Genomic DNA, 55,335 nt, shown 5'->3' with positions numbered 1-55,335 from the left:
CCGAGAGCGAACCGGCCACGGTCACCTCCGACGCGCACCGACCCGGCCGTCCGCTCGTTCTGATGCTGGCCCTCGTCGGCGGGTGGCTGGTGCACGTAGCCTGGCGGATCTACCTCTCTCGCAGCGTGCCGTACGTCACCGTGCACCCCGATGAGGACGGTTACCTGATCGCCGCCCGGGTGTTCGCGGGCGGTCCCGGAGGCGTGTCGGTCGGCGAAGGTGCGTTGTTCCGCCGCGTGCTGTATCCGCTGCTGATCTCGCCGGCCTACTGGCCGACCACCGAGCCGTTCACCGTCTTCCGAAACGTGCAGGTGATCAACGCGCTGCTCAACGCGTTGACGTTCCCGCTGGCCTACCTGTTCGCCCGCCGGGTGCTCGACGTTCGTCGGGTGCTGGCGCTGGTGGCGGCGTTCGCCGTCGCGGCGCTTCCGGCGGTGGCGTACTACAGCGAGTTCGCGATGATCGACACGATCCTCGCTCCGGTCGCACTGGGCTGGTTGATCCTGCTGCACGTGGCGTTGACCGGCACGAACTCACGCCGGGCACTGCTGGCCGCGGTCGGAAGCGGCGCCTTTGCCGGTTCGATCTACCTCTCGCACGCCCGCGGCACGGTGCTGGTGGCCGTGCACGTGTTCGCCGTGCTCCTGCTCGCGGTGCTGCGGCGGTTCGCGTGGCGGCGTGCCCTGCTGGCCGCTGGCAGCGCCGTCGTCGTGGCCGCCCTCGACTTCCCGCTCAAGGCGATCCTCGGATCGGCCATCTCGATCGGCAACGCGGGCGTTTCCGAGTCCCGGCTCAAGGTCCACCTCACCACCGTCGACGGGCTGGTGACCACGGTGTGCCGGGCGATCGGCCAGATGTGGAGCCTCATGGTGAGCGGGTGGGGGCTCAGCGGGGTGGCCGTGGTGCTGACGGTCGCATGGCTACTGCGCCGGCGCGACACCGATTGGCAGCGGTGGGCGGTGCTGGTCACCGCGCTGCTGGCCAGCGTGGGCATCGCGTTCATCTCGGCCGCCGGGCTGCCCGACGACCTGCGTATCAATCACCAGGTTTACCCGCGGTACCTGGCCTTCCTGGTGCCGGTGTGGACGCTGGCCGGCATCGCCGCGCTGCTGAACGTCGGCATCCGACGGGCGGCGTTGCGGGCGGCGGGCGGCGCGGCGGCGGTCGTGGCAGCCGGGTTCATAGTGCTGGCCTACGACGGCCGGCACATGCCCCAGGAGTACTTCATCGCCTGGGACGCGCCGGAGACCTCGTTCCTCAGCAACACCTACACGCACCTACGGGTGGCTGTCGCCACCGCCGCGGTGCTGGGACTCTTGGCGGTGTTCGCGGCCATGCTGGCCCACCGCCGGACGAGCCAGGTCGCCCTGGCGATCCTGATCCTGTTCAACGGCGTCGCCCTCTACACGATCACCGAACGGATCAGCGAGCCGCGATCGTCCGCCGAGTACCAGGACGTGCCCCGCCTGATCCGCGACATCGGGGTCAAGCCGGGTGAGACGGTCGGCTATTACGCCGGTATGCACTACATCGTGCGAGGCCAGCACGAGCGCGAGATCTACTGGACGAGGCTGCAGTACTTCACCGATCTCCGGCAGCCACCACCCGGCGTCGACCTTGTCATCGCCCCGCTGGACCGCAACAACTCGGCGGCGAGCTTCTCGGAGGGATCCGAGTGGCACCTCATCGGCGAGGACCGCGTCCATCACTGGGGCGTCTGGCGACGCTGATCGGCCGTCATGTGGGCCCTCCGGTCGGGGGGCCCACACGGCATTTCCGCGCCTCCCGCCCCCGTCGACGGGCAGTGCGTCGGTATGGAGGGTCGGCGTTGTCGGCACTGCGCGGCGGGAGTTCCCGGCCGCAGCCGGTGCGGGCCTGGGTTACCGCTGGCGTCGGGTTCCTGGCCTGCGTCATCTTCGCGGCCGGGACGTACTTCTCACCGGGCCTCTACCTCAACGCCAGCAAGGGAACCGCTTACGTCAAGGGCTACTTGCCGGCCATACGTGGGTGACGCGCTGGCTCAGACGCTGCGCCGATACCCGCACTCCGACGGCTAAATCGACCTCGTGTTGTTCACGCCCGGCGACGCGGACCCCAACAGCGTATGGGAGGTCTCCGTGCTATTGGCTCGTCTTGGTGGATGAACCATCTAGCGGAGACCTCTCCGTTTATCGATCAACGACGCGTCGACACGTCGCCATCAGCTGACCGGCTTCGATGCGGGGCAAGCTCGTCCAGCGTGGTCAGGTGCTGGTTGATCACGGACGAGATCTGGAACTTCTCCTGCACCAGACGCTGACCGCCCACGCCGACCGTCGCTCGGGCGCCGGCCGGATCGGCGAGCACCTCGATGATCGCATTAGCTAGGTCCTCGTCGTCGCCTGGCTGGGACAGGTAGAGGTGCTCGCGGTCGACGAGTTCCACCCCGGGAAAGTTGTCGGCCCGGACCGCCGCCACCACCGGACACCCGGCCGCCATGCTCTCCAGGCTGGCCGTGCCGAGCCCCAGACCGTCGAGGTCGTGCGTTTCCACGTCGGCCGCGGCCAGATAGTCGGGGATCTCCGCCTTGGGCACCGCGCCGACGGTCCTGATCGCATGCCGGACGCCAAGCTGGTCGGCCAACCGCAGGAACGCGTCGTAATGGATCGCGCCGAGCACGACCACCACCGCGTCTGGGACCTTCTCGAGCACGCGAGGCAGCGCCCGCACCAACCGCACCCGGTCTCGCAGCGGAATGACGTGCCCAATTGACAAGATCATTGGCCGGCCGACGAGCCCGAGCCGCTCGCGCACCTGGGCGCCGTCGCCCCGGCTGATGTCGTCCACGTTCACCCCGACCGGGATGTAGCTCAAGCCGGAGATCGCCCGGCGGTAGCGCTTCTGGATGTACTTCTCCATGTGTACATCCATCACGACGAATCGCGGCTTGAACCGCCGCAGGATCGGTGCGACAAGCATCGCGTCGAGGGCCTGGAAGCCGTACTTGAAGAGGCCCCTCGGACTTTCCAGCCGGGTGTGCACCGACAACAGCGTGGGGATGCCCCGCTTGCGCGCGTAGAGCCCGCTTGCCCACGTGAGATCGAAGAACTGACCGTGCTGATGGATGACGTCCGGAGCGAACTCGTCGAGGATCGTGCGGATGCGTCGCGGCAGCGAGGGGCGGCTGCTGAACCCGATGTCGAAGCTGATCGGCAACGGCAGTTTCGGCAGCGTCCAGCCGGGCAGCCGCACGACGCGGTATCCGCTGCGGGTCTCGTGTTCCGGCGCGTCCTTGTAGCTCACCGTCAGCACGAGCACCTCGTGACCGGCGGCCGCATATCCCCTGGCGAGGGCGTCAGAAAGGTGCGCGCTGCCGCCGACCCGAGGAGGAAAGAAGTTGTTGACTACTGCGACACGCATCCGCTGTCCTCCTTGACCGGGATGTAGCTGACATCCGCTCCATCGACGGCCACCGTGGCCACCACCTTGGCTGGGACACCGACGACCATGGCACCAGGCGGCACGTCGCGGGTAACGACGGCTCCGGCGCCAACCACAGCGCCGTCCCCGATCGTAACTCCCATCAGAACGGTCGCGTTGGCACCGATGAATACCCGGTCGCCGATGCGCACCGGTGCCCGATCGATCTGCGGGTATTCGCGCCCGGAGACGCACCGACGCGCGGTCGAGTGGGTGTAGATCTGCGCTCCGCAGCTGATGTCACATCCGGCGCCTATGGTGAGGCCGCCAGAGCCATCGATAACCGTAAAGGCGCCGATCCACGTTCCTTCACCGATGACCGGATCACCGCTGACCCACGCGTGCGCGTTGTACGGGTTTGGTGGGAATCCGTGCTCGGACATCCCGACCGCCGCTGCCGACGGTGTCACGGCTGGCCATCCTGCAGCAGCCGCCCAACGACCCGATGCGACGGCAGGATTCTGCTTCGTTCGACGTCAGCGTCGACATCGCCGGCGAGGATGTCGAGGAAGTGATCCAGCTGGGCAGCCAGTGGCTCTCGCCCGGTCGTCAGCTCGGGAATCTCGATGATGCTCTGCTGGCGGTAACCGCGCCCGTCCGGGGTGGCGGCGTCGAGCGAGACGTGCCGGTAGATGGTCACGTCCCGGCGTAGCAGGTCCACCTCGACGAGACGGTCGACCTCCGCGATGGTCAGAGCCCGCGTCTTGCGCTGGCTGATGCGGCTGGCGGACACCGTCGCCAGGCCGCCCGCCGCGAAGCTCATGACCGCCTCGGCCACATCCTCCGCCGCGGTGACCGACTGCGGGTGGAAATGCCCGAGGGTGCCGTGCACCCTGCTCGGCTCCGCTCCACCGAAGATCTGGATGGTCAGGTCGACATCGTGTACGAGCAGGTCCCACGCAACCCCGGTGCGGATGCGCGGCGCGTACGGCGAGTGCCGGATGGCGGCCACGTGGACCGGTTGGTCGACCAGCGCCAACGCCGTCACCACGGCAGGGTTGAACCGTTCAAGAAGACCGCAGACCAGCGGCAGGCCGCGCTTCTCGGCCAGGTCGACGATCTCCTCGCTCTCGGCCAGGCTCGCGCAGACGGGCTTCTCGATGAGCAGCGGCTTGTCTGCGGCGAGGATGTCGTGGGCAACGTTGTAGTGGTGCTCCGTCGGAGCCGCGAGAACCACGGCGTCCACATCGTCGAGGTCGCCCAGCTCCGGCGTCCACTGCGCGCCGAATCGGTTCGCGACACCCGCCCCGGCCTCTCGGTTGGGGTCGACGACCCGCACCAGATCGCAGCGCTCGGACTGGAAGAGAACCCGTGCGTGCAGGGAACCCATCGAGCCGGTTCCGACCAGGACGATCTTGGGGCGTGCCGCGCTCATGCCGTCACCACCGCACGCACGCTCTCGATCACCTGGTCGACGTCGTCGTCGGTCAGGTGCTGGTGCACCGGCAACGACAGGCACCGCGCAGCGACCCGCTCGGCTACTGGCGCCGGATCAGGGATCACGTTGGCGTTGGCGGCGTAGCACTCGTAGTCGTACACGACCTTGGGGTAGTAGATGCCGCAGCCGATGCCGCGTTCGTTCAGCAGCCGCACGATCTCGTCGCGGGCGCGGGGCGACTCGTCGGTGATCAGCACCGTGTACTGGTGCCACACGTGCGAACGGCCGAGCAGCTCGGTCGGGACACGCACGCCCGGGAGGCCCTGCAGGCCGGCCGAGAGCCGAGCCGCGTTCTCCTTGCGCCGCTTCACCAGCTCGTCGTAGCTCGCCAGCTGCGGGATGGCGAGCGCCGCCTGCAGGTCGGTCAGCCGGTAGTTGTGGCCGGCCATCTCGTACTGGTAGCGCTGCCGCATGCCCTGATTGCGCAGCACCCGAAGACGGTCCGCGATCTGGTCGTCGTTGGTGGTGATCAAGCCACCTTCGCCGGTTGTGATGTTCTTCGTGCCATACAACGAGAACGTGCCGATGCCGAAGCTGCCCGCGCCGCGCCCACCGATCGTGGCGCCGTGCGCCTGGGCGGAGTCTTCGATAAGGGCCAGGCCGTGGCGCTGCGCGGTCGGCGCGATCCTCTCCATGTCCGCGGTCTGCCCATACAAATGCACGGGCATCAGTACCTTCGTCCGCGGGCCGATCGCGGCTTCGAGCGCCTCGGGATCAATGCAGAAGTCGTCTTCCCGGATATCGGCGAACCGAGCGACGGCTCCGGCCTCAAGGATTGCGTTGAGGGTCGCGACGAACGTGAACGGACTGGTGATCACTTCGTCACCCGGCCGGAGGTCGAGTGCCTGGACAGCCGCGACGAGCGCGGTTGTGCCGTTGTTCACTGCGATCGCGTGTTTCACACCCACGAACTCGGCGAACTCGCGCTCGAGGCGAGCGACCATCGGGCCTTGAGCCAGCATGCCCGAGCGGATCACCTCGATAGCGAGACGCTCCGCTTCCTCGCTGATACGGACTGAAGAAATGGGGATCACTGCGAAACTCCTTGGCCGGGGTTGTGCCGCGCGGGACTCTACTACATGTTGTTGACCTCGGATCTCCCATGGCCAATCGGCACTTTTCTCACAGAAACGACAAAACCGGCCCATCTTCTGGCGAGAGTAGGCACCAAGCTCACTGTCTGTAGTGCCCAAACCGTGAGGTTGGGCGGAGTGTAAACATCATTGACGGGGCAGGGGTGCCCGCCGCCGCCTCTGGTGACTACACTCGGCACGTTTGGGCGGCTGCCCCGGTCCGGGCGGCAGACGCCTCAGCGAGAAACGCGGAGGCCGAATCCTGTGGTGAACACCGTTGCGACGGTAAGCGCGGCACCCCAGCCCGCACGCCCGGTATCGAACGCACGACGAGTCATCGTTGCCGCGCTGAAGATCTTGCTCGCGATCGCTATCGCCGCGTTCATGGTCTACGCCGTCGTTACGCAGTGGTCCCAGGTCCGTCAGACCTGGCTCGGCCTGGCATGGCAATCCGTGCTGCTGTCCTTCGTGGCGCTCATTCTCGGCATGCTGGCCAACGTGATGGCCTGGAAGGCGAGCCTGAAGGACCTCGAGCACGACGTACCCTTCATCTCCGCATCCCAGATCAACTTCATCGGCGCCCTGGGCAAGTACCTGCCCGGAAGCGTGTGGGCATATGTGATGCAGATGGAGCTCGGCCGCCGTGCCGGGCTGCCACGCGCTCGCGCGTTTCTGGCTTCGGTAGTCACGGTCGGCCTCGGCACCACCGCCGCTCTCGGCCTCGGCACGCTCGCGGTGCCGGCGCTGATCAGCAGCACCGGCGACAATGAGACCTACGCCGAGCCGGTAAGGTTCGCTCTTTACGCCATGATCGCGCTGCTTCCAGTCGCGATCATCTGTGCCGTTCCGCCGGTGCTGACCCGTCTCGTCCAGCTGCTCCTGCGCCTGCTGCGACGGCCGCCACTCACGCATTCGCTGACGTGGTCCGGCGTGCTCCGGGTCGTCGGGTGGGCGGCGATTGGCTGGATCTGCTTCGGGGTGCATCTCTGGCTGCTGGCCAACGCACAAGCGGCGCCCGGCGTGAATGGTCTCATCCGCTCCGTCGGCGCCTTCGCCCTCGCGCTGACGATCAGCCTGTTCGCCATCTTCGCGCCGTCCGGACTCGGCGTACGCGAGGCCGTGCTGGTAGCCGCCTTGGTGCCGGCCCTGCCCGCGCCCAACGCCGCCGGAACTGCCCTTGGCATCGCGCTCGCGTCACGGATCCTGTTCGTGCTCGCGGATGCGTTGACCGCGGCGGGAGCCGCCGTTTCGATCGCGGTCAGGCGTCGGACCCAACAGCGTTCGGAGCCCGTAGCTGAGACATCGTCGTGATCCTCGCGGGATGCGAATCCCGCGAGGATCACGATCGCGCGTCGTGCGATTAGCTCTTCGTCTGGACGACGGTCAGTCGGGTGAACTCACGCAGAAGGTCGTAGCCGTCCCAGGTGGACGAAAACGCCAGCGCCGCACCGATGGGCACCATGCGATCGACACCGCGACCGGACAGCTGCTCGGCGAAGGTCACCAGCTCTTCCCTGGCGAAACCGAAGTGGCTGACCGTCTGGTCTCGCCGTTCAACGATGCCGACCATGTCGGTCAGTGATTCCAGCCGCGCCTGTGGGAACGTGCCGACTCCGAGCCAACGTCGCGGGACGAACTCGGGTGCGGTGAGGTCCAGCGTGGCGATCGCGTTGCCGGTGAACCGGATCTCGTTCGCCACGCCCTCGGCCGCCAGGCCGTAGGTCGACACTCGCTTCTCAATCGCCATGGCGGGGCCGACCTCCGTGGCCTTGGCCGTCACCACGTCGTCCAACAACGCGAACAACTCACGCTGCGCGCGGCCCACCGACTCAGCGTCACCGACCCAGTAAATGGCGCGCGGCGAGGCACACGCGGCCTGGTCGAACCAGTACGAGTCGTTGTACAGACCGATCGCCACGTCTCGCCGCGCCTCCGCGTCCGCGGCGAACCATCCGGCGGTTGAGATGACCGCGAACGACGCACGGTCGGGGAACGTGAGGTCACGCGCGGACGGCCGCAGCGGGTGGCGCCGGATCTGCGAAACCGCCTGATCGCCACCCCAGATCACCCGCAGATCGCAGCCGAGGGAGAGAGCCGCGAACGCCGCGTCGTCGTGGCCGAACGTGACCATCCGCTGCGTCTGGGCGATCGCCGGATGGGCGTCGGCAAGCGTTGCGTTCAGCGCGTCAACCAATGCCGTCGCGGCCCCGGCCGAACGCGGGGATATCCGTACGACGTTCGAGTTGCCGGCCAACGCCGACAGTGCCCAGGAATACACGAAGATGGTATCGACGTTCGCCGGTGGCACGTGGAAGACCAAGCCTCGCGGGAACCGCAGCTCGTCCTTGCCCGGCGTGACGGAGTCGATGATCTTGTCAATTTCGCCACGCCGGAGGAAGAAGCCGAGTGAGGCCAGTTCCGGGAACCGGCGCGCGGTGGCCGGCGCGAGCAGGCGACGGGCGAGTGCCACCAGAAACTCGCGCACCCGTGGGTCGCCGACGCGCAGCCGACCGCCGGTCGGCTCGTCTCCCATCTCAGCCAGGAGCTCGCCGACGCTGACTGGCGCCGCAACCGGAAAGCGTTGCTCCAGCTTGGTCATGACGCCCCTTCGAAGGTGTCGCTGCAGCCCCGAGCTTCGGCCCGCGGCAGCCGCCCAATGATGGAGAAGCGCTTGCCGGGCCAGGTTCCGTCATCGATCCCGTGAATGACGCCCAGGTCCTCGGTGAGCAGGACATGTCCCGGGTACGAGCGAGGCAGAGTACTCACCACCTCGACGACACCCGGCGTGCCGACCGGCACCTCGGCCCAGGTGACCGGATCGCGGATGATGACGTCGGCGAAGTCCGGGCAGTAGAGCCCGTCGCCCGACGGACCTTCCAGGTAAATGGTGCCGATCTGTTCGACCATGCCGTAGTAGTTGTAGATCTTGGTAAGCCCGGTGTCAGCGGCGAACCGGCGGCGGAACTCAGCATTGTCGACCGCCCGATCGATCAGCTTCTTCCAGCCGCCGCTGTGGATGAGGATGCCGTTGGACAGGTCGAGGCCCTCGTTGCTGGCCAGCTCGTACAGGTAGAGCCACGCCATGAAGGTGAAACCGAAGATCAGGAAGGGCTCGCTGCCGTGCTTGTCGAGGAACGTGCGGACGGCCTCTACGTCGGGCCGGTCCTCCTCATCGAGCACGAACACGTGGTTGCGGCCGAAGTTCATCAGTCCCAAGACGCCCGCGCCGCGAGCCGACAACGAACGACGGTTCTTCAGCAGCCCCTTGGTGTCGACCAGCAGCATCGGCAGCCGGCTAGGCCCCACGACCTGCTGCAGGACCGCCGACAGCATGCGCTGCTGAAGCGCGGCGGCCTCCTTGTCGAGGAAGATGCGGCTCACCTCGGCACCCGTGGTGCCGCTGGAGGTGAGCAGCTTGAACACCTCGTCGTCCGGCACGCTCTTCAGGGCATGCGTCTTGAACAGACGCACCGGCAGCCAGGGCAGATCGGCGACGCGCTCATACGTGCGCCCGACCGGATGACCGGTGGCATCGAGGATCCGTCGATACTCGAGGCTTCTGGCCCGGTGGTGGTCGGTGAGGGCGACGAGCTCGTCGAGCAGGTCGGCCTCGCGCTGTGCCTGGGGCTTGCTGAAAACGCTTGTGGCGAGGGTCATCGCTGGAGTGCCTCGGAGTTGCCGTTCATGTGTTCGCCTCCAGGGCCTTGTAGTCAACCTTGCCGTTCGACAATAGCGGGAGCACGTCGATGGCCCGCACGTCAAATCCGGAGCGGTGGACCTTCATCCGTTCGGCGAGCAGTTTCGCGATCTCCGCCCGGCGACTCGCGTCAAGGTCGCCTTCGCACCAGACGACGACGCCGTCTCCCGCCGGCACAGCGGCCACCGGTCCGACGCCGTCCACCGCGCTCCGGCCGACCATCTTCTCGATGTCATCCAGGTTGACCCGGATCCCGAAGACCTTGCCGATCCGCTTCAGCCGACCGGTGAGGAACAGGAAGCCCTCCTCGTCCAGGTACCCCAGGTCACCGGTGGCCAGGACACCGCCGAGGTCATCGCCGCGGCTCAGGTCGGCGGCATTGTCGGCGTACCCCATCATCACGTTGCTGCCGCGATAGATGATCTCGCCCTCGACGCCGGCCTGCTGGGTCTCGGTACCGTCTTCCGTGCGTACGGACAAGCTGCCGCCCGGAACCGCGCATCCGGGAGAGCCGACGTACTCCGGGAGCCGTTCGGCGGGCAATGTGCTCATCCGGGGACCCGCCTCGGTCTGGCCCCACATGACGTAGAACCGGCCGCCGAGCGCCTGGATCTTCTCGTGGTACGCCAGGATCATCTCGTTGCGGAGCCGGCCGCCGGCCTGGGTGAGCATGCGCAGGCTCGGGTGCTTCGCCGGGCTCCACCGGATCTTGGCGAGCATCTCGTAGTTGTACGGGACGCCCGCCAGTGAGGTTGCCTGGTAGCGGTCGACGGCCGCCCAGAAGTCGCGCGACAGGACTCCGCCGTCGACCACGACGACGGCCGCACCGGCGGCCAGGTGGCTGTTGAGGACCGACATGCCGTAGCTGTAGAACAGCGGCAGGCTCGTCGGCGCGATCTCGTTGCTGTCAAGGTGCAGCACTTGGCCGATGGCCACGGCGTTGGACGCGATCGCGGTGCGCGACAGCCGGACGAGCTTCGGGTCACCCGTGGACCCGGAGGTCGCCAGCATGAGTCCAAGGTCCGGATGCGGCTGCGGCGCGGCCGCGACGTCACCACGTCGAACCCAGGCAGGCCCGATCGCCTCGAACACCTGACGCTCGTAACCGGGTGGAAGCTCGCCGGGATTGGCGCCGGCGCCCCCCTCATCGAGCCCGACGATCGCCGCCGGTGTGAATCGGCGCACCATGTCGGCGAGAGTCTGAGGATTCAACGCCGGGTCAAGCAGGACGACCGGTCGGTGCGCTTCCCAGCAACCCAGGTAGGACAGCGCGGCGCGAACGGTCAGTCCGGTGCGTGCGAAGACCGCCCCGGTGGGAAAACCGGCGACCGTACCCGCGACGGCGCCGATGGCGCTGGTCAGCGATTCACCAGTGAGCGTGTCGCCGGTCGTCGCGTCGATCAGTCGTGCTCCCGGGGCGACCAGCGACGTGTTCACAGCACAAGCCCGCCGTCGACGCCCAGGACCTGACCCGTCACGAATCTCGCCTCGTCGCTGATCAGGAACCGGATCACGCGCGCCACGTCCGCCGGATCGCCGAGGCGACGCAACGCGGTGTCTGTGATGCGCTCCTCGACGAGAGTCTTGGGCAGGTGCGCGATCATCTCGGTGTCGATCAGGCCCGGAGCTACCGCGTTGACCCTGATGCCGCGCGGCCCCAGTTCCTTCGCCGCGGAGCGCGCCACGGTCGCCACAGCCGCCTTGGACGCCGCGTATGCGGTCTGTCCGACGCCGCCGTTCTCCCCCACGATCGACGCGAGGACGACGATGGAACCTGAGCCCTTCCGCATCATGACCCTGGCGGCGGCCTGCACCGTGGCGATCGTGCCCGCCACGTTGGTGGCCAGCAGGCGCTCGACCAGGCCGGGCCTGATCATGCCGATCAACGCGTCATCGAGTATCCCCGCGTTGGCGACGAGGCCGTCGATCCGCCCGTGTTGCGCCGCGATGGCCTTGAACGCGGCGCCAACCGCGTCGAAGTCGGCAACATCGAAGGCGACTCCTGTCACCGGCACACCGTTGGCCTCGGACAGTTCCGCGGCCACTGTCTTGACACGAACCTCGTCGCGGCCGGTGACCACCACTACAGCGCCGGCCTGGGCCAGGAGATCCGACGTGGCCCGCCCGATGCCGCGCGTGCCGCCGGTGACGACGACGACCCGTCCCGCCAGGTTGCCCGGCGTGCCGTCAGCCATCGACGCTCGTTCCCCGCAGCATGTCAAGGGCGACCTTGAAGCTGCTCATGTCGATCACCTGCTCGGTGTCGAACTGCACGCCGAACTCGTCCTCGATCGCACCCACGAGCGTCATGTGTCCCAGCGAGTCCCACTGCTCGATGTCGCGGTACTTCAGGTTTTCGACATCGACTTCTGCAGGCAGCTCAAGCGCCTCAACAAAGACCTTGCGCAGCTGGTCAGTGAGCTCCTCGGTCATGTTCGTACTCCTCGTCAGCCTTGCTGTGTCTGAATTTTGATCCAAGCCGCCAGTTGCTCGGCCAACTCCGCCGGCAGATCGCCCGGGATCGCCGACTTGCCCGCCAGATACGCGGCGACCTCATCGACCATCTCGTCCGTGCAACCGCGCCGCGACAAGCCGACCCGGTTGACGCCGGTGACGCGCGCAGGGTTGCCGACGGCGATGGTGAAAGGCGGAACATCTTTGCGCACAGCCGAGCCCATCCCGATCATTACTCCCGGTGCTATCTGGGATCGCTGGTGCACAACGCTGGCCATGCCGATGTTCGTCCAGCTCCATACGTGAGTATGCCCACCCAGCTGGACCGCGTCGGCCAACGTCACGGCATCGTCCAGCACGCAATCATGACCAACGTGGGTGCGGGCGAGAAGGTAGCAGTCGTTGCCCACCGTCGTCGTCTCATGCGTACCCTGGTTGATCGTCACGAACTCACGGATGATGTTGCCATTACCGATAGCGACGCCAGCGCCGGCGATCTCGCCATCCCAGCCGGTCGGATGAGGACCGCCCCGGTACTCCGCGGGAGTGCCGATCGAGGCGTGCGGGCCGATCAGGTTACCGTCACCGATGCTGGTCGGGCCTATGATCACTGTGTAGGGGCCGATGACGTTGTTGTCACCGAGCTGTACGCCAGCGCCAATCACAGCAGTGGGATGGACTTTGTTCACCACTATGCCGATCTCGCCCCTCTCCGGCGGTACACGGACATCCTTGACCATGACTCAACCGGCCAACCCTCGCAAGCCGCCGGATGACCTGCGGCAGTGTACCCGGCATCGGTACGGCGGTGCGCAACCCGCCAACCCGGATCGGGGCCTCGACATCCTGCGCCACTTCGGCTTCAGCGCCCGGGAGGCGGGCGGCGTCCGCGCCCACCGCGCCACTGTCTTCTTCACCACGACCGTCGCCGTCGTCGCCGCATTTGTCCCGATCGTCGGCGCGGTCACGCTCCGGACGCAGTAGCTGCGGTTCGCCTCGTCCTGACGCCCAATTCCGCTCGATCGGTGCTGCCGGTGGTCGGCGCGTCGCGATCGCCGGCCTGGTCGCCGGCGCCGTGGCCAAGGTGGCCGACGAGTCCGTCGGCGGCGGGGCGGCCGACGCCGGTACGCACCCGGCACTGTGGGTGCTGACGGTCGCACTGATCGGCGACTGGGCGCCGACGGCCGTCCAGTCCGCGCTGCGCGCCGCATGGTTCTTCGTCGCTGCGTGCCTGGCGTACTACCTTTGGGCGGCGGCCGTGCAGGGCTTCAGCGTCGGGCGCGACGCGGCCCTGTGGGGCGTCCTCGCCGGCTTCGCCGCTCCGGTCGCCGCGGTCGCGGTGCGACACTGCGCGGGCCCGGCGGACGTCCTCGGCGGCGCCGGCCTGGCCGCAGTGACGACGCTCGTGCTCGCCGACGGAGTCCTGACGCAGCTCTACTGGCCAGGCAGGGAAGTCCTCCTCGCCGGCTTCCCGTCCGGCCGTCCAGGCGATGATCGTCGGGCTCCTGCCGCGACCACGCCCGGACGAGGCTGTGGGCGCTGACCCTGATCGCCCCGCTGGCCCGGGTCGCGAGCATCGCGCTGGACCAGGTCTACGAGCTCGCGGGCTGAGAACGCCCGCGGCCTGCACCATTACACCACCCGGCCCGCGCGGCGCGGCGTGTTTGCCTACGTCACTGACCACCGGTGTTCAACGGCCGGGTCGACGCGCTGTTGCCGGGCGGCCACACCGGTGGCCGGACGAATATTTCGGAAAGACGGCGCCGGTCCACACCAGCGCCGTCCCCCCCCGTTAGGCAGGCCTACAGGTACTGGAGGTCCCAAACATTGATGTTCTGCGTGCGCGGTGCGTTCACTGTGGCGGTGTAAACGGTTTTCACATTGCACGGTGCGACGATTTTCGTCTTCTTGACGACGAACTGGCGGGATTCGTGCCACATCACCAGGCGGGCGGTCTTTCCAGACGGCACCGGCTTGCTGTAGGACCAGGTGTCCGACCGCGACCAGCTGCCACCAACGGTGACCCCGATAGACGCGCTGGCCTTGGCAAACACGATGCCAGCCTCGGCGCTTACCGTGGCTGTCATCGATGCCGAGACCTGAGCCGTGGTGGTCTTCGTGTACGTGATGGTGCCGGGGCCCTTCAGGTAATCACTGCGCAGGTTCGACAGAATCCTGCTCGCGGTGACATTGCTGAACGAATAGAAAACCTGGCCAACCTCGGGGCAGGCCGCGAATGCGGTCGCAGCCGGGGTCACGATGAATGCGAACGTGGCCAGCAATGCGGTCACGAGAAATCGACGCACTAGTCCTCCCTTATCATTTTCGGTGGCGGAACAAGGTGAGATGTGGATCGATCCCGGGCGAACGTTATCAGCATGTAAACGGCGATGGTGTCCACAAATGTCACGGGAAGATATCGGCATCGACGAACCGTCAGAACGGTCCGGCAGGCTGGCGGTCGCCCTGCGAAGCCAGCCGAACCAGGCCTGGAAGAACCCGAGGCCTTGACGGCCAGGGTCATTGCAAGGTCGCGTAACCGCCGGTCACGGCGGTGATGAGTGCACTGCTACTCGCGGTCGTAGGCCGCCGTCGGCATCTGGTGGCAGCACCGCCGCAACCCCCGGCGCGCCGCCGCTTGTTGATGCGGCGAGGCCGGGTGCGACTGCCGACCGCTCTCCGCCGCTCGTGCTCGCCGCGCTTGCCGAGGTCGGTGGCGACACTAACCCGCCGACGTTGGCTGCGGCACCGCAAGGGTTCGCTGGGGCCCGCCCCCGCGTGGCCCCGCAGCGGGACCTATGGCTCCGATGTGAGTGGATGCACACGGTGAAACATCGATCTGACCGGGCGGGCCATCCACGCTTGTGCGGGCGCACCTCTAAGCTGCCCAGCGTGAAACCCCAAGCGGGCCCCGCCGCAGCGACCACCGCCGGCCTGACAAGCACGTGGCGCGCCTCGGTGGGCGCCGCGATGCGACACAGCGCGGTCCGCTACGTCATCACGGGTGTAGTAAGTGCGGCCGCTGACTTCGGCCTGTTGTACCTGCTGCACGAGTGGCTGGGTCTGCCGGTGTCGGTGGCCGCGTTCATCGCGGTGTCAACAGCGTTCTTCCTCAACTTCGCGCTCAACCGGGTGTGGTCGTTCCGTAGCACCGCACCGGTCGCCGGCCAGATCTCCCGTTACTTTCTGCTCGCCTGCGTCAACTGGGTGTTGACCACGATCATGGTGGGTCTGTTCACCTGGGCCGGGTTCTATTACCTCATCGCCAAAGCCATCGCGCTGGTGGTCACCACGGCCAGCAACTACCTCTTGTATCGATTGTGGGTCTTCGCCGATCGGCGCCGCCACCCGTTGGAAACAACGAGGTCTTGACGGCGCCTGCGCCCGCGCGCCGCTTTGTGTCAGGTCCGGCAGTCCAGCACATGCCGGCGAATACGGGGAGTTGATGTGATGGACCAGGTGGGAGTCAGCGAGTGGACTGCCTCCGCGCCGGACCCTGCGGTGACCTCGGCGCAGGCAGTGGCGGAGACCCACCTTCCGCGGCGGCGAGCGGCCTGGTGGCCGGAGGTGCGCACCGTGGTGACGGTGGCCGTGCTCGTCGGTGTGATCGCTGTCATTCCGGTGTGGAGCAACCATCTCTTCTACTTCTGGGACGACAGCGGCGCCGAGTTCCTTCCACAGTGGTACTCGATGGGGGAGGCGCTGCGTCGGGGGCAGTGGCCGATCCTCTGGCCGGACATGTGGATGGGTGGCAACCTCCTGGCCGAGGGGCTGTACGGGGTATGGAACCCCGTCGTGCTCGGGAACGCCGTCCTCATCACCTTCATGCCCGACCTCGCGCTGGCGGCCCTTGTGCTGAAGGCAGAGATAATGGCCATCCTCGCGGTCGGCGTCTACCTGCTGGCCCGCGAGTACGGAGCCGTGCGCTGGGCCGCTGCGGTGGTGGCCATCGCGATGCCCTTCGCCGGCTTCACGCTCTGGCATGACGCGTCCGCATGGGCCGCCGGCTTGCTGTCGTACGCCTTCAGTTCGTACTTCTGGTGGGCGACACGACTGCATCTGCGTGGTCGACTCAACCCCGCCGTGCCGTTCATCTTCGGTTATCTGATCATCACCGTCGGTAACCCGGCGGGCGTGATGATGTTTCTGGTGATAGGGGCGGCGCTCGGGCTGGAACGGCTGCTCGAAAGAGATTGGAAGGCCCTTGTCCGGCTGACGGTGGTCGGCGTCGCCGTCGGGCTGGTCACGTTCGTGGTCTTCTATCCGATCCGCGCCACTGTGAACGCGGTCAGTTGGCGGTCGACCTCCGCTCTCCCCAGCAACGACGGTTCGTTGGTGCCGCGGCTGGGCGACTTCCTCAACCTGTCCTCGCCGACCTACCTGCCCAACTTTCCGCACTGGCTCGTCGCCATGAGCACGCCCGTGACGTATCTCGCCTGGTTCGTGATTCCGCTGGCGCCGTGGCTGTCCTGGTCGGCGCTGCGGCGTCTGCGTGGTGGGAGCGTCGGCCCGGTCGTGGTGGGTTTCGGCGCCATGGTGCTGACGTTGCTTCCGTCGAGCCTGTGGCTGTTCAGGTACCCGGTCAGGTTCATCGACTATCTGTACGCGACGGTCGGCGTCTGCTTCGCCCTCGTGCTCAGCAACGGTCTGCGCAACGACCTGTGGCGGCGAAGGGCGGCCGGCACCGCCGCCATCGTCGTGGTCCAGGCGTACCTCGCCTGGGCGGTACGACCCGAGTTGCTCGACCAGCATCTCAACACCGCGCTGGTCGTTGCCGCGCTGGTAGCCGGCGCGGTGCTGGCGGCCCGGTGGAGGCCCATGTTCCTGTCGGCCGTTCTCGTCGCGGGCACCGCGGTCGTACTGGCCATGCAGGTCTCTTTCTTCCCCGCGAACATGAACATCTACGGCTGGCGCCTGGCTCACGACATAGCCGAGATGCGCGAGCGGTTCGCCGACCGCTACCGGGGCAACGTCCTGCAGATCAGCCCCGTACCAGCCTTGACCTTTGAGGACATGCGGTCCGACCGAGCCTGGCGCGACATGCTGATGGGCAACATGTACCCCGTCGCCGGTGTCAGAAGCCTCAACTCCTACAGCGGAATCGGGTTCCTCTCGTTCTCCAGCGCCCTGTGCATGGAGTACGCGGGGCACGGGTGCCCTGAGATGTACGACCGGCTGTGGCTCACCGAGGCGTCAACGGGCCGTCCCCTTGTCGATCTGCTGCGGATCGACACCCTTGTGGTCAGCAATCGCGGTACCAAGCCGATCGACCAGGCACCGAACGGCTGGCAGGTCACGGAGCGGACGCAATACGTCATCGTGCTCAAGCGCACGCAGCCGTTGCCCCAGCCCGACGGTCGGGTCAGCTGGACCGACTCCGGCGTCACAGTGGTTTCCGATACGGCGCGGCGGGAACCGAACGACCCGGGCGAGGATGTGCGCTACCGCGGCAGCGGGCGCATCATGATCGCAATGCTGGCGTGGCCGGGGTGGCGGGCCACCGTCGACGGCCGTGAGGTGCCGGTGACCATGGGACCGGCGGGCCTGGTGGAGGTCACGGTACCCGACGCGGGGCCCGACGGCGGCACGCTGCATCTGCACTTCGAGCCGCCGGGCCTGCGGAAGGGCAGGATTCTGCTGATCCTGGGCGTCTGTCTGGGGCTCGGCTACGGCGTCATCGCGGCGGTCCGTCGACGGCCGGCCGTCCGGTAGCGGCGTGGGCGCGCTGACGGCGCGGCGGCGGAAAGGCGATCGGTATGGCAGCCAGAATGGCAGCCAGCACGAGCAGGCCCCAGGGGTACCGGGTGGTTTCGATCACGAAAGCGATGGGATGCTCAGATAGGTCGATCCGGCCGTGGAGCTCGTGTTTTCCAACGACGGCGAGGTCCATCGGAACCCTGATCCGGTACTCCCGGGTCTGTCCCGCGTCGATGGTGCCCAGCGCCGGGGCCGCCACGATGGTGTGTGCCTGCCCGGCCGGGCCGAACAGCAGCGTGAACGGTGGGTCGACCACGTCGGCCGGGCCGGGGTTGCGCAGGGCGAGGCGCACGGTCAGTTCCTCTGGGAGCCCGAACCAGCCACGAAGCGGTATGCGTTCGACCACGCGCAACTCGTCGATGGCCAATTCGGGCGCGGCGGCCGGGGCTGGGGCCGGTGCTGCGGTTACGCCGTTCAGCGGCAGGGCGGCGGTGGCCTGCTCGGCACCGGTGAGGTGACGGGCCTGCAGCAGGCAGGGGCAGGCGACCGGTGGTGCCGCCAGCAGGAGCGGCGTCACGGCCGTGCCCGCCGCCGGGACCTGGGCGTGAGTGGCCTGGTCGTTGGCGCAGTCGAGGGTGCCTCGGCGGGCGTTGTTGCCGCAGATCTCCAGTTGTACCGTGCCGGCCGGCCAGTGGTGCAGGGTCACCATGATCTGCCGCCCGAGCGGGAGCGGGCCGGACGGTACGACGATCTCGGGCCGTGCCTGCACGGCGGCGGACGTGGTGGGCGACGACGTCGGGTCCGGAGTCAGGGCGGCCAGCGCCAGCATCGCGACCGTGGCTGGCAGTAGCGGGTTCACCGGGCGCCGGCTGATGCCACTGCTGCCGCCTCTTTCGTCGCGGGTGGTGCGGCCGCCGTGGGCGGGGCCGGGCGACGACGTCTGCGAAGGCGCAGGTAGAGGCAGGCCACGGCCGTCGCCAGCAGGGCGAGTAGCAGCCACGGTACCGCCCAGACGCTCGCGGCGCGCTGAACCGGCGGCAGCGCGGTGTCGACCGTGGTGGGTGCGAGGTCCACCGACGCGGTCAACCGCAGCACGGGTGGTACTCCGACGACCCGCTCGGTGACGGTGAAGGTGGCGCCAGGCAGCAGCTCGGGCAGGTCGACCGGGGTGGTCCTGGCCAACGTCCAGCCGAACGGCCCGTCGACGATCACGCCGCCGGTGCCTGCGATGCGGACGTTGCCGGTGTTGCGCAGCCGGTAGGTGACCGTCATGTCGCCGCGTCCGACCGGGTTGATCGGAGCGTCGTAGCCGACGTGCACCGATTCGACGGTCACCGCGGGTTGGAGGTCTCCGCTTACGCGCAGATAGACCCGGGCGGCGACCCGCTGGTCGAGCCGGACCTGCTGCCCGTCGGCGGTGACGCCGATCTGGGCGATGGCGGCGATCACCCCGCCGGCGTGGTCGCCCGGCGTGGCGTTCTGCGGCACCGTCAGGCGGAAGGGGATGTCCTGTCGCTTGCCCGGTTGGACGGTCCAACTCCGCTGCTCGACGGCGATCCAGGTGCCGATGTCGGTGGCCGCCCGGTCGGCCGGCAGCAGCGCGAAGGCGCCATCGATCGTGGTGTACGCGTCGGTGCCGTACACCGCGAAGGTGAGCGGCTGGTCGCTGAGGTTGGTCACTCCGACGTGGTCGGTGATGCTGCTGCCGGGGTTCAGGTCGTAGATGAAGTAGTTGCGTCCAGTCGTGCCCTGCGGCCCGGAGGGTTGAACCGCCCACCGGGTGACGCTCGGGGCGGCGGTCGCGCCGGCGCCCGCGGGGGCGGTCGTTGCCGACGGGCTGGGTGCCTCCTGGGCGTGGTTGGGCTGGAGGGTGGGTGCGGCTTCGGCGGGCGCCGGTGCGCCGAGCACCACCGCGAGCAACCCGGCGGCGAGTGCGGCGCCGGCCCGGGCAGCCAGGGTGGGCTGGGATCGAATCCGGGAGGAGAGCGTGACGAGGGGCATGCGGTGCTCCGGGGCGGTCTCGGTGGGCCGGCCGGTGGGCGCAGCGCCGCACCGCCTCACCGGTGGGGCGCGGTGTCACCTCCGCCCCACCGGTGCGGCCCGTTATCCGGTCAGGAGAGGGTCAGGGTGAGGGTCGCGACGTAGTCGCCCGCCGCGGCGGACGCCGGCACACCGAGGTTGAGCTCGGCGCCGCAGGTGAAGATGCCGTTGCTGGCACCGGCCGCCGCCGTGCACAGGGCGCGGGCCTCGCCGAGACCGGCCCCGGGAGCGGCGGCCGCACCCGGGGTGACCACCCCGGAGGAGCCGGCGATCGGGTCGACGACCGCCGTCGCCGTCGGAGACCAGCCGAGACTGTTCGCGGCGATGACGCCGCCGGCCGAGGCGAAGTCGGAGACCTGCCCGACCAGGCTCCACCCGGTGCCGATGCCCCGCAGGTCGGCCACCGTGGCCGGGTTCAACGGCGCCTTGGCGTACTCGCCCTTGCCGACGGCCGGCAGCTCAACGCCGGAGCCGGCGACGCTCAGGGTGAGCGGTCCGCCGGTCACGGTGCTGGTGATCCGCTGCTGGGCCGTGCCCCCGCCGCCACCGGTGCGGGTGAAGGTGATCGGGATGAAGGTGTCCTGGCTACGGTCGGCGGAGCCGCGGGCGGCAAAGGTGATCACGTAGCACTGCACCTGGGTGCAGTCGACCTGGTTACCCTTGCGGTCCGTGTAGACCGCGCTGATCGGCAGCGTGGTGTTGAAGCTGCCGTCGGCGGCCATGCGGTCCCGGGCGTCCGTCGGCTCGTTGGTCTTGTTCACCCACTTGGTGACCTGCAGCACGCCGGCGTTGGCCCAGTGCTCGTCGACCCTCGGGCCGAACGAGACATAGATGCCCGCCGCGTTGTTGGCGTCCGGGTCGAAGCCGGCACCCCGCACGGTGATCGTCGCGCCGGCCGGGTCCAACCCGTGGGAGGGGGTGACGGTCACGGTCGGCTCGGCCGGTGTGGCGCCACCGGTGGAGAAGGTGAACGAGACCGGGTCGAGCGACTCTCCAGCGGTGTAGAAGCCGTTGAACGCCGTGGCCCCCTGGCTGGTGAGCACCGCTGCGATGTTGCTGCCGGTCACCGTGTTCCCGCTGGTGGCGGGGTTGCTGCCGGAGACGGTGAGGGTGGCGATGGTGGCCTGCTTCACCGACACCGGCTCCGACTCCGTGGTGACCAGGTCGACGTCCGCCTTAAGCGCTGCGGTACCGCCGGAGATGGCGACCGTCGGGTTGGCCAGGGTGATGGTGAAGAAATGCGCCGGGTAGGAGAAGACCACCGTGCCCCCGTAGGTGGCACTGGTCGCGCCGCCACCGGCGTCGCGCGTGCCGCCTGTGGACGGGAAGGTGAAGGTCCCGTCGGTGTTGACGGTGGCGCCGTTGCTGACCGCGATCGGCGGGTTTCCGTTGCCGGTCTTGACGTAGTTGCGGAAGCTCGACTTGAACCCCCAGGTGAGGCTGCCACCGGTGATGTCGGCCTCGGCCGCCGAGGCGGGGCCGGCGCCCACGAGCGCGGCCGACGCGCCGAGGGCGAGTACCGCCGCCCAACGCATCGACCGATGCCGGACGGCACCGGATTTGAACATGACCATGCTGCTTCCTTTCGAACGATACGAGGAGAGAAATTAGGTTAGGCAAACCTAAAGTCAGCGCTCATCCTCGGGACGTCCGAAGATCTTGAACCGAAGAGCCCCCTTGCGAGCTGCGGTTTTGCAGCTTAGGTTAGCCGAACCTAAGTTTCTGCTCCGGTCGGGTTCGCCGACCGCTCATGTCGTGAGGAGCCCGATGCGAGCGCGGCACTGCGTCATCCTGGCCGCGGCCCTGGCCGCCGCGGCCGTGATCGCTGCACCCGGCCCGGCGTACGCCGACACCGGACGCGGAAGCGGCGGCCAGACCCTGACCGTCACCCCGAGCGCCGGCCTGAGCAGGGCAGGCGCGACCGTATCCATCTCCGGCCAGGGATACGACGTCACCAAGGGCATCTATGTCGCGTACTGCGTGGACAACGGAGCCGGTGCGATCCCGACCCCGTGCGGCGGCGGCGCCGACACGAGCGGCACCCTCGGAGCCTCGCACTGGATCTCCTCGAACCCGCCCTCCTACGCCGAGGGCCTGGCCGTGCCGTACGGCGCCGGTGGATCGTTCACGGCGACGCTGAAGGTGACCGCCACCATCGGCGACGTCGACTGCACCGTCCGCCGGTGCGCGGTCATCACCCGGGCCGACCACACCCGCTCCGGCGACCGTTCCCAGGACGTCCGGGTCCCGGTGACCTTCACGGCCGCCGCCGGCACGCCGACGAAGGCCGGCCCGGCACCGACGACCGCCACCACGCAAGGTCCGACCACATCGGCCGGGACGGCCGCGGGCCAGAGCACCCCGACGCCCGGTACGCCGGGCGCGGCGGCACCCACCTCGGGCGGGCAGCTGACCGCGGCCGCGGAAACCGCCGGCGCGCCCGCCCGTGCCGGTGCCACCGACCTCCACGTCACCCGGGTCAGCGACGCCTCCGGCGCCGGACGCGGCTGGACGATCGGGCTGGCCGCCGTCGGGCTGGCTACCGTCGCCCTGCTCGGCCTGGGCTGGTGGCGGCGTCGCCGCGGTGCCGTCCGATGACCCACTCGCGCCGCCCCCATCGGCTCCGGCATCCGCTGCTCGCGCTGCTCCTGCTCATCACCGCCGCGGGCACCGGATGTTCCGCGGCGGGTCCCGGTACAGCGTCGATGTCCACCGCCGGCTGCGGGCCGGTCACCGCCACCATCGGCAGCACCGACGTCGACCCGCTGCGCCCGGCGCCGGCGCCCGTCCTGCCGGCCACCGTGACCTCCAGCGACGGCCGGACGGTGACGGTCACCGACATCAGCCGCATCCTCCCGGTCAACCTCTACGGGTCGATCGCCGAGATCGTCTTCAGCCTCGGTCTCGGCGACAACGTCATCGGCCGGGACACCTCGACCACCTTCCCCGCCGCCGCGCACCTGCCCGTGGTCACCCCCGCCGGACACGACCTTTCCGCCGAGGCGATCCTCGATCTGAACCCGAGCGTGGTCCTCGCCGACGACAGCATCGGACCACCTGAGGTGCTGCGCCAGCTCCGTGCGGCCGGCATCCCGGTGGTGCTCGTCAAGGCGGAGCAGACGCTCGACGCCGTACCGGGGCACATCCGCGCGATCGCCGCGGCGCTCGGTGTTCCCGCCGCCGGAGCACAGCTCGTGGCCCGGGTGGAAGGCGAGATCGCCGCGGCCCGGCGTAGCGCACCGGATGGCAGATCACCGCGGATCGCGTTCCTCTATCTGCGCGGTACCGCCGGGGTCTACCTGATCGGCGGCCGGGGCGCCGGGTCGGACGCGATGATCGAGGCGATCGGCGGGGTGGACGCCGGCAGCGCGGCCGGCCTGACCAAGTTCCGCCCGCTGACCAGTGAGGGACTCATCAACGCGGCACCGGACGTGATCCTGGTGATGACCGAAGGGCTCACCTCCGTCGGCGGGGTCGACGGGCTGGTGAAGCTCCCCGGGGTCGCGCAGACCCCGGCCGGGACGGCCCGGCGCATCGTCGACATGGACGACGGCGCCCTGCTCAGCTTCGGCGCCCGGTCCGGCCGGGCCGTCCAGGCCCTGGCCCGCGCGGTCTACTCCTGCGGGGACCAGTCGTGACCGCGGTGCAGACCCGACCCGAACGCGCCCCAGCCGCCGACCGGCGCAATGGCCGCCGGGGGCCGGCGCTGCTGGCCGGACTCGGAGTCACCCTGGTGCTCGTCGTCCTCCTGGCCGCGGGACGCGGCCAGGTGCAGATTTCCCCCGCCGAGGTGCTCGGATCCGTTCTCCACCGTCTCGGCCTGGACATCGGTCCGCTGCCGGCGGCCCCGCAGGGCGAGAACGCCCTCTGGATCGTCCGCTTCCCCCGGGTACTGCTGGCGGCCGTGGTCGGTGCCGCACTCGGCTGCGCCGGCGCCGTCATGCAGGGCGTCTTCGGCAACCCGCTCGCCGAGCCCGGCGTCATCGGGGTTTCCGCCGGAGCGGCGGTCGGCGCGGCCCTCGCCATCGTCACCGGCGTCACCGTCCTGGGCGGATGGACCGTGCCCGTCGCCGCCTTCGCCGGCGGACTGGTCACCACGTACCTGGTCTACCTGCTTGCCCGCTCCGGCGGGCGGACCGAGGTGGTGACCCTGGTGCTGACCGGCGTCGCCGTCAACGCGGTGGCCGGAGCGGTGATCGGGCTGCTCATGTTCGCCACCGACGTGGCGGGCGTACAGGCCATCGCCTTCTGGAACCTCGGCAGCCTGGCCCAGGCGAGCTGGTCGGCGGTCACCCTGGCCGCGCCGTGTCTGCTGGTCGGCCTCGCCGTCGCCCACGCCGACGCGCGCCGGCTCGATCTGCTCGCCCTCGGCGAACCCGCCGCCCGCCATCTCGGCGTACACGTGGAACGCCTGCGGATCCGGATGATCGTGGTCACCGCGTTGCTCGGCGCCGCCGCGGTCGCCTTCACCGGCATCATCAGTTTCGTCGGGCTCGTGATACCGCACCTGGTGCGGATGATCGCCGGGCCGGGACACCGGGTGCTGCTGCCGGCAAGCGCGCTCGGCGGGGCCGTCGTGGTGATCGCCGCCGATCTCGCCGCGCGCACCCTCATCGAGCACCAGGAGCTGCCACTCGGCGTGCTCACCGCGGTCATCGGCGGGCCAGGGTTCTTCTGGCTGCTGCGGCGGACCCGAAACCGGGCCGGAGGCTGGGGATGAGCCCGCTCGCGGCCGCCCGCCCGCGCATGCTGCGCCGGTTCTCCGCCCCGCGGACACCGGTCCCGGTGCCGGCGGGGCACACCCGAATCCGGGTCGCCGGGCTGCGGGTCGAGCGTGCCGGCCGGGCCGTGCTCGACCAGATCGACCTGCTCGTCCGGGCCGGCGAGGTGCATGCCCTGGTCGGACCGAACGGAGCCGGCAAATCGACACTGCTCGCCGCGATCAGCGGTGATCTCCCGGCCGCGGCCGGCGCCATCGAGGTCGACGGGCTGCCCCAGGCGGCGTGGACCCCCGTGGAGCTGGCGATGCGGCGGGCCGTGCTCACCCAGCGCAACAACCTGAGCTTCCCGTTCACCGTGGACGAGGTGGTGCGGATGGGGCGGGCGCCGTGGGCCGGTCGGCCCGAACAGGAACACGACGACAGCATCGTGGCGGACGCGCTCCAGCTCTGCGACGTCGCCCGGTTCGCCGACAGACCGTACCCGGCGCTCTCGGGTGGGGAGCAGGCCCGCGCCGCGCTGGCTCGGGTCCTGGCGCAGCAGACCACCACGCTGCTGCTCGACGAGCCGACCGCCGCCCTCGACCTGCGCCATCAAGAACTGGTCATGCGAATCGCGCGGGACCGGGCGCGGGCCGGTGACGCCGTCGTCGTCGTGCTGCACGATCTGGCCCTGGCCGGGGCGTACGCGGACCGGGTGACCCTGCTCGCCGATGGGCGGGTGCGAGCGGTCGGCCCCCCGGACGCGGTCCTCACCGCGCCACTGCTGAGCGAGGTCTACCGGCACGACGTCGAGACCGTCCCTCATCCCCGAACCGGACTGCCGCTGATCGTCCCGCGACGCGACCGGCAGGAAACCAAGCACGTCGCCAAGGAGAAGCGTTGAACACATTCAGTACCCCGTTCTCGGCCCGGCTGCGAGCCGAGACCCGGGAGGCGCACCAGACGACCGAGTCCCAGCGGTACGTCTCCGCGCTGACCGACGGCGACCTCGACCTGGCCGGGTACATCACGCTCGTCGTCCAACACCACGTGATCTACGCAGCCCTCGAGGGCATCGCCGAGACGATGCGCCACGACCCGCTGGCCGGACCGTTCGTCGACGACGCGCTGACCCGGCTGCCCGCGCTCGCCAGAGACCTCCAGTGCCTTCTCGGCCCCGGATGGCGGCAGCGAATCGAGCCGACCCCGGCCACGGCCGCCTACGCCGCACGCATCAGCGCGGTCTGCGCCGGATCGGCCGAGCGGTTCATCGCCCACCACTACACCCGCTATCTCGGCGACCTCTCCGGCGGGCGGCACATCGGACGATGCGTCGCCCGGCACTACGGGGTCACCAGCGATGCCGGCGCGGCGTTCTACACCTTCGACCAGATCACCGACCCGAAGTCGTACAAGGACGCCTACCGCGCCAGGCTGGACGCGCTCGCGCTTGACGAGGCCGGCCGCACCGCCCTGCTCGACGAAGTCCTCGTGGCCTACGGGCACAACACCGCGGTCTTCACCGACCTGGCCCGGCTCGCCCCGGCCAGCACGCGAAAGGGCGCCGCATGAGCACCGGGTTCCCGCCGGAGGTGGTCGCCGCCGTCAGCCGGCACATGAACGACGATCACACCGACGACGCGCTGCTCATCTGCCGTACCCTCGGCGGCCGGCCCGCCGCCACCCGGGCCCGGACGACCGGGCTGGACGCCGACGGCATCGAGTTCGCCGTCACCGTCGATGGCGCCGAGGTGCCGGTACGCATCCCGTTCGCCGCAAGGCTGACCGAGCGGGCACAGATCCGCCAAGAGGTGGTGCGCATGTATCGGGATGCCTGCCACCAACTCGGGATCCCGCCACGCTCGGCCGACTGAGCTATTGTCGGGCGACTGAGCTATTGTCGGGCGGCGAGTGACCCATGAGGAGCTGAGACATGCCCGGTCGTCCGAGCACGCGTTGACGCCTTAGGCCGTGATCGGCCTGTCATCGCGTGCTGCCCTTGCATCGCGCGGCACAGCAAGCCTTACCCACCCGAACCGTCGGCAGATCTGTCGTGCGGCGGTCGGTGAGCCGTGTCCGCAGCGCTCCAAGGGGTCCTCGTGCCGTCCACTTCAGACACCACCCGATCCGCTGCGCCGATCCTCTGGCGCAACTCCGACTTCCGCAACCTCTGGGCCGGCCAGACGGCCTCACAGCTGGGCGAGCATGCGAGCCTGGTGATGCTGCCGCTGCTTGCCGTCCTGACGCTCAACGTCGGCGCGGACCAACTCGGTGTCCTGCGCGCGGTCGGGCAGGCACCGCTGCTGCTGCTCACGCTGTTCGCCGGAGTTTGGGTGGACAAGTGGCGGACCCGTACCGTCATGGTCCTGGCCGACCTCGGCCGAGCCGTGGCGCTGAGCGCAGCCGCCGTGGCCGCCCTGCTGGGAGGTCTCGGCCTGCCGTTACTGCTGGCCATCGCCTTCGCCATCGGGGCCTTGTCGGTGTTCTTCGACGTCGCCTACCAAGCCTCCCTGCCACGCCTGGTGCGACGCGAGCAGCTGCTGCAGGGCAACAGCGCGATCGAGGCAAGCCGGTCCGCGGCTCAGGTCGGCGGTCCCGCCCTCGGCGGGGCGATGGCGTCCCTGCTGCCGGCGCCGATCGCCGCCGCGTCGAGCGCCCTGTTCTTCACCGTGTCCTTCGCGTCCATCGCCCGTATCCGCCACCGCGAGCCGATCTCCCCGCGCCACGGCGGTGCGCAGCGTATCTGGCGGCAGATCCACGAGGGCCTCCGCTTCGTGGCGGGCGACACCTCGCTGCGTACCGTATGCCTCGCCTCGGCCGCGTTCCAGTTCTCCCTCGCCGCCACGATGACCACGTACCTGCTCTTCCTGCCGCGGACTCTGCACCTGTCCGGCACCACCATCGGCCTGGCGCTCGCCGCGACGGGACCGGGCGCACTGATCGGTTCCCTGCTCGCCGCCCACCTCCCGAGCCGCCTCGGCTACGGACCGGTGCTCGTCGCGGCGGCGGCGGTCGGTGACGGCGTCATGCTGTGCGTGCCCGCGCTGCACGGCGGCTCCGCGGCGACCATCTCCGCGCTGATCGCGATCAACCTGGTGTTCGGAGCCTTCGGCCAACTGGTCAATGTCACGGTCATGGCCGTCAGGCAGGCCATCACGCCGGACACGTTGCAGGGGCGCGTCAGCGCGACGATCACGTTCGCCGGCATGGGTCTGACGCCGGTCGGCTCGTTGTTCGGCGGCTTCCTCGCCCAACATTGGGGGATGCGCACCGCGCTGCTGTGCACGGCCGCCGGCATGATGCTGTCACCCATGCTGATGGCGCTGTCCCCACTCGCCCGCCTGGGGCGGACCCTCCCGCCACACTGACCGGCTCAGGCCGTCACGGTCACGTCGACGCCGTCGGTGGCCAGGTTCGCGATCCCGACGGTACCGTCGGCGAAGACGGCCATCCACCGCAGCCGGACCTTGCCCGGCCGGTCCGGCGAGGCGATCGTCATCGCGAACGTCGTGCTCGAATGGGCGGGCAGCCGCCCGGGGGCGCAGTTGAGCAGGTAGGTGCCGGCGGAGTCGCCAAGGCTCTGCCGGACTTGCGGGCACGGCTCGAGCGACATCGCGCGGTCCTGCGGGTTGACGATCGTGATGGTGTACATCAGGGGCTGCCCGGCGGCGACGGTGGCGGGCGCCTGCATCGTGACGGCCAGAAACGCGTTCATCAGCGGCGGCTGGACATACCATTCACCGAGCTTGATCGGGCACGACAGGTTGATGCCCTGGAACGGGTAGGCGCGGCCGGCGATGTCGATCTCGGCGTCGCGGTACCGGACGGCGGTGGTACAGGTCGGGCCGACGCTGAAGTCGAGGCGTGCCGGCTCTCCGGCGTCGACGGTCGCCGGGTACTGGTGGGCCGGGTCCGGCGACCTGGGGAGCGCGCCGACCTCCACGACCGTCCGTTGCCCGGTCGTGGTGTCGATGGCGGTCACAGTTGGTCGGCCGCTCAGGGTGCAGGTGGGCATGGCCTTGTTGCCGACGAGCAACGTGCCGTCGACGGTCCACATGTCGCTGAGGTCTGTGCCCTTGCACGCCGGGGCGTCGGAGCGCGGGCTGCGGCGCTTGACCTCGTAGTGCTCCTCGACCGGTTGGCCGATCCAGGGCACAACGCTGCCGGACGGTGCGGCCGTCTGGCCGGTGTCGCCGCGGGCGGTCAGCAGCGCCGTGCCGATGAGGGCCGGCAGCACCGCCACCGCGGCGGCCGACGCGATGATCGTGGCTCGCCGGCGGCGGCGCCTGCGGATGCCTGCGGTTACTCGGGCGACCGCGTCGTCCCATGCCGGCAGTGCGCGGCGCTCGTCAGTGAGCGTGTCGCGCAGCTGCGTTTCCAGGTCCACGGTTGCCTCCCTCATGCCCGGTTCGCGGGGGTCAGCGCGCCGCGCAGCTTCGCCAGGGCGCGCGCGGCATTGCTCTTCACGGTGCCGACCGCGCAGCCGAGGGTGTCGGCGATCTCGGCCTCCGACATGTCCGCGTAGTAGCGCAGCACGAGCGTGGCGCGCTGCTGGCGGGGCAGCGTCGCGAGCAGCTCCCAGAGCGTGTCGTGACGCTCGTCGGCGGCGGGCGCGGGGCGGTCCGGTGGCTCGGATACGAGCCGTTCCCGCTTCCCCCGGCGCAGGCCGTTCAGATGGCAGTTGACGATGATCCGCCGCACATAGCCCTCGGGGTCGTCGTGCTTGCGGATGCGCCGCCAGGATGTGCCGGCCCGGATCAGCGCGTCCTGGACCAGATCCTCGGCGGCGTGGCGGTCGCCGCTGAGCACGTGAGCGAAGCGCAGCAGGGCGACATGCCGAGCGCGGACGAAGTCCTCGAACCCCAGCGGCGCTTCCCAGCTCGTCATGCCCCAAGGACACCAGACCGCCGGCAAAGGTTGCATTGCCGGCGGCTCTTGGCACCGCGGACCCGGGCGAGGGTCGTCAACGCTGGCGGACGGCCTACCCCGGGCCGCCGGTGAGGGCGCCGCTGATCGCCGATCCGCGGCGCCAGCGGTGCTCAGTCGTCCAGGGTGGAGGCGGCCCGGCCCGCGTCGGCGGTTGCTGATTCATGCGACCCGGCCGGTACCTCGACCCGCGGCCGCGGAATCACTGGCGCGCTGCGTCCGGTGCCGCGCTCACCAACGTCCGAGATTGGCCGTCCTCGTCGACCGTCGTTACCGCGGTTTTCAGGTGTACCGCGCCGTTCATCTTGCGCACCTTCTCGGCCGCTACCTCCCACATCATTCCAGGCCCGTACTTCGGGTACTGGAACTCCTCGATGAGGCTGGTGATCTCCTTCTGGTTGCGCTTGGGCCTGATCGCGTTCAGCACGGCCGCCGACAGCGAGAGGTTCTTGATCCGCTGTGCCGCCCAGTCGGCGGGCATCTGGTTGACCGGGATACCCCACATCTTCTCCGTGTAGGTCTTGAAGAACGTCCGGTACAGCCGTCACCCGAAGCGCGCCACCAGCCAGCCCTCGTAGTTGGTCTGGTCCTTGGGTGGGCTCAGCCGGGCTCGCGCGTACGAAAGAATCGCAAGCGTTGACTGACCCAGGCCAAGGTTGCGCAACGCATTCATTGCCTTAAGTGGGTAGTCGTACAGCTTCCCTCGGTAGTAGATGCGGCTCATCCGGGGTCGTAGGGGGGTCGTAGCAGGAAGTCCTCCTGAGGGAGGATTTCGTGCCAAAGCTGCTCGACTTGTGGCACCTTGGTGAAGAATCGGTGTCCACCGATATCTAAGCGTCAACCGTCCCGTTCAACTGTGCGACTGATCCCGCCGACCACGTCGTCTGCCTCGAATACGGCAACGGGCGCACCACGCTTGGCGAGCTGGTACGCCGCGGTCAGGCCGGCCGGCCCCGCTCCAATCGCCACCGTCGTTGGCTGGTTGATGGACGTCATTCGGCAACCCCCGTGGTCGTCTTCGGACGGCCGGACTCTACCCGGTGGTTGGCCGGATCGCGTCCTGCGGCAGCCACAAATTTGGTTCTTCCATGATGGACTCAACGACGTGCTGCCGGACGGGTCCGCTCCAGCGCATATTTTCTGCATAAGCACAGCTGTCGATTGTCGGTGAACGGTTACACTGCCCCGTCACTGTCGTGCGGTCGACCGGATGGAAACCGGACGGAACGAGAAGTTCAGGGGATTGTCATGCTGCCTGAGTCGGTTGTCCGTGAATCACGGACGAAGTCCGGCAGAGCCGTTTGGGTGACGGTGTTCCTGGGATATCCCCTTGTCGGGTTGGCTTGGGCGACCCTGTCGCCGTACGACGGATCACCGGACGAGCGGGAGCATGCGGTTCACGCGGCGGGCGTCGCAGGTGGTGAGTTCGCTGCGCCGCCGACCGTCGCAGCGCGCGGTACCGGCGCCTACAACACGGTCCCGACCGGCATCACCCGCGACGGCAACTGCTACCAGAACGATCCCGCCCGCACGCCCAACTGCCAGGTCCCGCCGGACGGCAACCGCTCCCAGGTCGTCACCGGGTCAGTGGTCGGCCGGTACAACCCGCTCTACTACGCGGTCGTGGGCGTACCGCTGCGGCTCTGGCCGAGCTGGGCCGGGGGTGCTGCTGGCCCGCTCGCTCACCGCGGTCATGGTCGCGGGCCTGCTGACCGGCGCGATGTGGGCCGCCGCGCGCTGGTCCCGGCACCGTGTGATGGTGGGCGGGATGATCGTTGGGGTCACTCCTATGACCTTCCACCTCGCCGGAGCGATCAATCCGAACGCGGTGGAGATTGCGGCGGGCGTCGCCCTGTTCGCCGGATTGATCCCGCTGTTCGATCGCGAACAGCCGGTGAGCCCGGGCCTGGTCCGTCTCGCCGGGGTCGCCGGGATCGTCCTGGCGATGTTGCGAGGTGTCGGCACCGCGTGGCTGTTCGCCGCGCTCGTCCTGGTTGCCCTGCCGTTGCGCCGGTCGCGACTGGCCGCGCTGTGGCAATCGTGGGTGGTGCGCCGCTGGTTGGCCGTCGTTGTCGTGGCAGCGATCGGGGGCGCGGCGTGGACGCTGGCGATGCGTGTCACCGACGTGGCGCTCTCCCTCCCCTGCCAGGCCCAGCCGTGCTGCTGCTGCCGACCCAGTTGGTCGCGGTCTACTTCATGCAGATGCGATGGCAGTACGGCATGCGCAGCGTGCTGGACATGAAGCTCAACCCATTGCGCGGGCAGTGGCATCCTCCCCTGGGCCCGGTCGTGCCGCTCTTGTGCGTGGTTACCGGCGTCGCCCTGCTGACGTGGTTCATCTGGTGGGCGACCCGCAACCGTCCGAGCGCGCACGCGGTGGAGGACGGATCAATCGCTGCAGTCGTATCGAACGAGCCTGGGACTACTGTGTTCTCGGCCGCTTCCTATCCCAGTGGAGATCATGATCTTCGTTGAGGCGTGCGGGCCGCGGTCAACTAGAAAATCGGGGGAAATGTTGTTATCGGTCATCGTGCCGTGCTTCAACGAAACGGCAACCTTGGAGCGACTACACACCCGGGTAAGCGCTGAGGCCGCCGCGACCGGCGAGGAATACGAGGTCATCTACATCGACGACGGCAGCAGTGATGACACCCTGAGTGTCATGCGCAGGCTCGCCGAGTCCGACGACCGAGTCCGGTATGCCTCGTTCAGCCGCAACTTCGGCAAAGAGTCGGCATTGCTCGCCGGATTGAAGCACGCAAGCGGTGACGCGATCATCATTATGGATGCCGATCTGCAGCATCCACCGGAGCTGATACCGCGCATGGTCGAGATGCATCGACAGGGCTTCGACCAGGTCATCGCCCGACGCAATCGGCAGGGCGACCCGTTTGCCCGCACCCTGCTCAGCAGCGCGTTCTATCGGTTGGTCAACCGATGGATCGAGGTTCGGCTCGTCGACGGCGCCGGCGACTTCCGCCTGATCTCGCGGCGGGTGGTCGACTCCATTCTGTCCATGCCGGAGTACAACCGATTCTCGAAGGCGATGTTCGTCTGGGTCGGGTTTGAAGTCGCGTTTATCAACTACGAGAACGTGGCTCGCCAGGGCGGCACCACGAAATGGACATTCGGCAAGCTGTTCAACTACGCGATGGACGGCTTGCTGTCGTTCAACAACAAGCCACTACGACTGGCCATCTATCTCGGTCTCGGGATGTCCTCAATCGCTCTGGCGTACATGTTGTGGATCATCGGGACAAGTCTCCTATTCGGCATCGACTCACCGGGATACGTCACCCTGCTCGCCGCCGTCGTGGGCCTCGGTGGCTTGAATATGATAGTGCTCGGCGTCATCGGCGAATATGTCGGACGAATCTACTACGAGGCCAAAAACCGGCCGCATTTCTTGCTGAAGGAAGCTCACCTGCCCGAGACCTCCGCGAAAGGCGGTCGGGACAAGCCCCCAGTGCCGCAACAGCGGACCGGTGTCCCGCGTCAGAAATTGGCTGGATAGAGCCTTCACGTTGGCGATGTCGTCGAAGCTCACGTCGCGGCTCAACCGGGGCCCTGCGCTACCGGCTTGTCGGCCGCCTCGGCACATTTCGGCGCTTGCCGGCCGACTGCCCCGAAGGTCGCGATGATCCTGTGGTCGTTGCCGGTACAGCCGCCGGCGACCGACGCGAACATCGAGCGCGTCGCGGCGATCGTCGGCGGACTGCTATCGATGCGATTGGAATCGTGGTGGCGTGCGGCGGCCATCACGACCCCACCCAGCGGGCCGTTCGACAAGCTGGGGCTGCGAATCGCCGGCCGTAGGGCTTTAGCGGCGGGCTATTTCCGGCGTCCAGGCGGAGTCACGGTGTCTTCCGCGGCAGTCAGGTGCAGCTTCATCGCATCAGCCGCCGCACGAGCGTCGCGCTTCGAGATCGCCGCAAGGATCGCGTCGTGCTCGTCGGCCGCCCGGGCCGCCCGGCCCGGGACGATTGCTGCGGCTATGGCTTGCTCCTGCAGAACCGTGCGGAGTTCTGAGACCAGTCGAGGGAACAGCGGGTTGGCGGTGGCCGTGGCGATGGCTACGTGGAAGTCGGCATCGATGCCGACTCGTATGGAGGGATCCTCCTCCGCACGGAACCTGACGAGCAGCGCGGTCATCGCCTTGAGGTCTGCCCGGGAACGGCGCTCCGCCGCGAGGGCCGCCAATGGCACCTCCAACGTCGTGCGTACCTCATGCAGGTCGCGGGGAAGATACTTACCGGTCAGCAGTTGGGACGGCGCGAACTGTGCGTCGACGAAGGTCCCCTTGCCGGCATACGAACGGGTGAGACCGAGCGCGTTGACACTGTGGAGCGCTTCACGGATCACCGAACGGCTGACCGCAAATGACTTGGCCAGCTCGGCCTCGGAGGGCAGCCGCTGGCCCACCGCGAACTCGCCCGACTCGATCAGTTCAACGAGTTGCGATCGCACATGTTCCGCGGCTGTTCGCTGCGCGACGGGGACCACCTTCACGGCTGCCAGGTTAACAGGCTGCCGGGCAGCTGAGCGCTCAGAGGGAGGCATCGATCCGCACTGGCCCCGACCAGGTCGACTCGCACGGGCTGCCGGGGGTGTACACCAGCGAGCGAGCCGACAGATCCATCACGATCCCAGCGACTGTGCAGGTGCGCTCGGCAGGGGGTTGGGTCGCGTCCGGGTGTTGGCAGAGGCTGTCCGGCGCGTCTTCGTGGTCGGCGAGCGCCTCCTGCAAGCTCTCGATCGTGTGCGTGCGGTGTTGCTGAATGCGCGCTGTCAGGTGGTGCAGCCGGTTGCGCGTGTGCGCCTTTCGCTCGAGGTAGCGGTCCACCTCGGTGAGACCGTCGACCAGGAAGTGGTTGGCGTGCGTGACCGCACCGTCGACGGGCATGATCGTGCCACACGCGCCATCGCCCGGCCCGGTCTCCACGTCCACACAGAACCCGCCCACGTCGGCGATGAGGTAGTTTGCGGAGTTGGCCCGTGATGTCGACTTGATCCGCTGTGCGGCCTCCGCACCGCTGTCACTGTCGAGAACCGATCGCAGCAGCACGTGGTATGGAACTCCGAACCGACCCTCGTCCCCGTCCGAGATGAGGGTATTGGTGCACAGGCCGACGCCGCTGGAGTTGATCCCGACCTTCGCCAGCATCCCGGCCTCGACCACCGTGATGAAGTCTGGGCCGTCGTCACGACGCACTTGGAGCACGATCGCGGTTTCCCGGGCCCCTTCGATCCAGTCCCAGTTCTGACCCATCAGCGTGGTACCGGAAGCCGTGCGTTCGGGTGTCAGCGCGAACGACGTGCACTCGGTGGCCGCCACGGCCCGGGCACGTCCCGGAGCTGCGAACATGATCTCACTGCGGGTGTTCAGGGCCAGGATGTCGGCCACCTCGACACCGGCCCCACGGGCGATCGCCCGGATCTCGCGCGCGGAAGCGGGCGAGAAGTCCTCGATGGGATCGGCGAACCGGAGTGCGTGTCGTCGCACGGTTGCCCAGTTCCATGACGCGTAGTGCATGAACACGTCGGCGTAGGTCCGCAACGCACGCTCTATCTGAGTCTTCGCGGCGAGCCCGTACTGGTATCCGCGCTCTTCCGGGTTGCCCGTGACGGTCACGACGTCGTACCCGGAGGCGACTGTCCGCGCCATACCCACACCTCCACTGTAGCCCATAACTCCGCCTGCCTAGCAGGCTATCAGGTTGTATGACAGGTTGTCCTTGTCGGCAAGACCACCATTGCTACACTCCTGCCTGGCTGTCAGACAGGAGTTGCTTGATGCGGGTGGACCTTCCCCTCGATCGGCTCGTGCGGTACGAGTACCCGTACGCCGAGCCGGATGACTTCGACTCCTTCTGGAGTCGGACGCTGCACGAACAGCGCGCCCATCCCCTCGATCCGCGTTTTGACCCGGTGGACGCGCTGGTGCGGACCGTCGACGTGTACGACGTCACCTTCGCCGGGTACGCCGGGGACGACGTGAAGGGGTGGCTGCTCCTCCCGCACGAACGGACCGGTCCCCTGCCGCTCGTGGTGGAGTACCTGGGATACGGCAGCGGACGTGGGCACCCGGTCGAGTCCCTCGCCTACGCCAGTGCCGGGTTCGCTCACGCCATCATGGACTCCCGCGGACAGGGCAGCGCTCTGCGCGCCGGCCACACGGCTGACCCGCATGGAGCGGGACCCTCCGCGCCAGGGTTCATGACCCGAGACATCCTCGACCCAGAGCGCTACTACTACCGCCGCCTGTTCGTCGATGCGTACCGATTCGTCGATGCCGTGGCAACCCACGAAGCCGTGGCGCACGACCGGGTCGCGGTGACGGGACGCAGCCAGGGCGGCGCCATGGCGCTCGTGGCGGCCGGCTTGCGCGACGATGTGCGACTGGCGGTGCCTCATGTGCCGTTCCTGTCCGCCTTCCGGCGCGCACTGGAGGTGACGGACCACAGTCCCCACGGGGAGATCGTCAAATGGTTGGCCGCCCACCGCGGTTCCGCGGAGCGTGCCTTCGAGACTCTCGCCTATTTCGACGCCGTGTCCTTCGCCCGGCGAGCCACCTGCCCCGGCCGGTTCTGCGTCGCCCTTCACGACGTCGTGAGCCCACCCTCCACCGTTTTTGCTGCTTACAATGCCTTTGCCGGGCCAAAAGAGATGACCGTGTGGCAGTTCAACGGCCACGAGGCGGGCGGGCCCGAAGACATCTTGCGAACCATTCGAGCCGTCCGAGAGCTGGTGCAATGACCATCGTCGACTTTCACCACCACGCACCGCTGGCGTCCTACGTCAGCCGGTTGACCGAGCTGGGAATCCAAGCGCAGCCCGGCGCCCCGTTTCCGACGTGGGAACCCGCGGACTCGGTCCGGGTGATGGACCGGTTAGGCATCGACCTGGCCGTCCTGTCCGTCGCTTCGCCTGGGTTCTACTTCGGCGATCAGGCTTTCACCACATCCCTGTGCCAGGACACCAATGACGAGCTGACCGAAGTGGTCCGCGACGGCGCTGGGCGGTTCGCGGCGGTCGCATGCCTCCCCCTGCCTTCGGTCGACGCCGCGCTCGCCGAGGTCGAGCGCGTGTTCGACCGGCCGGAGTTCGTCGGCGTCGGCCTGCTCACCAGCTATGCCGGGTCATACGTCGGCCACCCCCGGTTTGACGGCCTTCTGGAGGCTCTGAACGACCGCGGTGCCCTTGTCCATGTGCACCCGGTGCTGCCCGCGTGGTGGCCCGAGGGCGAGATCCCCATTCGCCCCTCGGTGCTGGAGTACCTCTTCGACTCGACGCGGCTCATTACGAATCTTCTCCTCACTGACGTGCCGCGTAGATTTCCGCGAGTCCGGTGGATCTTCTCGCACTGCGGCGGCGCGATGCCTGCCGTCGCTCCACGCATGGTTCTGGCCGAAGGCATGCCGGAGCTCGCGGCCGTCAGCCCGCAGGGTGTCCTGCGCGCTCTGGCGGCTTTCAGCTATGACACGGCCCTGTCCCACACCGCTGCCGACCTCGGCGCACTGCTGTCCTTCATCGACGACACCCGGGTGGTCCTCGGCACGGACTTCCCGTTCTCATCGGCCGACGAGGTAGCTGAGCGTTTCGCCCTCTTGCGCGAATTCCTCGGCGACACGCACCGTTCCGCAGTGCTCAGTGGGAACGCCCGTGAACTCCTCGGTGACCGCAAGAACGTCGACTGAGCAACGCGGGTAACACAGGGGGCGGGAGGCGGCGTGTGTCTACGCCGTCCCGGCCTTCCTGATCCTGATCAGGCGGGGTCGAAGGCGGTGACCCGGGCTGGCGGTTCGATGGAAAGCGCCTGGTAGATGGCCTTCTGCTCGGGGGTGAGCGGGGTGGTCTGAGTAACCGTGCCGGCCGGGCCGGCGAGGGTTACCTGGGCTATTCGCCCGAGTTGCTGGTTGATGTTTCGCCAGGTTTGGTCGCTGAAGCGCTCGGCGACGCGGGTCAGCAGCAGGGCCAGCCAGCAGATCAGCACGTGCGCGCGAATGCGGTGTTCCAGACGGTGGAAGACCGGGCGGAGCAGCAGCTGTGTCTTGAGGTCACGAAAGCCGCGTTCGGCTTCCAGGAGGTTCTTGTACCCCAGGGCGACGTCTTCGGCGCTGATGTCCGGGTCGGATGTGGCGATGAGGTATTTGCCGTCCAGTCTGGCCTCGGCCCTGACCTTCGCCATGTTGACCTTCAGGCGTCCGTTGGGCTGCTGGACCAGCCAGCGGCCGAGGGTCGGGTGGTCACGTAGCGCGCACTCGGCACGCACGTGGGCGGCTTCGTTGCGGGCCCGGGTCCTGTCGCCGCGGGGACGGCCAGCGTCGCGGGCGCGCTGCTCGGCGATACGGGTCAGTTCGGCCTGGATGCGGGCGATCGCCTCGTCGCGGTGCTGCTGGTCGCGCTGCGCCTGGTCGAGGTTGTGGCAGATGACGAACCGGGCATCCTGACCGTCGAGGCGGACCTCCTTGACGCGCAGATTGTCGCGGACGTGCTGGTAGCGGCCCTGGCGGGACAGCACGGCCGCGACGAGGGGGTTGCCGTCGCGCATGCGCATTCCGCCGATGCAGTGTCCGCCGGTGCGGGGCAGGTCGGCCAGGTTGTCCGCGCTGGAGAAGCCGCGGTCGACCACGGTGATGACCCGGCCCAGCTTCCAGTCCCGCAGGTCGTCGCGGACCTCGGCCAGCACGGACCGGTCACCGGCGTTGCCCTGCCAGCACCAGCAGCGCACCGGGATGCCTTCTCTGGTCACGGCCAGGCCGATGACGATCTGCGGCAGGTCGCCCCCGTCTTCGTCGCGTTCGAAGTCGGTGGTGTCGAAGAACAGCACGTCGACCTCGAGGTTGAGCACGTTGGCCACGGCTGAGAACACCGACTCCTGCACCTGGCCCGTGGTGTCGGCGTCGACGAGGAGGTCCATCGCCCGGTAGGCGTGCTCTTCGTCCATCGTGGACAGTCCTGGGATGACGGTGTCCTCACGCACCCATTCGGCGGCGGACAGCTTGCTCATCGGCGCGATCGCCCGATTGGCGACCAGCGCGAACAGCACCCGTTCCATGTTGGTGGTGAACCGCCGCGCGTCGGTGGCCGCTCGTATTGCCGTGCCCACGTTGAGTCGGTGCCACAACCCATCGAGCAACCAGGTGGCCCCGATGGTTCGGGCGTCGATGGCCTCCAGCGGCGCGGCGTCGGCGACCGCATCCGCCTCCGCGGCGTCGGCCGGCCCGTCGCTGCCGCCGAAGTGCTTGTTGATCGACGCGGCCAGCCGCCGCAGTCCGGCCATGTCGACCTGGTCCACCCGGCCCAGGTTCATCAACACGTCCGGCTTGATCCGCCCGTCCACCCGCCGGTTGTGCGCCAGGGCTACGTAGCGCACCACCGTGCCGTCGGCGTTGGTCCGCGACGTGAACCGCAGGAACATGACTACGACTCAACCACCCTTGACCTGCCGGCACAAGGACAAGGCACTACGTCGTGTTACTACACTTTCGGCCCCTCAGAGCCGCTCCGCGACCCGCCGACGACCCCCTGACCAGCAGCAATCCCAACCCGATCGCTCCCGTGTGCCTACGAACCGCGAACTCGGAAGCAAGGAAAATCGTAACGAACAAGCGAAGGCTCTTGCGATCCACCTCACCACGGTGCACCCTGGTGGCAACCTATAGGGCTGTCAGACAGCCGGGCAGGTTGACAAGTTGTCCGGAGGCACCGCGTACCCCGCGCTTAGCAGGTGTTCGGTCCCCAGCAAAGGAGAGCAGGGATGCGTGCAAGGAACTTTCGGCGCGGCCGCGCCGCCGTCGCCATTGGGCTGATAGGAGCCCTCGCCCTCGCGGCCTGCGGTAAGGCGGACGACTCGAGCGGAACCACCGACTCGGGCGAGATCAAGGGAACGATCGACTTCTGGATGGGCGACCCCATTGGGGACACCCAGCAGCCAATCATGCAGAAGCTGGCGGACGACTACGCCGCAGCACGCCCAGGAACCAAGGTGAACCTCCGGTTCCTCGGAAAGGACGCGCACCAGACGTACCTGACCTCGATCGCCGGCGGCAGCGTTCCCTGTGTCGCACTCATCGGCAACACCTGGACCCCCGAATTCGCGGCACTGAACGCCCTCAACGTGTACGCGGACGACCCCAAGACCCTCCAGGGCACCTACGTGCCCGGCATGATCGACTCGACCATCTTCAAGGGCAAGTCCTACGCGGTGCCCTACGACACCGGTGTCCGCGCCCTGATCTACCGCAAGGACCTGCTCGAGTCGATCGGCAAGTCCACGGCACCCGCCACCTGGGAGGAGCTGCGTGCGGACGCGCTGGCCATTCAGGAGAAGCACAAAGGTGTCAACGGGTTCGGAATCATCGGTGGCGCCCACTGGTACTACCTGCCGCTGATCTGGAACTGGGGCGGGGCGATCGCCAAGCAGAACGGTGACAAGTGGGTTTCCGAGGCCGGGTCACCGCAGGCCGTCCAGGCGTTCCAGTTCTACGCCGATCTGCTGACCAAGGATCACCTGTCTCCCAAGGGCGCCTCCGCCTGGACCGCAGCCGACGTCGACAAGTCGTTCGCCTTGGGCGAGACGGCGATGATGGTCGGCGGGTCGTGGGATCTGCGGACCATCCTCAAGCAGAATCCTGCCCTGGAGAGCAAACTGGCCACGGCCATCCTCCCCAAGGGCCCGGGTGGGAACAACGACACGTTCGCAGGCGGCAGCAACCTCGCCGTGTTCCGCGAGTGCAAGAACAAGCCGGTTGCGAACGACTTCGTGAAGTTCATGATGAACAAGGAAAACCTCGTTCCGGTCACCGCGAACCTGGGTCTGCTCCCGGCGACGAACGACGCGCTGGCACAGGAGAAGTCCACCGGATCCTTCTCCACCCCGCTGCTCAAGGCGTACGCCGAGCAGGCTGACCACACCCGCTCCATTCCCCCGGTGGCCAGTTGGGGGAAGGTGGAGGGAGCCAACGCCATCGTGAACGCCATGCAGTCGATCATGAGCGGTGCGAAGAGTGCGGATGCCGCCATGAAGGAACTTTCGGACCAGATGAACCAGGCCATTGGTTGAGATCGTGAAAACCGCTATCCGTCGCGCAGTGTCCTCGGCCACCCCGGGGGCACTGCGCGGGCAGCAGAGCTTTGAGAAGAGATTCCTGCCGTGGGCCTTTCTGACGCCGCTGCTCGCCGTGGTCGTCGGTGTTGTCGGGTATCCGGTGGTGCGTACGATCTGGCTGTCGTTCCACGAAGGTGAGTACCTGCAGAACGGACCGTTCGTCGGGCTGCAGAACTACCGCGACATCTTTGCCAACCCGTACTACACCGCCGCCCTCCTGCGCACGACAGTGTTCGCGGTCGCGGTGGTCGTCACCACAATCCTGTTGAGCCTGGCAATCGCCCTGGTCCTCGATGCCGCACCCCGCGCGGCCAAGGTGCTGAGCGTCATCGTTCTGCTCCCATGGGCCATGCCGCGGGTCGCGTCGGGCATCGTTTGGAAGTGGATGTTCGACGACCAGTACGGCGTGGTCAACTGGCTCCTGGTCAACTGGTTCGGACTCAACTCCTTCAACGGCTACTCCTGGTTCCGCACGGGTACACCAGCCATGGTGGCCATCACGGTCGCTGTCGTCTGGCACTCGGTTCCATTCGTGGCGGTTTCTTTGTTCGCCGGGCTACGAGGCACCCACGGCGAAGTGGTGGAGGCGGCACGGGTCGACGGCGCCAGCGGCTGGCAGATCCTGCGACACATCCGGCTGCCCATGATCCGTCCCCTGCTCATCGTGATGACCACGATCTCGACCATCTGGGCGTATCAGTCCTTCGACCATTTCCTTGTGATGACCACGCCACCCGGCGGCCCGAACCACTCGACTGAGGTGCTTTCGCTGCTGACCTGGCTCGAGGCCTTCGCACAGCTCAACCAGGGCTCCGCCGCGGCCATGGCCGTGGTCCTGTTCCTCATGCTGGCCGCGGTGAGCGTGCTGTACGTCCGGCTGAACCGGGAGGACGTTCGATGACGTCACTGTTGCGCCGTGGTGCGCTGTGCCTGCTGGTCGCCGTGATCCTGCTGAGCAGCCTTTTCCCGTTCTTCTGGATGCTGGTCACGTCGATCAAGCCCGACAGCGAGCTGTTCACCCGCACCCCTCGTTTCATCGTCACGTCACCGACTGTGGAGCGTTACACACACCTGCTCGACGGCAACATCCCCACCCAGTTCCGGAACTCCCTCATCGTTGCCTTGGCGACCACGGTTTTGACCGGCGCCATTGCCCTGTTGGCGGGCTATGCCTTGGCCCGCTACCGGCTGCGGACCCGGCATATCCTCATGGTCGTCATCCTCGTCACGCAGTTGCTCCCGCAGACCATCCTCGTCATCCCGTTGTTCACGCTGTTCCGCAACGCCGGCCTGCTCAACACATATCAAGGACTGACGTTGAGTCACCTGGCCCTGACCGTGGGCCTGTGCACTTTCATGCTGCGATCGTTTGTCGTCGACATCCCGTTCGAACTCGAAGAGGCCGCCCTGGTCGACGGGGCGAGCCGGCTGCGAGCCGTATGGTCGATCGTGTTTCCGCTGGCCTGGCCGGGGTTGGCCGCGAGTTCCGTCTACGCATTCATCACATCGTGGAACGAACTCATGTTCTCGGCGACGTACATGCAGCGACCCGAGATCGAAACGCTCCCGGTCGCTCTGCAGCAGTACTTCTCCAGCTACTACACGGACTGGGGAGGAGTGATGGCAGCGAGCGCGATCTTCACCATCCCCGTGGTGATCTTCTTCCTCTTCGTGCAAAAGAGGCTGATGCAGGGAATGGCATCGGGTGCGATGAAGGGCTGACGGTCGACGGCGCCGCCTTGGCTTTAGAACCGGAACAGTGACGCTTGGAACCGGTAGGCGTCCCCGCGATACAGCTGGCGGCCCACGTCGAAGCACTGGTCGTGCTGGTCGAAGGTCTTCTGATAACCGACCAGCACCGGATCGCCGGGCCCGAGTCCGAGGAGCTTGGCCTCCCTCGCCTTGACCGCCTCCGCCGCGAGCTCGTAGTCGCAGCGGCTGGCGGCAATGTCGTACCGATCGCGCAGCACGTCGTAGAGCGACTGGCCGGTGAAGTCGATGTCCTCGATGCCGGGGACCCGCGAGGCATCGAGGCACGAGTCGTCGACGCTGAGCGGCGACCCGTCCAGGAGCCTGACCCGGCGCAGGTCGACCACGGGCTGGGACGTGTCGATTCCCAGGACCTCCGCTTCGGCCAGTGTTGGCTGGCGAACCGTGGCCCGCATGACCCGGGACGACGCTTCCATGCCACGCTCACGCGCGACCTCGCTGAGCCCGCGCAGCCGGTTGGGCTCGTGCACGAGCCGGTTTTCGGCAACGAACCAGCCGCGCTGTGGTGATGGCATGATCCGTCCGGCATCGGCCAGAGCGCTGAGCACCTGTCGCAGCGTCGCACGACTGACCCCGAGTTCGGCGGCCAAGGTGCGCTCACCGGGCAACCGCGTGCCGGCCGGGAACTGCCCCACGGTCAGCGCTTCCTGGAGGACGCGATAGGCCTCGACCGCGTTGTTGCGGCCCTCTACCCGGGCCGGGGAGACCTTGAGGTCGAGTGCCTTCACCACGGGATGCCCCTCCTTGGTTCGTTCCTGTGCACTGCGGCGCCCCGCCGGCAGGGATGCATCCTAACGCCAGGCCGCCCGCTCCCGGGAAGTCGCTTGTCGCGCAGGCCGCAGTGATTGACACGGCCGACCCAATCCATCAGACTGGTCCAGTATTTGAACCAGTTAGCTTCACGTGCTTGGCTGGATTCGACGCGAGAGCGTCCGACCCGAGAAGGCGACATGACAGACGAGACCACCCGCGAGCCGGTAGTCCTCCGATACCAAGACCTCGAGCGGCGCACCTGGGGTGACGAGACCACCGGACGGCTGTGCGACTGGTTCTACGCCGACGACGCAACGATGAACCTCAACATCGTCGGCATGCAGCCGAACGGTTCCGCGATCTCCTCGCCGGCCAACCCCACCGTGTTCGGAGCGGACGAGCTCTTCTACGTGCTCGAGGGGCGCATGGTCCAGAGCAACCCGGTCACCGGCGAGGTCTTCGTCGTCAACCCCGGTGAGGCCATCTTCTTCCGCAAGGACACATGGCACTACCAGTGGAACCACAGCAACGAGCAGCTGCGGATGCTCGAGTTTTTCCAGCCTGCCCCCAAGTCCGGAACTGGCGGAGCCTACGCTCGGGCCCAACCTCCGCTTGAGGGTCCGCCGAAGCAGGGCCAGGACGAGCTGCTCGGAAACTGGCCGATGGCCCGCGACACCCCTCGCGAGCGGACCACCTGGATGATCCGGGAGGCCGACATCCTCTGGCGCATGGAGGGCAGCGTTCGGGGCCGCGAGATCCTCGTGGGAATCCTGGCCAGCACGGAACACCTCACCGCTGGGAAGATGTCGTTCCTGGGCGGCCAGCGCAGTGGCGAATACAGCCACGGCGCGGACAAGGTGGTCTTCGTGGAGTCAGGCAACCTGCACGTCGAGTTCACCGGCACGAAGAAGTGGGTCGAGCTGAACCCCTGGGACGGTGTGCGAATCCCGGCCGGCACGCAGCACTCGTTCTACAACATGAGCCAGGAGCCCGCCTCGGGCATCTTCTCGGTGGCCGGCGAATATCGGCCAGGCTGCGTTGTCTGACCTCGCGGTCGACGGCGGTCACGACCCCCTCGTGGCCGCCGTCGACTGGGGTGGGACCTGGATCAGAGTGGCCGCCGTGTCGGGCGGCAGGATCGTGCGCAAGGATCGGCGCGCCAAGCCGCAGAGCCTGGCAGAGCAGTACGCCACCGTCGCGGACATGGTCCTACGCACCACCGCACACCTCGCCCAGCCTCCTACGGCGGTGGGTGTAGGACTCGCGGGTGTGATCCAGGAAGGCATCGTCGGCACCGCCCACAACCTCGGTTTCACCGACGGGACCGACATCGCGGCCGCACTGCGTCCCCACCTGCCACTGCCCACCTACCTGCTCAATGACGTCCAGGCCACGGCGCTGGGCGTGGCAGCGCGCTGGCCGCACGGTACGACCGCCGTCCTGACCATGGGTACCGGCGTCGGCGGAGCGGTAATCAAGGACGGTTCGCTGGACCCCGGACTCGGAGGAGCCGGTGACTTCGGCCACGTGGTGATCGATGTCGACGGCCCGATCTGTCCGTGCGGCAGCACCGGCTGCCTGGAGCGGCTGGTCTCTGGACGGACCTTGGCCGAAGCCGCGAACGCACTCGCGGAGGCAGGGTTGAGTCCACTGCTCGCCGCGCGCGCTCGGACTGGACGCGTCCTGCACGCCGGAGACCTTCAAGACGCCGCCCAGGACGGCGACAGCCGGGCGGCCGAGATACTCAGCCGGTCCGCGGTCGCATTGTGCGCCGGCATGCGCACGATCGTCGCGACGCTGGATCCGCACCGCATCGTCCTGGCCGGCACGCCGCTGTCCCCGAACACATGGCTCGGCCGAGCGGTGCTGACGCAGTGGGACCTCACCCGGCCGCGCTGGGCCCGGACGGAGCTGCACCATGTAATCGAGGACGAGGACGCCGCACTTCTTGGGGCCGCGTCGTTCGCACTCGACAAGTTCACCGCGGCGCCGGGCGGCTCCTGACCCACCGAATCCCGGGACCGACAGCGAGATCCCGCCCTCGATGGGGTCCGTCGGCGACCGCGGCAACGCGCTCATAGGGTCCCCCGCGGCGATCGATTCCTGCGGCGTCAGCGGCTCATGGCGGACCTTCCCAACCAATCAATCGTGTGACACACTGCAACTGGTTCATGTATTAGACCAGTTCCCTGAGAGGCCAGGTCACTCCTCATGACTTTGTCCAATCGTTCGATCGTCGTCCTCGCCTTCGACGGCTACCAGGAGCTTGAGTTCTGGTACCCGGTCCTGCGCGCCAGGGAGGAGGGGGCGGAGGTCAAGGTCGTCGGTCCAGGGGAGGGCCCGTGTGAGAGCCACTTGGGATACCCGATTCTCGGGGACACTGCAGCGGACGAGGTCGTGTCCGAGTCGGTGGATGCACTGGTAGTGCCGGGGACCGTTGTTGGTCGCCCGGCGGTCAGCGACGAGCAGGTGTCTCTTCTCAAACGGTTGCACGCCGAGGGGGTGCCCGTTTTCGCGAGCGGCACTGGTGCCCACCTGGTTCGAGAGCTCGTCCTCGACGTCGATCCCGACCGTGTCGCGGTGGACGCTGACTCCCTTCCTTCCCTGGTCACCCGGCTGCGCGCCGAGCTGGCCGGCTGAGCCACCGTTCGTCGACGCCAAAGGAGAGTTCGTCATGGACATCTTCCGAACCGTGCTGGGTGACGTTCCGGCCGAGCAGACCGGTCGCATCCTCACCCACGAGCACCTGCTGTACGGGTATCCGGGGGCCGAGCTGGACCACCGGACCGTATTCGACCAGCCCGCCGCCGTGGAACGGGTCAGCGACCAGATCACCAATGGCATGCTCCCCCACGGGTACAAAACCCTCGTCGACATGACCCCGGCGGAGGTCGGCCGTCACCCGCAGTTCATGGTGGACGTCGCCAAGCGCACCGGCATCAACGTCGTGGCGATCACCGGGTTCTTCCCGGAACGCATGGGCGTGCCCTACTACTGGCGCCGGCAGACCATCGAGGAGCTCACCGAGTTCTTCGTGCGGGACCTCACCGAGGGCATGGTGTTCGCGTGGCAGCAGACGCCGTACAAGGCCGGCGCCATCAAGATCGCCACCGGTCAGGAAAGCGTCTTCCCTAAGCCGAGCCCGTTGGGCGCGTACGGTCGCTACGTCCACGAAGTGGAGGACCGCCTGATCCGGGCCGCCGGCAAGGCGGCCATGGAAACCGGCTGCGCCATCAACACGCACATCGACCCGATGGACTTCCAGGTCACCAACCCCGGACGCGAGCAGCTCGAAATCCTCGACGAGGTCGGCATGGACCTGTCAAAGGTGATCATCGGCCACGCCTTCGTGCCACCTCACCTGGGCATGATCCGCGAGGTGCTCAAGATGGGCGCGAACGTCCAGCTCGACCACATCGGCATTCCCTGGCGCATCAGTAGCGCGGAAGAGCTGGACGAGGCGATGGCCAATGCCCTCGTGGAGCTCATCGAGGAAGGCTACGTGGATCGTATCGTCCTGACGTTCGATCGGTGGTTCTTCAACCCCCGCGCGACGGTCACCGAAACCGACCCGCAGCTGGAGAATGAGAAGGTCGACCTCAACTACATGTTCACCAGCTGGGTTCCGCGCTTGAAATCCAAGGGTGTCACCGACGAACAGCTCGACAAGATCATGATTCACAACCCCCGACGCATCTTCTCGATTGCGGTCTGACGGAGGACTGGATGGAACTGCAGAAGGCTCGAGTCGCTGTCCTTGCCGAGAACCTGTACCAGGAGCTGGAGCTGTGGTACCCGGTCCTGCGGCTGCGTGAGGCCGGTGTGAAGGTCACGATCGTAGGCTCCCGCGCGGGGGAGGTGTACGGCAGCAAGCTGGGCTACCCGGCGGTGGCCGAAGTCGGCATCGCGGATGTGTCGGCAGACGACTTCGACGCGGTGATCGTGCCGGGAGGCTTTTCACCCGAGTACCTGCGCAGGGAACCGCGCTTTGTCGAGCTCGTTCGCACTCTCAATGACCGTGGCGCCCCGGTCGCGGCAATCTGCCACGCGGGGTGGCTGCTGGCGAGCGCGGACATCGTGAAGGGACGTGCCGTCACGTCGGTCCCTGTCATCAAGGACGATGTGATTCATGCCGGTGGCGACTGGCGCAACGAAGCCGTCGTTGTCGATGGCAATCTCATCACATCGCAACTGCCGAACGACCTGCCCCAGTTTCTGGCACGGATCCTCAACGCCCTGGCCGACAGCAGCAGCGAGGGCGGTGACGTTCCGGCCGTCGTCCGTGATGCCACGCCGAGCTCGGCGGTGTATCGCGCGGCTGCCATCGTGAAGAACCGTGCGGCCGGGCCGGGATCGGCCAACTACCGGGCGTACGCGGTGACGGGCGCGTGACCTGCGCGCTGGTCGCGGGCGGCGCCACCGGGATCGGCCGTGCGACAGTGCAGGCTCTGCGCGCCGCCGGGACCGACGTTTACCTGGCCGACCTCAATGACTCGGCCGCGAATGAGGTGGCGGCGCAGGAGGCTCCGGGGCGGATCGTCGTGGGGCATCACGACCTGGCCGACCGGGACGCGCCGAAGGCCGCCGTGGCCGCAGCCCTGCAGGCATTCGGGCGGCTCGACCACGTCGTCGTGACGGCCGGTCTGCACGTCGTTGCTCCCTTGGAGTCCTTCCAGGTCGAGGCGTGGGAGGCGACAATGGCGGTGAACGTGCGAGCCCCATACCTGCTTGCGCAGGCGGCCATGGGGGCGCTGGCGGACACCCGCGGGAGCATCGTGTTCACAGGCTCGACCGCGGCTCACCGCGGCAGCCCCGGCACGTTCGCGTATGCCGCGTCCAAGGGTGCGCTCATCAGCCTGACCCGATCGTTGGCGGTCGAGCTCGCGGGCAGCGGAGTGCGCGTCAACAGTGTGTGTCCGGGGTGGATCGACACCCCATTCAACGATCCGTACTGGAAGGCCCAGGCCGACGCGGATGCCGCCGTGGACGGCATTGTCGCGCGGGTGCCGCTGGGCCGGCAGGGCGATCCGGAGGAGGTGGCCGCCCTCATCGTGCACCTGCTCAGTCCGGCCGCCGCATACATCACGGGACAGTCCGTGGTCATCGACGGCGGCCTGCTCTCCGCCTGAGGTCCGGTGAGCAAGCTCCCGGCCGCGTTTGCGAGCGGCCGGGCTGCTCACCTTCTTGGGCGGGTCAGAGCACTTTTTTTGGCGGGTCAGAGCACCGCAACGAGACGGAACCGCTTCAGCACGACCGGCGTGTCGTCGTTCACGACGAACTCCGGGTCGCCCAGCCAGCCTCGGTAGTCCGTTCCGTGCCAGAAGTCCTCGTGCCCGGCTCTCCAGGCCGCGACCGAGTCATCGCCTTCACCTTCGTCGCGGGCGTGGTCGAAATCGACGTCGCCAAGTCGGCACACCCGCACCTCAGTCACTTCGATAACCGCGACCCCGCGGCCGGCGGAATCGACCACAGTCGCCCGGGCGCCCACGACAGGCAGGGGCTCGCCGTCAATTTCGTAGTCCTGGAGCAACCCGGTGGTGGTGGTCTTGATGCCATCGAGTACGGCAGTGACCAGCTTGTCGCGTAGCGGGCCGGGAAAGGCGAACTCGAACGTCGGCAGATCGGCGGTCACCGGACGAGGCTAGCGATCGACGCAGTCCTCGGCGAGCCGGTTACGGACCCACCGCTGGGGCTCGTCAGTACGGCGGAGAACGGACGCGGGTGCCCGAGGTGAGGCGGATACGGTGTGTCGGTGCGCGATGCTGTGCGTGGAGCTCCGGTTGACGTTTCCATTGATCTCGGCATGATCGACGACGGCCCGGCGGAGTCGACTGCTGTGCCGTGGCGTCGCTTGCGACGATTGATGTCAGTACGGGTTCCTGTACCTGCCGTCGTGGCATTGGTTCTGGTCGGTGTCGTGGCGGGCGCGTTGGCCACGTATCAATGGATGGCCGTGCAACAGCGAAGTCGCGAGGCTTCGGAGGTTTCGTTGGTCCTTGCCGCTGCTGGGATCGAATCAGTAGGTGGCGAACCAGGGCGCATAACGATCGAGGGGGCCGTTACAGCCGTGAACGGCGGTCCGATGCCGGTGGAGGTGTCGGGCGCGGCCGATGCGGCGGCTGTCATGGTCAAGGGACAGCGGCGGATAGCGCCTGCTGCGACGGGCTGGTTTGCGGTGACGGCGACAGTCCCCTGCTCCGATGGTGCCGGAGTGAGGCCGTTGCCGGTAGACCTGTCCGTGGTCACCGCGGACGGCGCGCGCCGAGCGGTCACGGTACAGCTTCCGCTGATGGGTAGCCAGTGGTATGAGCTCGTTGTCCGGGTCTGTTCAATGCCTCGCTGAACTTGGCCGCGATCGCCGGGCCGAGGCTCAGGTGGCGCGGCGCTGGGCTGCTACGTCCAAGGCTTTGTCTGCGACAGTGCCCCGACCGGCCATGATGGCGACGATGACCTGGCCGGCTGCGGCGACACACATCACCAGAAGAGGCGCCCGCCAACTGGAGCTGACGGTGTGCAGCAGTCCGAACAGCACCGGCCCGGCCGCCGCCACCAGGTAGCCGATCGACTGGGCCATGGCCGACAGCGCACCCGCACCGGGGGCGTCCTGGGCGCGCAGGCCGAGGAACGCCAGGGCCAGCACCAGACAGGCCCCGCCGCCCAGACCGAGGACGACCGCCCATAACAGTGCCCATCCCGGCGCGGCGAGGAGTCCGAAATAGCCGGCGAGGAGGACCGCCGAGCTTACGGCGGCGAGGGCACGCTGGTCCGCCGTGCGCCGCATGGCGGCCGGGACGGCGAGGCTGGTCAGCACGGCCACCGCCTGGAAGAGGAACAGCAGCCACCCCGCGGTGGCCGAGGCGATGCCGCCGGTGTCCTGCAGAATCTGCGGCAGCCACGTGATGACGACGTAGAAGCCCAATGACTGCAGTCCCATGAAGGCGGTGACCGCCCAGGCGAGCCCCGACATCCAGGGCAGTCGGATGCTGCGCGTCACGTCCGAGACCGGCCGGGTGGCCCGCATCTGTGGCAGCCACAGCACGATGCCCACGACGGCGAGCAGCAGCCAGCAGCCGATTGCGGCGTGCCACCCGCCGGGGGCGGCCCGGCTGAGGGGAACGGCGATGCCCGAGGCGACGGCGGCTACCCCGCCCATCACCGTCGCGTAGGCGGCGGTGAGCAATCCGACACGGGCGGGAAAGTCGCGCTTGATCAGGCTCGGCAGCAGCACATTGCCGACCGCGACGCCCGCCCCGATCAGCATGGTGCCCGCGAACAGACCGAGCGCCGTCGGCACCCACCGCAACGCGATCCCGGCCGCCAGCACCACCAGGGCGCCGGCGAGCACCCGTTCAGGGGTCCGTCGTGCCGTCAGTCGCGGCACCATCGGAGACAGCGCCGCGAACGCCAGCAACGGAAGTGTGGTGACCAGTCCCGCCGCCGCCGGCGACAGGTCCAAGTCGGCCTGCATCTGATCCAGCACCGGCCCCACCCCGGTCAGCGGCGCTCGAAGGTTCGCCGCCACCACCAGCAACGCCCACACCAGCAGCGCTCGACCCGAATGCGCCGACGCAACACGTTGACGGTTCATGACCGCCCCCTTCCGAGCCGGACGCGCACCGGCGCTGACAGTTGGACCGGCGTCAAACTATCATAAGTTTGATTGTCGCCCAACTATCCAACTAGCAGTACACTGCGGTGAGGAAGGGAGGCGCTCGGATGAAGCAGCCATTGCAGCCGGCGACGGCTGACCTGCGCCTGGTCGACGTACTCGCCGCCCTGGCCGATCCCACACGGGTAGCGCTCGTGGCCAGGCTGGCCGACCTGGGCAGCCAGAACTGCACCGCGATCAACAACGACGTCGAGGTCCACAAGACCACGATGTCCCACCACTACCGCGTGCTCCGCGAAGCAGGTCTGACCGAAACGACCGTCCGAGGACGAGAACGCTGGATCGACCTACGCCGCGCCGACCTCGACGAGCGCTTCCCCGGCCTCATCGACGCGGTACTGACATCCCTCGAAGCACCGCCCCCGACCGGGCAGTCGCAGTCGTCAGGGTCGTGAACGAGGACGCCGGTCCCGGACGATGCGCTGACGGGCAGCCTCGTAAAGCACGGCCGTCGCGGCGTTGGCGGCGTTGAGCGAGCTGGCGGTGCCGGCCATGGGGATGCTGACCATGTGGTCAGCCAGCTCGCGCCAGGCGGAACTCAACCCCTTGGTCTCGTTGCCGACCAGCAGAAGCGTGGGACCGGTCAAGTCGAAGTCGAAAACGTCGACATCGCCGCGCTCATCAGTGCCGACGACCCGCACCGGCGTTCCGGCCGCCCGGTGTTCCTCGAGCCAGACCATCACCTCTCGCGCTGAGGGGACCCGGACGGTCGGCACCGCGAACAGGGATCCGGTGCTCGCCCGCACCGACTTGCTGTCGTAGACGTCGGCGGCATGACCGGTCACGATGACACCGTCGGCCCCAAATGCGTCCGCAGAGCGGATGATGGCGCCGATATTGCCCGGACTCGTCGGCCGGTCGAATAGGACACCGAGGAAGTCCCCGGATACCTTGATCCGGCCGAGGTCGTCATCCGGAATCTCCATCACCGCGATGACCTCGGGCGCGTCCTCGTTCTTCTCACCCAGCTCGGCAAGAAGCTCAGGGGCCATGGCCACCTGCTCGACGTGAGTCGTCCGGATCAGTTCCAGGGCCCAGCCCGAGAGTTGGTGTCTTCCGTCGAAGATCAGGGTTTGGATCGGCCAGCCCTGCTCGATGGCGATATTGATCGGCCGTACGCCCTGCACGAGAAACTCACGTGAACGCTGGCGCTTGTTACGGTTCGTCAGTAGCGCCTGCCACTGCTGGAAACGGGCGTTCTTTGCGGTGATCCGCTGCGTCGGCGCCACCCGTTCCTCCAGGTCACGATCACTGACTATCGTCCGGGTAGCTACGGCCGCTGTCCCCGCGCATCCTATCGACAGGGACCGGCGGGCGGATCTCCGGTTCGCGGTGGGCACGTTCGATCGCGGCCAGTCGAGGTACTCGTAGGGCTGCCAGACACTCAGCCCAGCCCGCTCCGGGTGGCCCACCGTCGACCAGCAGGCCTGGTGACATCTCCTCGAATGGCAGACCAAGTTCATTTTTAAACCGAGTATGGTTATCGTGAACCGTGTGGCAGGGCTTCGCGAGCGCAAGAAGGAACAGACCAGGCAACGGATCGCCGCAGTGGCGTCGCGGATGTTCGCCGAGCGCGGTTTCGACGCGGTGACCGTCAACGAGATCGCCGAGGCCGCCGAGGTGGCCAAGGCGACGCTCTTCGACTACTTCCCGACCAAGGAATCACTCGCCCTTCAGGGCGTGGGAGGCGACGACCTGGCCGGGATCGTCGCCCGGCGGCCGGCTGGCCAGACCTTTCTGGAAGCGCTACGAGCGCACTATCGCGCGTTCGCCGCCGGACAGATGCCGGAGGCGGACCTTGACAAGCTGCTCACTCGCGTACGCGTGATCCAGGACAGCCCGGCACTGCAGAACGCGGCAAGCAGTCTGCTGTATCAGCAGCGCCAGGCATTGGCACAGATCCTGACCGATGAGTACGGCCCCACGGCAGCCGCGCTCATGGCGGCCCAGATCGCCGCGTCCCTACTCACGCTCCAGGAGACGCACTTCAAGCGCCTCCTGGACGGCGCCTCCGCCCAGGAGGCCGGCCGCGTTCTGGCCCAAGACGTCGAGTTGTCCTTCGACCTGCTGGAACACGGACTCAATCATGCGGAAAGGGCACTGACGTGCGCGCACGAGGCATCAACTACGACACCGGAACCTTCCCCGACCATCTGCTCACCCGAAAGATCTTCGACCCCGAGCAAGTCCGGCACGAGATGACCACGATCGCCGGTGACCTGCACTGCGACGCCGTGCGCGTCTCCGGCCGCGACGCCGAGCGGCTGAGCATCGCAGCCCAGCACGCAGCCGATGCCGGCCTCGAAGTGTGGTTCTCCCCATTCCCGGCCGACCTTCCCCCGGGGGAAATCCTGCGGTTCTTCGCCGACTGCGCGCAGCGCGCCGAGGCCCTGCGACAGGACGGCGCTCAGGTACTGCTCGTCACTGGCTGCGAGCTCAGTGCCTTCGCCCACGGCTTCATTCCCGGCGACACCTACCTCGACCGCCTCCACGCCATGGCCACCGCCGACATCCAGTGGTGGACCTCCCTCGGTCCGGTCCCCGAACGCCTCAACGCCTTCCTCGCCCGAGCCGCGACGACGGTCCGCGCCCACTTCGGCGGGAGGATCACTTACGCCTCCGGACCCTGGGAACCCGTCGAATGGGACCCGTTCGACCTGGTTGGCATCGACGCCTACCGAAGCGCACAGAACGCCGATACCTTCCGAACCCACCTGCGCGAGGCCCTCTCCCACGGCAAGCCTGTCGCTATCACCGAGTACGGCACGTGCGCCTACCTTGGCGCGGGCGACCTCGGCGGCATGGCCTGGCAACCACCTCAAGGAGCGATCCCGGACGAGGACGAGCAGGTCCGCTACCTCAACGAACTACTCGACATCTTCGAGGAAGAAGGCGTGGATACCGCGCTGTGGTTCTCCTTCGCCAACTACGACAAGCCCCGCGACCGTGACATCGCCTCCTACGGCGTCGTGCGCATGCTCGACGAGACCCGCTGGGAACCGAAGAAGGTCTTCCATGCCATGAGCACCAGACATCAATGGCCAAACGGCCGCCCCGACTGACGTGACTCTTCACTGGGTCCATGGAATACGTCGGCAAGGTGCCCGCCCCGCCGATGCCGTTGGCACACCTGCGGGGCGTGGCCTACCTACCGTCATAGCGGGGCGAGCACCATGAGCACTTCGTCTCTGGTGTCGCCGAGTGCCAAGCGCAGCTTGTTCGGCCAACGGCCGATCTCGCGCCACCCGAGCCGACGGTAGAAGTCCTCCAGGGCCATACCACCGCGCGCGGCCAGGTGGAGTTGCTCCAGTCCAAGTTCGTCACGGGCGATGCGGTGCAGCTCTCGCATCAAGGCCACACCGATCCCCCGGCCGCGGTATTCAGGATGGGTCTGGAGATGGTGAACGCTTCCCCAATGGCAGACCAAGGGGCTCGGGTCCCGCCGAAGCAACACCCACCCGGCGAGCGTGCCGTCGCAGGAAGCAGCCAATAGCCGACTGTACTGGGGCTGGAGTTCACCGAGGATACGGTCGACGGCCGTCGCGACCTCCGCGGCCGTCACAGGCGGGAAAGGGAAACCAGCGGCCCCGCCGGCGTTGGTCACTGCTACCCAGCAGTCGATCAAGTTCTGCCTGAGCGGCGGCGTGACATCCTCTGGCCGCTGGATGCCGGTCAGGCCGAGTCCCTGGCGCTCCGTCACACCGACACTGTTCCAGATCCCGTCGCGGCCCCTCTCCCGTCCAGGGGCTGCACCCAAGGCGGTCGGCCTCGCCATGTTCCGGTGTCGCAGAAGCACGCTGGATCCCTGGCCGACGCGGTAGCGGCCCACCTCACCCTCGTATACCCCGTTCCGATGGCCGGCCGTCCGGATCCACCTCAGCCAGGTCAGGATCTGGGAGGACGAATACCTGTTCCTGCTCGTCGACGACGGACCCGGATCGAGCCGGACGGACGACGAGTACGCGAGTTTGACGCCGCCCTCAATGGGCAGTAACGACCCGGTCGGCGACCGGGTGGAGCGCGCCGACCTGCTTGGCCATTGACGGCAGCGGACCATGCTCGGCGCCCTGCTCATGACTCCGAACATTGCCGTCAACCCGGACGAATTGATCGAACACGCCTGGGAGAAAGAGCCGCCGACGCGCGTGCGTAACGCGCTTTCGTCGTACATCACGAGACTGCGTCAACGACTCGCCGCAGGAAGGCCGGTCAACATACATCGATTTCGATCAATAACGAATGCAGCGCGGGCTGAAGAAGAAACCGCACAGGTGCTGCGCCGGCTCACTGCAATTGCCTGGCGGCTTGCAGTGGCGGCGATGGCGTGGCTGGTCGCCGGCATCGGACACAACTGGTATGGCAACCGGCACCATTTCGCCGACCTGCGGATCTACCACCTGGCGGTGCAGTGGTGGCGCGACGGCCGTCCCCTTCATGAGTTCAGCGTGCCGGATCCGACCCAGGGGTCACTCGGGTTCACCTATCCGCCGTTCGCTGCGCTGCTGCTCCGGCCGCTGGCCGGGCTGGCCTGGCCGGTGCCGGTGCAGGT

The 55,335-nt window shown here is 67.9% G+C and carries 61 protein-coding genes and 1 pseudogene (1 of these 62 only partly in view); 34 read left to right on the top strand and 28 right to left on the bottom strand.

Annotation, left to right across the window (positions count from 1 at the left end; genetic code table 11):
* On the top strand, window positions 1-1,730 hold the 3' portion of the coding sequence (locus ABT297_RS00310; RefSeq protein ID WP_350542916.1) for a hypothetical protein. Its footprint begins 73 nt before the window's first position; only the last 1,730 of its 1,803 coding nucleotides appear in the window; the start codon falls outside the window, past its left edge; its stop codon occupies window positions 1,728-1,730.
* Window positions 1,731-1,828: 98 nt separating this feature from the next.
* Window positions 1,829-2,011, top strand: coding sequence for a hypothetical protein (locus ABT297_RS00305; protein WP_350542914.1), 183 nt, complete (start codon window positions 1,829-1,831; stop codon window positions 2,009-2,011).
* A 164-nt stretch (window positions 2,012-2,175) separates the two neighbouring features.
* On the opposite strand, the gene ABT297_RS00300 is transcribed toward ABT297_RS00305, so the two are convergent.
* Genes ABT297_RS00300 through ABT297_RS00285 form a run of 4 tightly spaced genes read right to left on the bottom strand, consistent with a single transcriptional unit; the run spans window position 2,176 to window position 5,931 of the window.
* Entirely contained in the window at window positions 2,176-3,399 is a 1,224-nt protein-coding gene (locus ABT297_RS00300) for a glycosyltransferase family 4 protein (RefSeq protein WP_350542912.1), read from the bottom strand.
* On the bottom strand, window positions 3,384-3,869 hold the full coding sequence (locus ABT297_RS43100; protein WP_502885462.1) for an acyltransferase: 486 nt from the start codon (window positions 3,867-3,869) through the stop codon (window positions 3,384-3,386). Before ABT297_RS43100 ends, ABT297_RS00300 begins: the two co-directional genes overlap by 16 nt.
* Window positions 3,866-4,834, bottom strand: coding sequence for a Gfo/Idh/MocA family protein (locus ABT297_RS00290; RefSeq protein WP_350542910.1), 969 nt, complete (start codon window positions 4,832-4,834; stop codon window positions 3,866-3,868). Before ABT297_RS00290 ends, ABT297_RS43100 begins: the two co-directional genes overlap by 4 nt.
* On the bottom strand, window positions 4,831-5,931 hold the full coding sequence (locus ABT297_RS00285; RefSeq protein ID WP_350542908.1) for a DegT/DnrJ/EryC1/StrS family aminotransferase: 1,101 nt from the start codon (window positions 5,929-5,931) through the stop codon (window positions 4,831-4,833). The genes ABT297_RS00290 and ABT297_RS00285 overlap by 4 nt, the downstream gene beginning before the upstream one ends.
* Before the next feature lie 303 nt (window positions 5,932-6,234).
* Between ABT297_RS00285 and ABT297_RS00280 the strand changes: the two genes are divergently transcribed.
* Window positions 6,235-7,281: a lysylphosphatidylglycerol synthase domain-containing protein gene (locus tag ABT297_RS00280; RefSeq protein ID WP_350542906.1), complete on the top strand. Its 1,047-nt coding sequence runs from the start codon at window positions 6,235-6,237 to the stop codon at window positions 7,279-7,281.
* 49 nt (window positions 7,282-7,330) lie between these two features.
* Here the strand turns inward: ABT297_RS00280 and ABT297_RS00275 are convergent, their stop codons facing one another.
* The 6 genes from ABT297_RS00275 to ABT297_RS00250 are packed head-to-tail and all read right to left on the bottom strand — an operon-like array spanning window position 7,331 to window position 12,861.
* Window positions 7,331-8,569 carry an acyl-CoA reductase gene (locus ABT297_RS00275; protein ID WP_350542904.1) on the bottom strand — a complete coding sequence of 413 codons (1,239 nt, stop codon included), beginning with the start codon at window positions 8,567-8,569 and terminating at the stop codon, window positions 7,331-7,333.
* Window positions 8,566-9,627 carry a LuxE/PaaK family acyltransferase gene (locus ABT297_RS00270; RefSeq protein ID WP_350542902.1) on the bottom strand — a complete coding sequence of 354 codons (1,062 nt, stop codon included), beginning with the start codon at window positions 9,625-9,627 and terminating at the stop codon, window positions 8,566-8,568. The genes ABT297_RS00275 and ABT297_RS00270 overlap by 4 nt, the downstream gene beginning before the upstream one ends.
* A gap of 25 nt (window positions 9,628-9,652) precedes the next feature.
* The gene (locus ABT297_RS00265; protein ID WP_350542900.1) at window positions 9,653-11,104 is read right to left on the bottom strand and encodes an AMP-binding protein; all 1,452 of its coding nucleotides are present in this window, start codon (window positions 11,102-11,104) and stop codon (window positions 9,653-9,655) included.
* The gene (locus tag ABT297_RS00260) at window positions 11,101-11,862 is read right to left on the bottom strand and encodes an SDR family oxidoreductase (protein ID WP_350542898.1); all 762 of its coding nucleotides are present in this window, start codon (window positions 11,860-11,862) and stop codon (window positions 11,101-11,103) included. Before ABT297_RS00260 ends, ABT297_RS00265 begins: the two co-directional genes overlap by 4 nt.
* Entirely contained in the window at window positions 11,855-12,100 is a 246-nt protein-coding gene (locus ABT297_RS00255) for an acyl carrier protein (RefSeq protein ID WP_350542896.1), read from the bottom strand. Before ABT297_RS00255 ends, ABT297_RS00260 begins: the two co-directional genes overlap by 8 nt.
* A gap of 14 nt (window positions 12,101-12,114) precedes the next feature.
* On the bottom strand, window positions 12,115-12,861 hold the full coding sequence (locus tag ABT297_RS00250) for a UDP-N-acetylglucosamine acyltransferase (protein ID WP_350542894.1): 747 nt from the start codon (window positions 12,859-12,861) through the stop codon (window positions 12,115-12,117).
* On the opposite strand from ABT297_RS00250, the gene ABT297_RS00245 reads away from it, so the two are divergent.
* Window positions 12,854-13,105, top strand: a complete 252-nt coding sequence (locus tag ABT297_RS00245) for a hypothetical protein (RefSeq protein WP_350542892.1) — start codon at window positions 12,854-12,856, stop codon at window positions 13,103-13,105. The genes ABT297_RS00250 and ABT297_RS00245 overlap by 8 nt on opposite strands.
* Window positions 13,106-13,196: 91 nt before the next feature.
* Window positions 13,197-13,664, top strand: coding sequence for a hypothetical protein (locus tag ABT297_RS00240; RefSeq protein ID WP_350542890.1), 468 nt, complete (start codon window positions 13,197-13,199; stop codon window positions 13,662-13,664).
* A 259-nt stretch (window positions 13,665-13,923) separates the two neighbouring features.
* On the opposite strand, the gene ABT297_RS00235 is transcribed toward ABT297_RS00240, so the two are convergent.
* A complete protein-coding gene (locus tag ABT297_RS00235; RefSeq protein WP_350542888.1) occupies window positions 13,924-14,412 on the bottom strand; it encodes a hypothetical protein in 489 nt (162 codons plus the stop codon).
* 601 nt (window positions 14,413-15,013) lie between these two features.
* Here ABT297_RS00235 and ABT297_RS00230 point away from each other — a divergent pair.
* Both ABT297_RS00230 and ABT297_RS00225 read left to right on the top strand, forming a co-directional pair.
* Window positions 15,014-15,493 carry a GtrA family protein gene (locus tag ABT297_RS00230; protein WP_350542886.1) on the top strand — a complete coding sequence of 160 codons (480 nt, stop codon included), beginning with the start codon at window positions 15,014-15,016 and terminating at the stop codon, window positions 15,491-15,493.
* A gap of 78 nt (window positions 15,494-15,571) precedes the next feature.
* Entirely contained in the window at window positions 15,572-17,833 is a 2,262-nt protein-coding gene (locus ABT297_RS00225; protein WP_350542884.1) for a hypothetical protein, read from the top strand.
* Here the strand turns inward: ABT297_RS00225 and ABT297_RS00220 are convergent.
* From ABT297_RS00220 to ABT297_RS00210, 3 genes are all read right to left on the bottom strand, one after another.
* Window positions 17,796-18,677: a hypothetical protein gene (locus ABT297_RS00220; RefSeq protein ID WP_350542882.1), complete on the bottom strand. Its 882-nt coding sequence runs from the start codon at window positions 18,675-18,677 to the stop codon at window positions 17,796-17,798. The two genes, ABT297_RS00225 and ABT297_RS00220, sit on opposite strands and share 38 nt — an antisense overlap.
* Entirely contained in the window at window positions 18,674-19,819 is a 1,146-nt protein-coding gene (locus tag ABT297_RS00215) for a WxL protein peptidoglycan domain-containing protein (RefSeq protein WP_350542880.1), read from the bottom strand. The genes ABT297_RS00220 and ABT297_RS00215 overlap by 4 nt, the downstream gene beginning before the upstream one ends.
* Before the next feature lie 110 nt (window positions 19,820-19,929).
* Window positions 19,930-21,432: an HtaA domain-containing protein gene (locus ABT297_RS00210; protein ID WP_350542878.1), complete on the bottom strand. Its 1,503-nt coding sequence runs from the start codon at window positions 21,430-21,432 to the stop codon at window positions 19,930-19,932.
* Window positions 21,433-21,625: 193 nt separating this feature from the next.
* On the opposite strand from ABT297_RS00210, the gene ABT297_RS00205 reads away from it, so the two are divergent.
* From ABT297_RS00205 to ABT297_RS00175, 7 genes are all read left to right on the top strand, one after another.
* Window positions 21,626-22,456: a neocarzinostatin apoprotein domain-containing protein gene (locus ABT297_RS00205; RefSeq protein ID WP_350542876.1), complete on the top strand. Its 831-nt coding sequence runs from the start codon at window positions 21,626-21,628 to the stop codon at window positions 22,454-22,456.
* A complete protein-coding gene (locus ABT297_RS00200; protein ID WP_350542874.1) occupies window positions 22,453-23,496 on the top strand; it encodes a heme/hemin ABC transporter substrate-binding protein in 1,044 nt (347 codons plus the stop codon). Before ABT297_RS00205 ends, ABT297_RS00200 begins: the two co-directional genes overlap by 4 nt.
* Window positions 23,493-24,578 carry a FecCD family ABC transporter permease gene (locus ABT297_RS00195; protein WP_350542872.1) on the top strand — a complete coding sequence of 362 codons (1,086 nt, stop codon included), beginning with the start codon at window positions 23,493-23,495 and terminating at the stop codon, window positions 24,576-24,578. The genes ABT297_RS00200 and ABT297_RS00195 overlap by 4 nt, the downstream gene beginning before the upstream one ends.
* Entirely contained in the window at window positions 24,575-25,462 is an 888-nt protein-coding gene (locus ABT297_RS00190) for a heme ABC transporter ATP-binding protein (RefSeq protein ID WP_350542870.1), read from the top strand. The genes ABT297_RS00195 and ABT297_RS00190 overlap by 4 nt, the downstream gene beginning before the upstream one ends.
* Window positions 25,459-26,130: a biliverdin-producing heme oxygenase gene (locus ABT297_RS00185; protein ID WP_350542868.1), complete on the top strand. Its 672-nt coding sequence runs from the start codon at window positions 25,459-25,461 to the stop codon at window positions 26,128-26,130. The genes ABT297_RS00190 and ABT297_RS00185 overlap by 4 nt, the downstream gene beginning before the upstream one ends.
* A complete protein-coding gene (locus tag ABT297_RS00180) occupies window positions 26,127-26,432 on the top strand; it encodes a DUF2470 domain-containing protein (protein ID WP_350542866.1) in 306 nt (101 codons plus the stop codon). The genes ABT297_RS00185 and ABT297_RS00180 overlap by 4 nt, the downstream gene beginning before the upstream one ends.
* A 225-nt stretch (window positions 26,433-26,657) precedes the next feature.
* On the top strand, window positions 26,658-27,926 hold the full coding sequence (locus ABT297_RS00175; protein ID WP_350542864.1) for an MFS transporter: 1,269 nt from the start codon (window positions 26,658-26,660) through the stop codon (window positions 27,924-27,926).
* A 5-nt stretch (window positions 27,927-27,931) separates the two neighbouring features.
* Here the strand turns inward: ABT297_RS00175 and ABT297_RS00170 are convergent, their stop codons facing one another.
* The 5 genes from ABT297_RS00170 to ABT297_RS00150 form a co-directional block, all read right to left on the bottom strand.
* Window positions 27,932-28,945 (bottom strand): hypothetical protein, encoded by a 1,014-nt coding sequence (locus tag ABT297_RS00170; RefSeq protein ID WP_350542862.1) that lies wholly within the window; start codon window positions 28,943-28,945, stop codon window positions 27,932-27,934.
* A gap of 11 nt (window positions 28,946-28,956) precedes the next feature.
* Window positions 28,957-29,445, bottom strand: coding sequence for a SigE family RNA polymerase sigma factor (locus ABT297_RS00165; protein ID WP_350542860.1), 489 nt, complete (start codon window positions 29,443-29,445; stop codon window positions 28,957-28,959).
* 241 nt (window positions 29,446-29,686) lie between these two features.
* Window positions 29,687-29,965: a hypothetical protein gene (locus ABT297_RS00160; protein WP_350542858.1), complete on the bottom strand. Its 279-nt coding sequence runs from the start codon at window positions 29,963-29,965 to the stop codon at window positions 29,687-29,689.
* Window positions 29,966-30,028: 63 nt separating this feature from the next.
* Window positions 30,029-30,208 carry a hypothetical protein gene (locus ABT297_RS00155; RefSeq protein WP_350542856.1) on the bottom strand — a complete coding sequence of 60 codons (180 nt, stop codon included), beginning with the start codon at window positions 30,206-30,208 and terminating at the stop codon, window positions 30,029-30,031.
* Window positions 30,209-30,321: 113 nt separating this feature from the next.
* Window positions 30,322-30,480 carry an FAD-dependent oxidoreductase gene (locus tag ABT297_RS00150; protein WP_350542854.1) on the bottom strand — a complete coding sequence of 53 codons (159 nt, stop codon included), beginning with the start codon at window positions 30,478-30,480 and terminating at the stop codon, window positions 30,322-30,324.
* Window positions 30,481-30,732: 252 nt separating this feature from the next.
* Between ABT297_RS00150 and ABT297_RS00145 the strand changes: the two are divergent.
* The 4 genes and pseudogenes from ABT297_RS00145 to ABT297_RS00130 all read left to right on the top strand — a co-directional run.
* Window positions 30,733-31,104, top strand: a pseudogene (locus ABT297_RS00145) (hypothetical protein); the annotation flags it as partial.
* A 43-nt stretch (window positions 31,105-31,147) separates the two neighbouring features.
* A complete protein-coding gene (locus ABT297_RS00140) occupies window positions 31,148-31,726 on the top strand; it encodes a glycosyltransferase family protein (RefSeq protein ID WP_350543583.1) in 579 nt (192 codons plus the stop codon).
* Window positions 31,705-31,959 (top strand): hypothetical protein, encoded by a 255-nt coding sequence (locus ABT297_RS00135; RefSeq protein ID WP_350543581.1) that lies wholly within the window; start codon window positions 31,705-31,707, stop codon window positions 31,957-31,959. Before ABT297_RS00140 ends, ABT297_RS00135 begins: the two co-directional genes overlap by 22 nt.
* Entirely contained in the window at window positions 31,946-32,998 is a 1,053-nt protein-coding gene (locus tag ABT297_RS00130; RefSeq protein ID WP_350543548.1) for a glycosyltransferase family 2 protein, read from the top strand. The genes ABT297_RS00135 and ABT297_RS00130 overlap by 14 nt, the downstream gene beginning before the upstream one ends.
* Before the next feature lie 41 nt (window positions 32,999-33,039).
* Here the strand turns inward: ABT297_RS00130 and ABT297_RS00125 are convergent, their stop codons facing one another.
* The 3 genes from ABT297_RS00125 to ABT297_RS00115 all read right to left on the bottom strand — a co-directional run bounded on the left by ABT297_RS00125 (window position 33,040) and on the right by ABT297_RS00115 (window position 35,116).
* The gene (locus ABT297_RS00125; RefSeq protein ID WP_350542852.1) at window positions 33,040-33,246 is read right to left on the bottom strand and encodes a hypothetical protein; all 207 of its coding nucleotides are present in this window, start codon (window positions 33,244-33,246) and stop codon (window positions 33,040-33,042) included.
* Window positions 33,247-33,315: 69 nt separating this feature from the next.
* Window positions 33,316-33,993, bottom strand: coding sequence for a FadR/GntR family transcriptional regulator (locus ABT297_RS00120; protein ID WP_350542850.1), 678 nt, complete (start codon window positions 33,991-33,993; stop codon window positions 33,316-33,318).
* A gap of 37 nt (window positions 33,994-34,030) precedes the next feature.
* Window positions 34,031-35,116 (bottom strand): C45 family autoproteolytic acyltransferase/hydrolase, encoded by a 1,086-nt coding sequence (locus tag ABT297_RS00115; protein WP_350542848.1) that lies wholly within the window; start codon window positions 35,114-35,116, stop codon window positions 34,031-34,033.
* Between the two features lie 161 nt (window positions 35,117-35,277).
* On the opposite strand from ABT297_RS00115, the gene ABT297_RS00110 reads away from it, so the two are divergent.
* Together ABT297_RS00110 and ABT297_RS00105 are read left to right on the top strand one after the other, a co-directional pair.
* Complete coding sequence (locus ABT297_RS00110) at window positions 35,278-36,240, top strand: acetylxylan esterase (RefSeq protein ID WP_502885461.1); 963 nt, start codon at window positions 35,278-35,280, stop codon at window positions 36,238-36,240.
* Window positions 36,237-37,181 (top strand): amidohydrolase family protein, encoded by a 945-nt coding sequence (locus tag ABT297_RS00105; protein WP_350542844.1) that lies wholly within the window; start codon window positions 36,237-36,239, stop codon window positions 37,179-37,181. Before ABT297_RS00110 ends, ABT297_RS00105 begins: the two co-directional genes overlap by 4 nt.
* A 68-nt stretch (window positions 37,182-37,249) precedes the next feature.
* Here the strand turns inward: ABT297_RS00105 and ABT297_RS00100 are convergent, their stop codons facing one another.
* Window positions 37,250-38,905 carry an IS1634 family transposase gene (locus ABT297_RS00100; RefSeq protein ID WP_350542842.1) on the bottom strand — a complete coding sequence of 552 codons (1,656 nt, stop codon included), beginning with the start codon at window positions 38,903-38,905 and terminating at the stop codon, window positions 37,250-37,252.
* A 339-nt stretch (window positions 38,906-39,244) separates the two neighbouring features.
* Here ABT297_RS00100 and ABT297_RS00095 point away from each other — a divergent pair, with 339 nt between their 5' ends.
* Genes ABT297_RS00095 through ABT297_RS00085 form a run of 3 tightly spaced genes read left to right on the top strand, consistent with a single transcriptional unit; the run spans window position 39,245 to window position 42,316 of the window.
* On the top strand, window positions 39,245-40,549 hold the full coding sequence (locus tag ABT297_RS00095) for an extracellular solute-binding protein (protein ID WP_350542840.1): 1,305 nt from the start codon (window positions 39,245-39,247) through the stop codon (window positions 40,547-40,549).
* A 28-nt stretch (window positions 40,550-40,577) separates the two neighbouring features.
* Complete coding sequence (locus ABT297_RS00090; RefSeq protein WP_350542839.1) at window positions 40,578-41,495, top strand: carbohydrate ABC transporter permease; 918 nt, start codon at window positions 40,578-40,580, stop codon at window positions 41,493-41,495.
* Window positions 41,492-42,316 carry a carbohydrate ABC transporter permease gene (locus ABT297_RS00085; protein ID WP_350542838.1) on the top strand — a complete coding sequence of 275 codons (825 nt, stop codon included), beginning with the start codon at window positions 41,492-41,494 and terminating at the stop codon, window positions 42,314-42,316. The genes ABT297_RS00090 and ABT297_RS00085 overlap by 4 nt, the downstream gene beginning before the upstream one ends.
* A gap of 23 nt (window positions 42,317-42,339) precedes the next feature.
* Here ABT297_RS00085 and ABT297_RS00080 read toward each other — a convergent pair whose 3' ends face one another.
* On the bottom strand, window positions 42,340-43,095 hold the full coding sequence (locus ABT297_RS00080; protein ID WP_350542837.1) for a GntR family transcriptional regulator: 756 nt from the start codon (window positions 43,093-43,095) through the stop codon (window positions 42,340-42,342).
* Window positions 43,096-43,314: 219 nt separating this feature from the next.
* On the opposite strand from ABT297_RS00080, the gene ABT297_RS00075 reads away from it, so the two are divergent.
* The 6 genes from ABT297_RS00075 to ABT297_RS00050 all read left to right on the top strand — a co-directional run bounded on the left by ABT297_RS00075 (window position 43,315) and on the right by ABT297_RS00050 (window position 48,246).
* Window positions 43,315-44,163, top strand: a complete 849-nt coding sequence (locus ABT297_RS00075) for a cupin domain-containing protein (RefSeq protein WP_350542835.1) — start codon at window positions 43,315-43,317, stop codon at window positions 44,161-44,163.
* On the top strand, window positions 44,156-45,121 hold the full coding sequence (locus ABT297_RS00070) for an ROK family protein (RefSeq protein ID WP_350542833.1): 966 nt from the start codon (window positions 44,156-44,158) through the stop codon (window positions 45,119-45,121). Before ABT297_RS00075 ends, ABT297_RS00070 begins: the two co-directional genes overlap by 8 nt.
* Window positions 45,122-45,334: 213 nt before the next feature.
* Complete coding sequence (locus tag ABT297_RS00065; RefSeq protein ID WP_350542831.1) at window positions 45,335-45,757, top strand: DJ-1/PfpI family protein; 423 nt, start codon at window positions 45,335-45,337, stop codon at window positions 45,755-45,757.
* 34 nt (window positions 45,758-45,791) lie between these two features.
* Entirely contained in the window at window positions 45,792-46,832 is a 1,041-nt protein-coding gene (locus ABT297_RS00060) for a phosphotriesterase family protein (protein ID WP_350542829.1), read from the top strand.
* 11 nt (window positions 46,833-46,843) lie between these two features.
* Window positions 46,844-47,509 (top strand): type 1 glutamine amidotransferase domain-containing protein, encoded by a 666-nt coding sequence (locus ABT297_RS00055; protein WP_350542827.1) that lies wholly within the window; start codon window positions 46,844-46,846, stop codon window positions 47,507-47,509.
* Window positions 47,506-48,246 (top strand): SDR family NAD(P)-dependent oxidoreductase, encoded by a 741-nt coding sequence (locus ABT297_RS00050; RefSeq protein WP_350542825.1) that lies wholly within the window; start codon window positions 47,506-47,508, stop codon window positions 48,244-48,246. Before ABT297_RS00055 ends, ABT297_RS00050 begins: the two co-directional genes overlap by 4 nt.
* 86 nt (window positions 48,247-48,332) lie before the next feature.
* Here the strand turns inward: ABT297_RS00050 and ABT297_RS00045 are convergent, their stop codons facing one another.
* On the bottom strand, window positions 48,333-48,749 hold the full coding sequence (locus ABT297_RS00045) for an ASCH domain-containing protein (protein WP_350542823.1): 417 nt from the start codon (window positions 48,747-48,749) through the stop codon (window positions 48,333-48,335).
* 120 nt (window positions 48,750-48,869) lie between these two features.
* Here ABT297_RS00045 and ABT297_RS00040 point away from each other — a divergent pair, with 120 nt between their 5' ends.
* On the top strand, window positions 48,870-49,460 hold the full coding sequence (locus ABT297_RS00040; protein ID WP_350542821.1) for a hypothetical protein: 591 nt from the start codon (window positions 48,870-48,872) through the stop codon (window positions 49,458-49,460).
* A 27-nt stretch (window positions 49,461-49,487) separates the two neighbouring features.
* On the opposite strand, the gene ABT297_RS00035 is transcribed toward ABT297_RS00040, so the two are convergent.
* Window positions 49,488-50,705 carry a CynX/NimT family MFS transporter gene (locus ABT297_RS00035; RefSeq protein ID WP_350542819.1) on the bottom strand — a complete coding sequence of 406 codons (1,218 nt, stop codon included), beginning with the start codon at window positions 50,703-50,705 and terminating at the stop codon, window positions 49,488-49,490.
* Between the two features lie 128 nt (window positions 50,706-50,833).
* Between ABT297_RS00035 and ABT297_RS00030 the strand changes: the two genes are divergently transcribed.
* Window positions 50,834-51,181, top strand: coding sequence for an ArsR/SmtB family transcription factor (locus ABT297_RS00030; RefSeq protein WP_350542817.1), 348 nt, complete (start codon window positions 50,834-50,836; stop codon window positions 51,179-51,181).
* On the opposite strand, the gene ABT297_RS00025 is transcribed toward ABT297_RS00030, so the two are convergent.
* Complete coding sequence (locus ABT297_RS00025) at window positions 51,170-52,015, bottom strand: TrmH family RNA methyltransferase (protein ID WP_350542815.1); 846 nt, start codon at window positions 52,013-52,015, stop codon at window positions 51,170-51,172. The two genes, ABT297_RS00030 and ABT297_RS00025, sit on opposite strands and share 12 nt — an antisense overlap.
* 256 nt (window positions 52,016-52,271) lie before the next feature.
* Here ABT297_RS00025 and ABT297_RS00020 point away from each other — a divergent pair, with 256 nt between their 5' ends.
* Window positions 52,272-52,988, top strand: coding sequence for a TetR family transcriptional regulator (locus tag ABT297_RS00020; RefSeq protein ID WP_350542813.1), 717 nt, complete (start codon window positions 52,272-52,274; stop codon window positions 52,986-52,988).
* Window positions 52,985-53,848, top strand: a complete 864-nt coding sequence (locus ABT297_RS00015) for a glycoside hydrolase family 113 protein (RefSeq protein WP_350542811.1) — start codon at window positions 52,985-52,987, stop codon at window positions 53,846-53,848. Before ABT297_RS00020 ends, ABT297_RS00015 begins: the two co-directional genes overlap by 4 nt.
* A gap of 92 nt (window positions 53,849-53,940) precedes the next feature.
* Here the strand turns inward: ABT297_RS00015 and ABT297_RS00010 are convergent, their stop codons facing one another.
* Window positions 53,941-54,486 carry a GNAT family N-acetyltransferase gene (locus ABT297_RS00010; RefSeq protein ID WP_350542809.1) on the bottom strand — a complete coding sequence of 182 codons (546 nt, stop codon included), beginning with the start codon at window positions 54,484-54,486 and terminating at the stop codon, window positions 53,941-53,943.
* A 355-nt stretch (window positions 54,487-54,841) separates the two neighbouring features.
* Here ABT297_RS00010 and ABT297_RS00005 point away from each other — a divergent pair.
* Window positions 54,842-55,335, top strand: a 494-nt coding sequence (locus ABT297_RS00005; protein ID WP_350542807.1) for a winged helix-turn-helix domain-containing protein, incomplete at its 3' end; no start/stop codon positions are given.

The organism is Dactylosporangium sp. NPDC000555, from assembly GCF_040300025.1.
Taxonomy (GTDB): Bacteria; Actinomycetota; Actinomycetes; order Mycobacteriales; family Micromonosporaceae; genus Dactylosporangium.
Note: the sequence above shows the minus strand (reverse complement) of the source record. Positions and strands in the feature narration are given on the sequence as shown.

What these genes read in the sequence shown, in the direction of transcription:
- ABT297_RS00300 (WP_350542912.1), bottom strand. Translation starts at nt 3,399, where the DNA reads ATGCGTGTCGCAGTAGTCAACAACTTCTTTCCTCCTCGGGTCGGCGGC.
- ABT297_RS00290 (WP_350542910.1), bottom strand. Translation starts at nt 4,834, where the DNA reads ATGAGCGCGGCACGCCCCAAGATCGTCCTGGTCGGAACCGGCTCGATG.
- ABT297_RS00275 (WP_350542904.1), bottom strand. Translation starts at nt 8,569, where the DNA reads ATGACCAAGCTGGAGCAACGCTTTCCGGTTGCGGCGCCAGTCAGCGTC.
- ABT297_RS00270 (WP_350542902.1), bottom strand. Translation starts at nt 9,627, where the DNA reads ATGACCCTCGCCACAAGCGTTTTCAGCAAGCCCCAGGCACAGCGCGAG.
- ABT297_RS00260 (WP_350542898.1), bottom strand. Translation starts at nt 11,862, where the DNA reads ATGGCTGACGGCACGCCGGGCAACCTGGCGGGACGGGTCGTCGTCGTC.
- ABT297_RS00255 (WP_350542896.1), bottom strand. Translation starts at nt 12,100, where the DNA reads ATGACCGAGGAGCTCACTGACCAGCTGCGCAAGGTCTTTGTTGAGGCG.
- ABT297_RS00250 (WP_350542894.1), bottom strand. Translation starts at nt 12,861, where the DNA reads ATGGTCAAGGATGTCCGTGTACCGCCGGAGAGGGGCGAGATCGGCATA.
- ABT297_RS00225 (WP_350542884.1), top strand. Translation starts at nt 15,572, where the DNA reads ATGGACCAGGTGGGAGTCAGCGAGTGGACTGCCTCCGCGCCGGACCCT.
- ABT297_RS00215 (WP_350542880.1), bottom strand. Translation starts at nt 19,819, where the DNA reads ATGCCCCTCGTCACGCTCTCCTCCCGGATTCGATCCCAGCCCACCCTG.
- ABT297_RS00210 (WP_350542878.1), bottom strand. Translation starts at nt 21,432, where the DNA reads ATGGTCATGTTCAAATCCGGTGCCGTCCGGCATCGGTCGATGCGTTGG.
- ABT297_RS00205 (WP_350542876.1), top strand. Translation starts at nt 21,626, where the DNA reads ATGCGAGCGCGGCACTGCGTCATCCTGGCCGCGGCCCTGGCCGCCGCG.
- ABT297_RS00200 (WP_350542874.1), top strand. Translation starts at nt 22,453, where the DNA reads ATGACCCACTCGCGCCGCCCCCATCGGCTCCGGCATCCGCTGCTCGCG.
- ABT297_RS00190 (WP_350542870.1), top strand. Translation starts at nt 24,575, where the DNA reads ATGAGCCCGCTCGCGGCCGCCCGCCCGCGCATGCTGCGCCGGTTCTCC.
- ABT297_RS00180 (WP_350542866.1), top strand. Translation starts at nt 26,127, where the DNA reads ATGAGCACCGGGTTCCCGCCGGAGGTGGTCGCCGCCGTCAGCCGGCAC.
- ABT297_RS00165 (WP_350542860.1), bottom strand. Translation starts at nt 29,445, where the DNA reads ATGACGAGCTGGGAAGCGCCGCTGGGGTTCGAGGACTTCGTCCGCGCT.
- ABT297_RS00160 (WP_350542858.1), bottom strand. Translation starts at nt 29,965, where the DNA reads ATGCCCGCCGACTGGGCGGCACAGCGGATCAAGAACCTCTCGCTGTCG.
- ABT297_RS00155 (WP_350542856.1), bottom strand. Translation starts at nt 30,208, where the DNA reads ATGAGCCGCATCTACTACCGAGGGAAGCTGTACGACTACCCACTTAAG.
- ABT297_RS00150 (WP_350542854.1), bottom strand. Translation starts at nt 30,480, where the DNA reads ATGACGTCCATCAACCAGCCAACGACGGTGGCGATTGGAGCGGGGCCG.
- ABT297_RS00135 (WP_350543581.1), top strand. Translation starts at nt 31,705, where the DNA reads ATGCGCAGCGTGCTGGACATGAAGCTCAACCCATTGCGCGGGCAGTGG.
- ABT297_RS00130 (WP_350543548.1), top strand. Translation starts at nt 31,946, where the DNA reads ATGATCTTCGTTGAGGCGTGCGGGCCGCGGTCAACTAGAAAATCGGGG.
- ABT297_RS00110 (WP_502885461.1), top strand. Translation starts at nt 35,278, where the DNA reads ATGCGGGTGGACCTTCCCCTCGATCGGCTCGTGCGGTACGAGTACCCG.
- ABT297_RS00105 (WP_350542844.1), top strand. Translation starts at nt 36,237, where the DNA reads ATGACCATCGTCGACTTTCACCACCACGCACCGCTGGCGTCCTACGTC.
- ABT297_RS00100 (WP_350542842.1), bottom strand. Translation starts at nt 38,905, where the DNA reads ATGTTCCTGCGGTTCACGTCGCGGACCAACGCCGACGGCACGGTGGTG.
- ABT297_RS00095 (WP_350542840.1), top strand. Translation starts at nt 39,245, where the DNA reads ATGCGTGCAAGGAACTTTCGGCGCGGCCGCGCCGCCGTCGCCATTGGG.
- ABT297_RS00085 (WP_350542838.1), top strand. Translation starts at nt 41,492, where the DNA reads ATGACGTCACTGTTGCGCCGTGGTGCGCTGTGCCTGCTGGTCGCCGTG.
- ABT297_RS00075 (WP_350542835.1), top strand. Translation starts at nt 43,315, where the DNA reads ATGACAGACGAGACCACCCGCGAGCCGGTAGTCCTCCGATACCAAGAC.
- ABT297_RS00060 (WP_350542829.1), top strand. Translation starts at nt 45,792, where the DNA reads ATGGACATCTTCCGAACCGTGCTGGGTGACGTTCCGGCCGAGCAGACC.
- ABT297_RS00055 (WP_350542827.1), top strand. Translation starts at nt 46,844, where the DNA reads ATGGAACTGCAGAAGGCTCGAGTCGCTGTCCTTGCCGAGAACCTGTAC.
- ABT297_RS00035 (WP_350542819.1), bottom strand. Translation starts at nt 50,705, where the DNA reads ATGAACCGTCAACGTGTTGCGTCGGCGCATTCGGGTCGAGCGCTGCTG.
- ABT297_RS00030 (WP_350542817.1), top strand. Translation starts at nt 50,834, where the DNA reads ATGAAGCAGCCATTGCAGCCGGCGACGGCTGACCTGCGCCTGGTCGAC.
- ABT297_RS00015 (WP_350542811.1), top strand. Translation starts at nt 52,985, where the DNA reads ATGACCACGATCGCCGGTGACCTGCACTGCGACGCCGTGCGCGTCTCC.